Below are 56,900 nucleotides of genomic sequence, written 5' to 3' on the forward strand. Positions count from 1 at the left end.
TGGTGGAGGCGACCGGACGCCTCCCTGCCCGACCTGACCGTCGTGACCGTGCCGCAACGGGTCGGCATCACCGAGGGTGAGGTCGTCGACCTGGGGTTGCACGTACCCGACCTGCCCGCACACCACTGGCTGAGCGCCCAGTGGACCGGGCTGGTGCAGACCACCTGGGACCCACCCCTGGGTGCGGTCGTCGACTCGGCACCCGATGGAATCGTGACGGTCGGTCTCGAACCCGCTCGCTGGGGGCGGTACGAGACGGGTCACCCGGGACTGCAGGTGGTGGACTCCTCGGGAAGTTGGCGGGCCGAGCTTCGTCCTGCCTCGTCGTTGGTGACCGTACGGCCGCTGGCTGCGACCCTGCACGGTGCGAGCGGGGTCGCTCGTCCGATCGGGTTGACGGGGGCGCACACGTCATCGGTGCGAGGGGACGGCACCCAACTGGCTGACATCCGCGAGTACCGCACCGGCGACCGGTTGCGGCGCATCAACTGGCGGGTGACCTCACGCACCCAGCGCCTGCACGTGACCTCGACGTTCACCGAACGTGACACCGACGTGGTGGTGGTCACCGACACCCTGCGCGACCTGCCCGACCCACACCAGACCTCCACCAGCCTCGACGCCACCGTGCGAGCGGTGGCGGCCATCAGCCAGCACTACATCGGTTTCGGCGACCGGGTGGCGGTGCACGACCTCGGACGCCGCCTCGGACACGTGCGCGCCGCGACCGGACCGCGACAGATGCGACTCATCCTCGAGGTGTTGTCGCGTACCGTCCGCGAACTGCCCGACCACGTCGCCCTGCGACCGGTCGCCTCGGTGCGCTCGGGGACGCTCGTCTTCTTCTGCTCACCCCTGCTCGACGACCGGATCATCGACCAGCTGGTACGGCTGCGTCAGCTGGGCGGCGAGGTGATCGCCGTCGACACCATGCCGGCTGCCCTGGGAACCGTCGAGACGCTGCGAGGCAGCCGCAACCGTGCCTTCCTGGACGAGGCCTGGGTGCTCCGGCGGCTGCAGCGCGACGAGGTGCTGGCGGGCATCGAGCGGCTCGGCATCCCCGTCACCGCCTGGCGTGGACCAACCAGCCTCGGTTCGGTGTTGTTGGCCATGGAGGCCGCTCGCAGCGCCCCCCGTCGGACGGTCGGACGATGAGGGGCCTCGCCGAGTGGATCGCCGAGCAACTGCTGAGGGCGGCGCGCACCTCACCCCTGCAGTGGACGCTGCGCGGGCTCGTGCTGCTCAGCGGGCTGGGGGTACTGCTGCTGTCGTGGCAGTGGCTGCACGTGTTCTTCGGGCCGGCCCTCTTCGCGATCGGGGCGCTCGTGCTGGTGGCCGCCATGCTCTTCCCAGATTCGCCGGCACCGGCCGCCTTCATGGTGGTGGTGGTCGGGTGGTGGCTGATGGGTGGCTTTGCCGCTCCGTTGTGGCAGGCAGCGGTCGTGGCCGTCGTGATCGCGGTGCTGCACCAAGCTGCGGCGTGGGCAGCGCTGGGTCCGAGCCACGGCGTGGGACGACGCCGGCTGGCCCGGCCGATGGCCCAAACCGCCCTGGGTTACCTGATGGCGGTGGTCGTCGGTCTCGGCCTGGTCCTGGCCGTCGTCGCGGTGCCAGAGTCCGCGGTGCCACGCGGCTGGGTCTGGCTGGTGATCACCGTGGTGGCCGTGGCCGTGATCAGCAGTCGCCTGTTGCCCGGCCGTCGGGAATGACCACAAAGGGCCTCCACACACAGGAATCGAGGCACCCGACTCCCGTCGAATGCCCCGAAACCCTGTTTCTGGTTCAGATGCCTCAGTGTGCGCGCTCGTAGGCGTCACGAACCTCGGACGAAACCCGTCCGCGATCCGAAACCTTCATGCCCTGGGCACGAGCCCACTCGCGGACCTCGTTGGTTGATCCACTGCCGCGGCGAGGACCACGGGCCCGAGGAGCCTTGGCCTTCCTGCGGGCGTGGGAGACCCACGGCGCCACTGCGTCGCGGAACTTCTTGGCGTTGGCCTCATTGAGATCGATCTCGTAGCTGGCGCCGTCAAAATCAAAGCTGATGGTCGAGGCGGCCGGAGAACCATCGATGTCGTCTTCCAGCACCACGTGCACTCGCTGTGCCATGGGATTTGTCCTCTCGGTTGGGATTTGCGGGTTCGCAGGCTCAACTGTGACAAAGGGGGCGCGCATATTCAAGTAATCAGCGGCGAACCTTCAGCAATGTGCACGGCCAACGTTTTCCACTTTTCTCCCGAGCATGGGGATTCATGCCATCGCCGGGACTGTCACACTTGGACCATGGCCCTCCTCGAAATCGGCGCCCTGGCCGCTGCCGATCGCGCTGTCGATCTCGGCCCCGAACACCCCAGCCGGGCCGGGCTGGTCCGCTTCGACGTGACCACCGAAGGGCGCGGGCCGCAGGCCCTGATCACCCGCGTCGACATCCAACCGGGCCTGATGCACCGTGGCGCCGAGAAGCTCTTCGAGGTGCGTGACTACCGGCAGGTGCTCATGCTGGCCGACCGCCATGACTGGCAGGCCCCGTTCATGGGGGAACTGGGGGTGGCACTGACCTGTGAGCGCCTGCTGGGACTCGTACCGCCCACCCGGGCCACGGTGCTTCGCACGTTGCTCGCCGAGGTGGCGCGGCTGCAGTCCCATCTGGGATATCTGACCTTCGTGCCCTTCCACCAGCGCTCCACCGAGGTCGCCGCATTGGTGCGCGAGGCCCGCGACCGCGTGCGCGACCTGATGATGATGTGGACGGGGAATCGGTTGCACCCGATGATCAATCGGTTGGGCGGTCTGGCCAGCGATGTCGGACCCGGGTGGTTCCAGTCCCTCGACGAGTGGCTGGCGCTGCTCGACCGGGTGATGAATCGAATGACCGGCCTGATGGACGAGGATTCCTGGCAGTCGGTTGCTGCCATCGCGCCCGTTGATGGCGACATCGCGAGAAGGTACGGACTGTCGGGGCCGACAGTTCGTGCTGCCGGAATCGTCCTGGATTTGCGCACCACGACCACCATGCTGGATTATGCCCAGATCGATGCCGGCGAGGTTCTCGCGGTGATCCCCGACGCGCGGACCAACGCCCAACGACAGGTAACGGCTTCGGACAGATTCCGACAATGGCTCGTCGAATTGGGTCAGTCGGCGCAGTTGGTCAGACGTTCCAGCATGCGCGCACGTGAGGTCACCGGCCCCGTGAATGTGCCCCTGTCGAAGATCATCAAGCTGCCCGAAGCCGAGGAATGGATGGAACTCGAGGCTCCCTTGGGCGTGGCCGGATTCCATCTCGTCTCGCGCGGCGGCACCACACCCTGGCGGCTCAAGTTGCGCACTCCCTCGTTCGCCCAGGTGAATGCCCTGCACACGTTGCTGGTGGGGGTGCCCCTCGACCGGGTGGCGGTGGTCGTCGCCAGCATGGGCTACACCGTCGGCGACCTGGACAAATGACAACCCCGCTCCGGAGTGCTCGGAGCGGGGCTGGTCAGGGAGGTCGGTGGCGGTCCTTCGGTCAGATCGCCTGACGGCGCACGGGCCGGCCCCCGGCCAGCAGCGCGACGTCGAGGGCCTCGAGGTCGACGTCGGTGGGGTGCTCCCCGTTCGTCCACAACTCGGCGGCGGTGGGCACCCGCTCGGCCATGGTCTTGCGGGCGATACCGCGGCTGGGAAGGGTGACCACCTCGGACTCGTCCGCGGTCAGCGCCTCGAGGTGCTCCAGCCTCTCCTGCAGGGCGCTCAGCTGGGCCTGCAGGTCGGCGATGGTGCGACCCTTCGCGACGGCCTCGGCCCGTGCCGAGACCAGGTTGCCGCGAACGGTCGACAGCTCCTGCTGCAGACCGGCCATGTCACCGCGCAGGTCGTCGACCTGGGTGGCGTGGGCGAGGTAGCGGGTCTTGAAGGTGTGGATGAGTTCCATCGACTCGGCGTGGTGGGCGCGGTCGGCCGCGGCGCGTGCGAGGCGCTCGGTCTTCAGTTCCGTGTGGTGCAGCACCTCCATGCGCGACAGCTCACGGAACGCGAACCAGACCGAACCGACGGCACCGAGCACGGAGACCACCAACCCGGCGCGGACGACCCAGATGGGTCCGAACGCACACGCCAGGGCGATGACGGCCCCGACGATCAGCACGATGAGAGCGGCCTTGCGCTCTCGGGACATGACGGCTTGATGCTTTGCACTCACGGGGTCGAGGATACGGTCCGACTGGGGGAATCCCCAGCCGACCAGCCGAGTCTTGGCACAATCTCAGGCTCGGGTCACTCCACCCGGGCCGACCGTTCCGCCAGCCAGCCGCCGGCCGCCAGGAGCAGCGACGACACCACGGCGATGGATCCGAAGATGACCCGCTGCCGTGGCATCGGGATCGCCCACTGACCCACGTTGAGCAGCACGTAGGTGAGGTGCCCCCCGGCGAGCAGGGCGCCGGTGAAGATCATGGTCTTGCCCAGGGCCAGCATGAACACCCCTGCGCTGGCCGCCTGGTCGGGATGTCGACGCAGGTAGCCCTTCACCTGCACCCGGGCACGCCAGCCGACGACGAGCCCGACGAGGGCCATCAGCACCGACATGGCCAACGGGGTCACCGGCACGACCTGGTCGAGGGATCGCATCGTCTCGACGACGAACCACCCCACCACCACTCCGACCAGGCAGGCAACGGCGAACTGGAACCACGTCGTGGGGCCCAGACCCGGCGAGTGCTGGCTGGGGGGTTCCGGGCTGTCGGGGGACGAGGCAGGTCTCTCGTCCGGCTCGTCGTCGAAGACGCGGGTCACGGCAGGTCGATGCGCTCGTCGATCCTGGTGACCCCGCTGGTGTCGAGTCCGGCCACCAGGTCGACGAGGGTGCCGTGACCGGCCAACTCGCCCAACGGGTCGGCCTCGAGCCAGGGCACCAGCACGAAGGCACGCTCGTGTGCACGCGGGTGCGGCAGCACCAGCCGGTCGTCGGCCCGTTCGCGCTTGCCGACCATGATCAGGTCGATGTCGAGGGTGCGTGGGCCCCCCGGCTGCTCGCGCACCCGCCCGAACGCGCTCTCGAGGGCTTCGGCCCGTTCGAGCAGGGTCAGCGGTTCGAGGGTGGTCTCAGCGACGAAGACGAGGTTGTAGAAGTCGTCCTGGTCACGCACGTCACCCACGGGGGCGGTGAGGTAGACCGAGCTGAGGTCGACCGGGATCAGGTCGGGTGTGGTGGCCAGTTCGTTGATGGCCGACTGCAGGATCTCGAGGCTGTCGCCCACGTTCGATCCGAGGCTGAACACCACTTTGGATATGGGTCGCAGGTTTCCCAGCGTGTCGACGTCAATCACCATGGGTACTCCTCGTGACGGTCACCGAGACATCGGTGAAGGGGGTCGATAGGGGGGCGTGCGGCTTGTGCACCGTCACCTGCGCCTCGCGCACTCGGGGCAGGGCGGCCAGGTCGTCGGCGATGCGGCTGGCCAAGGTCTCGATCAGGTTCACGGCGTCACCCCCGAGCCGGTGCTCGATACGGGTGGCGACCTGCCCGTAGTCGACGGTGCCGGCGAGGTCGTCCGAGTTGGTGTCGCAGTCGACGACCAGGACGGCGTCGGCGGTGAAGACCTGCGGTTGGTCGCGTTCGAAGTCGAACCAGCCGTGTCGTCCCGTGGCGGAGACACCGCTGAGTCGGATGGTCACTGGCTCGGTCACGATCACCTCCCGGGGTCGGGTGCTGCGCCAGTGAGACTACCGGAGTCGTCAGTACCCCTCGCGGGGCGGGTGGTCGACGTGGAACGCAGCCGCGCGACCACCTCCACGGCGTCCCGCTGGCCGCGAACCTCGTGGGTGCGAACCGCCCACACCCCCTGCAGGGCGCACAGGGTGGTCAGCGCCTGGGTTGCGGCATCGCGCCGTTCAGCCGGACGAGGGACACCATCGGCGGCCAGCAGTTCACCCAGGAAGCGCTTGCGGCTCACGCCCACCAGCACTCGGTGCCCGTGCTGGAGGAAGGACCCGTTGTCGGCGAACAACTGCCAGTTCTGCTCGCCGGTCTTCGAGAACCCGTAGCCGGGGTCGAGCACGAGCCGATCGGCCGCGATGCCCGCGGCCAGGGCGGCGTCGCGGCGCTGGAGCAACTCGCGGGTCACGTCGGCGACCACGTCGTCGTAGTGGGCCTCGGCGTTCATCACCGATCCGTGTGCCCGCCAGTGCATGGCCACGTAGTCGACGTCGGCGTGGGCAGCGACGGTGGCCAGCATTGAATCGTCGGCCAGTCCCCCCGAGACGTCGTTGACGATGCTGGCGCCCGCCCCGATCGCCACGCGGGCCACCTCGGCACGCATGGTGTCGACCGAGATCGGGACGCCGAGGCCGGCGATGGCCTCGACCACGGGCACGACCCGGTGCAGTTCCTCGTCCACCGAGGGGCGGGTCGAGCCGGGCCGGGTCGACTCCCCGCCGACGTCGATCAGGTCGGCCCCGTCGTCGACCATGGCCCGGGCATGCTCGACAGCTCGGGTCGGGGAGGCCCATCGTCCGCCATCGCTGAAGGAGTCGGGGGTGACGTTGAGGATCCCCATCACCAGGGTCCGAGCGGGTGTGCGGGTCACGAGCGGCCGGAGTTGATCAAGCTCATGGCCTCGGCGCGGGTGGCGGGTTCGCGCATCCGTCCGCGGACCGCCGAGGTGATCGTCCGGGCACCGGGCTTGCGCACCCCACGCATGGTCATGCACTGGTGCTCGGCCTCGATCACCACCAGCGCGCCGTTGACCCCCAGATGGGTGACCAGCGCGTCGGCGATCTGGGCCGTCAACCGCTCCTGCACCTGCGGACGCTTGGCGAACAGGTCGACCAGTCGGGCCAGCTTGCTGAGCCCGGTGACGCGACCGTCACCAGCCGGGAGGTAGGCGACGTGCGCCACCCCGGTGAAGGGCAGCAGGTGGTGCTCGCAGACGCTCCACAACTCGATGTCACGCACCATCACCATCTCGTCGTGGTCGACGGCGAAGGTGGTGGCCAGCAGGTCGGCCGGGTCGCAGTGCATGCCGGCGAAGATCTCGGCGTAGGCGCGGGCCACGCGGGCGGGGGTCTCACGGAGCCCGTCGCGGTCGGGGTCCTCGCCGACGGCGAGCAGGATCTCGCGGACGGCTGCCTCGATGCGTGGGTGGTCAACCTCGGCGGTCATCGCGGACTCAGCTCCACTGGGCGGGGGTGGGTCCCTGGGGGCCCTGCCATCCCGGTGCCTCCCAGCCACCGTGCCCGTCGCCGTGGGCGCCGGGGGGCAGTTCGGTCGAACCGGGTTGGCCCGGGGGCAGCTGGATACCGCCGGGGGGGACGACGTCGCCCTCGTCTCCCGCCTCGATCTCGGGCGACTTCGGGGGGTCGATCGGCGGCACGTCGGAGGGCACGCGCCGATCGGATCCGGTCCAGGTGCCGCGCTCGGATCGGCGACGCAGGTTGGCGAAGATGCGCTCGACCTCGGCCTTCTGCAGGGTCTCCTTCTCGAACACCTCCCGGACGAGCACATCGAGCACGTCGCGGTTCTCACGCAGCGCCTCGAAGGCCTCCTGGTGGGCCTCCTCGAGAAGGGCGTTCATCTCCTCGTCGATGGTCCGCGCGGTCGCGTCGGAGTAGTCCACGTTGCGTCCGGTTCCGGCCATGCCCAGGAAGGGTTCCTGCTCACCGCCACCCAGGGTGATCGCACCCAACTTGTCGCTGAAGCCGTACTGGGTGACCATCGCCCGGGCCACCTTGGTGGCCTTCTCGATGTCATTGCCGGCACCGGTGGTCGGGTCACCGAAGATCAGTTCCTCGGCGGCGCGGCCACCCATCATGTAGGCCATCTGGTCGAGCAGTTCGCCGCGGGACTGGGAGTACTTGTCCTGGTCGGGCATCACCATGGCGTAGCCGAGGGCCCGCCCACGAGGGAGGATGGTCAGCTTCTGCACGTTGTTGCGGGTCGCCGGCATGGCAGCCGCGACCAGCGCGTGACCGCCCTCGTGGTAGGCGGTGACCAGCCGTTCGTGTTCGTTCATCAGCCGGGTGCGCTTCTGGGGACCCATCAGCACGCGGTCGATCGCCTCGTCCAATTGCCCATTGCCGATCAACGGCAGGTTCAGGCGGGCCGTCAGCAGCGCCGCCTCGTTGAGCACATTGGCCAGGTCGGCACCGGTGAACCCGGGTGTGCGCCGGGCCACCGACTCGAGGTCGACGTTGTCGTCCATCGGCTTGCCCTTGGCGTGCACCTTGAGGATCTGGGCACGGCCCTTCATGTCGGGTGCCTCGACGCCGATCTGGCGATCGAAGCGTCCGGGGCGAAGCAGGGCCGGGTCGAGCACGTCGGGACGGTTCGTGGCGGCGATCAGGATGACCCCACCGCGCACGTCGAAGCCGTCCATCTCGACCAGCAACTGGTTGAGGGTCTGCTCGCGCTCGTCGTGCCCGCCACCCATACCGGCGCCGCGGTGGCGTCCGACGGCGTCGATTTCGTCGATGAAGACGATGGCGGGGGCGGCGGCCTTGGCCTGCTCGAACAGGTCGCGCACGCGGCTCGCCCCGACGCCGACGAACATCTCGACGAAGTCCGAACCCGAGATCGAGAAGAACGGCACCCCGGCCTCACCTGCCACCGCACGGGCGAGCAGGGTCTTGCCGGTTCCGGGCGGCCCGTAGAGCAGCACGCCCTTGGGGATCTTGGCTCCCACGCGCTGGAACTTGGGCGGGTCGGCGAGGAAGTCGCGGATCTCCTCGAGTTCCTCGATCGCCTCCTCACAGCCGGCGACGTCGCTGAAGGTGGTCTGCGGGGTGTCCTTGTTGGCGACCTTCGCGCGGGACTTGCCGAAGCCCATCACCCCGCGGCCACCGCCGGCACCCTGCACCAGGTTCATGACGACGAAGAAACCGATGATCAGCAGCAGGAAGGGCAGGAAGTTGTAGAGCAGTGAGGTCCACAGGCTGGGCTGGGGGTTGCGGCCCTGCCAGGTCTCGAGGGTCTTGTCGGCCACGCGCTGGTTGAGCCGTTGCACCAATTGGTCGGACTGGTTGCCGACCCACACCGACCGGTACTTCTTGTTGTCGCTGCCGGTGATCTGGATCGACTGCTCCCCGTCGGTGAGCACGACCTCCTTCAGCTTGGTCGTGCCGTTGATCATGGCGACGGCCTGCGAGGTGGGGATCTCCTCCTCGCCCGTGGCGCGACTCGCGACGTTGACCGCGAGCACGATCAGCATCACGGCGATCATGATCCACACGAGCGGACCGCGGAACACCTTCTGGAGATTCTTCATTGCCTGCCTTGCAACCAAAGGGCTCGCTGACGCGAGATGACGGGGCGGGACGAGCCTACCAGCGGGGTTTCAGTCACCCCGGGGAGCGATGTTCGCGGGCGGAGGAAGGAACCCTCACCAGGCCCCCGCTCACCAGGCAACGGAGAAGTACTGGGTCTCCTGGAACTCGCGCAGCCCCTCGCGGGCTCCCTCGCGACCAAGCCCGGACTGCTTGAACCCGCCGAAGGGTGCGGCCGGGTCAGAGACGAGACCCCGGTTGATGCCGACCATGCCCGCCTCGATCCGCTCCGCCAGGTGGAGGGCGTGGCCGAGTTCGGCGAAGACGTAGGCGCTGAGCCCGAACTCGGTGTCGTTGACGCGGGCGACCAGATCATCCTCATCGCTCCATCGCGTCACGGAGGCGACCGGTCCGAACACCTCCTCGGCGAGCAGGCGGGAGTCGGCGGGCACGTGGTCGAGCACCAGCGGACGAACGAACCAGCCCTGGGCGGGTGGCTCTGCACCCTCGCCCACGACCACCGCTCCGGCCGCAACCGCCTCGTCGACCACCCTGGTGATGCGGTCACGCGCCGCCGGGGTGATCACGGGGCCGATGGCGCACCCGGACGATGCGGGGCCCACGGTCAGTCGTCCGACCTCGACCGACAACCGCGCCACGAACGCGTCGGCGACGGACTCGTGCACGAAGATGCGGTTGGCTGCGGTGCAGGCCTGACCGCCCCCACGGAACTTCGCGGTCATCGTGCCCTCGACCGCGACGTCGAGATCGGCGTCGGCGCAGACCACCACCGGTGCATTGCCGCCCAGTTCCAAGGAGGTGTTCACCACCCGGTCGGCGGCCTGCCGCAGCAGGTGCCTGCCCACCGCGGTCGACCCCGTGAACGACAGTTTGCGCACCCGCCGGTCCCGCAGCCAGGTGCCGACCACTCCGTCGGCGTCGGTGGTGGTGACCAGACTGACGACTCCGTCGGGCAGACCCGCCTCGGACAGCAGGGCGGCCACGGCCAGGGCGGTGAGCGGGGTCTCCGCGGCCGGCTTGAGCACGACGGTGCAGCCTGCCGCCAGGGCGGGCGCGAGCTTGCGGGTGGCCATCGCCGCGGGGAAGTTCCACGGGGTCACGAGCGCCGCAACGCCCACGGGCACGTGTCGGACGATCGTCCTGGTGCCCCCCGCGGGGGACTCGGTGTAGTCACCCTCGGAGCGCACCGCCTCCTCGGAGAACCAGCGGAAGAATTCGGCGGCGTAGGTGACCTCGGCGACGGCATCGGCTGTCGACTTGCCGTTCTCGGACGAGATCAGGTCTGCCAGGCGATCCTTGTCGCGCAGCATCAGGTCGAAGACCCGTCGCAGCACCTCCGCGCGCTGTCGTGGCGGTGTCGCGCGCCACCCGGGCAGGGCGGCGGCCGCCGCGTCCACGGCTGCTGTCGCGTCGTCCGGGGTCTGGTCGTCGAGTCGATGCAGCACCCGGCCGGTGGCCGGGTCGAGCACCTCGAAGGTGGTCATGCGGACACCCTAATCCGGCTCCGGAGGGCCGCGCTGTGTAGGTTGTCGCTGACAGCGAAGAGGCCCTTCCACCCCCAGACAGGCACGCCCCCATGGACGACAAGCGGTTCCCCACCCGGGTCTACTCCCACGGCAGCGAACCCGACGCCCGGTTCAGCCTGGCCAACGAGCGCACCTTCCTGGCGTGGGTGAGCACTGGTCTGGCACTGGTCTCGGTGGGGGTCGGACTGGAGGCCTTCGGGCTGTCGCTGCAGCACGGGTTCAGGTTGGCCACGTCGGCGTTGCTGGTCTGTCTGGGGATCGCCACGACGGTGCATGCCTGGTTCAACTGGATGCGGGTGGAGTCGTCGATGCGCGACCACCGTCCGCTCCCCTCCATGGCCAACGGACTGGTGCTGGCGATCGGGCTGTCGGTGGCCGGTGTGCTGGTGCTGATCGGCATCGTGACGGCCTGACCATGACGACCGAACGCGTCTGGGACGCCGGCCTGCAACCCGAACGGACCGCCCTGGCCTGGCGCCGGATCGGGCTGGCTGTCATCGGGGTGGGCCTGGCGGTGCCCCGACTGACCTGGCCGAGCCTGGGCGCGTGGTCGATCCCGGCCGGACTGTGCGCGCTGGTCGTGGGAGTGGTCGCGCTGCACCAGTCACTGCACCGCTATCGACGCGCTCACACCACCCTCACCACCGAGGACGTACCGCGACTGCCCAGTGGGCGCGGGCTGCTGATGGTGATGCTGACCGTGTTGCTGACGGGCCTCACCGCCCTGGCCGCACTGGTGGTGCAGGCCCTGGGCCTGGGAGCGGCTCAGTTGTAGACAGACGGGCTGAGCACGCCCACGTCTCGCAAGTTGCGGTAGCGGCCGGCGTAGTCGAGGCCGTAGCCGACCACGAACTGGTTGGGGATGTCGAAGCCGACGTACTTGACGGCCACGTCGACGGTCAGCGCCTCGGGCTTGCGGAACATGGTCATGATCTCGAGGCTGGCCGGCTCGCGGCTCTGCAGGTTCTGCACGAGATAGCTGAGGGTCAGGCCGGTGTCGACGATGTCCTCGACGATCAGCACGTGCTTGCCCGAGATGTCGGTCGTGAGGTCCTTGAGGATGCGCACCACACCGGAACTCTTCGTGCCCGAGCCGTAGCTCGAGATGGCCATCCAGTCCATCGTGCAGTGGCTCTTGAGCGCCCGACTCAGGTCGCTCATCACCATCACGGCGCCGTTGAGCACCCCGATCAGCAGCAGCTCCTTGCCGACGTAGTCGGCGTCGATCTGCGCGGCCACCTCGGCGAGGCGGGCTTCGATGTCGGCGCTGGTGTGCAGCACCTCGGTCAGTTCGGAGGAGAGATCAGCGGCATCCACGCGGCGACTCTACCGCGCCCCCGCCCTGCAGAACGTGCACCCGAATGCCCGATCGCGGCTCGATCGGGATGCGAGGTGCCGTTCAGGTGCGCGGGTTGCAGGTGGGGCTCACGGTCGCACGATCACCAGGGCGGCCGGCCCGCTGGCGCCTCCTCGCCGGCGGACGCTGGCCCCCGGAAGGTCGACACCGGCCTGTCCGTGCCAGTCGACCACGAGGTCATGCACGGCCAGCACCTGCTCCCTCGACGGTGTGACCCCCCGGCCGACCAGCCAGGCACGGATGACCCGGGTGGCGCGGGCGATCGGGACCCCGACCAGCGAGGACACCACCAAGTCGTCCCCGTCGGTCGCCTCCGCGAGCCACTCACCGGTGAGGCTGTCGAGCAGGTCTGCGTCCTCGCGCAGCAGGTCGGCCGTCCGGGCCAGGGCAGCCGCCACCCCTGGCCCGAGTTCGGCCTCGAGCACCGGCATCACCCGCCGCCGGACACGGGAACGAAGGAACTTCGGGTCGTCGTTGTGCGGGTCATCCCACGGGCTCAACCCCCAGTCGGTGCATGCCTGCCGGGTCTCGGCGCGGGCCACCCCGAGCAGGGGACGAACCATCCGCAGCCCGCGCTCGTCACCCTCGGACCACGTCTGGTCGGGAGGGATACCCGCGAGCGAGCGAGCACCCGAGCCGCGGGCCAGCCCCAGCAACACCTGTTCGGCGACGTCGTCACGGGTGTGCGCCAGCCAGACCGGGGCTCCCCCCGCCGCCTCTGCCAGCAGCCTCAGCCGCAGGTCACGCGCGACCGATTCTGGTCCACCGGAGGAGTCGGGCCTCACCGACCCGCGCAGGGCTCGCGCCGGCAGGCCGAGCCCGGCAAGCGCGGCAACGGTCGCCTCCGCGACGAGGTCAGAGCCCTCCTGCAGGCCGTGGTCGACCACCACGGCCGCCACCCGGGGGAGGGCCGCCCGGCGACGGGTCCGGGATGCCATCTCCCAGCCCACGGCTGCCGCCATGGCGAGCGAGTCGGCTCCACCGCTGACCGCAAGCACCACCCGGCCCCCCGCCTCTCGTGCCCCCGCCTCTCGTCCCAGGGGCGGACGGACGGCGCGCACCACGGCCAACTGGGCGGCAGTGAGGTCACGGGCCGCCATCAGCCGCCCACCCGGCGCAGCCATCCCATCGGGTCGGCGAGTTCGTGGCGCCGGGGAAGGTTGCGCGCCTGCTGCCAGACCAGGTTGAGCCCGGGCAGTCCGGCCGAGGAGATCACCGCACGACAGAACGAGGCACCGTCGCGGTACTGGGCGAGTTTCGCGTCCATGCCGAGCAGGCGTCCGAAGGCGGCACTGGCCCCGGTCGCCGCCCGTCGTCCCTCGAAACGCTCGCGAATCCGAGGCAGGCTGTTGACCAGGCCCGCGGCAGCCTCGTCCATCATCACGTCGGCGTGGCCCTCGAGCAGCGACATGACAGCCGTGATCTGGTCGACGAGGCGGCGTGCCTCGGGGCTCGAGGTGATGTCGAGCACGACCCCATTGCTGGGCTGGTTGTCGCGACCCGACAGCCGAGCGCGCCCGCGCTGCAGCATGGCGGTCAGGTTCTGCTCCCCTTCTGCGGCCAACACGTCGCCCACCAGGCCGATGACGTGGTCGACCAGCCAGGGGGCGGCCAGGAACTGGGCCCGGTGGGTCTGCTCGTGCAGACACACCCACAGCCTGAAGTCAGCCGGGTCGAGCCCCAGCGAGCGCTCCACCTCGAGCACGTTCGGGGCGACCAGCAACAACCCGGGACGATCCGAGAACGGGTCGTACTGCCCCAGCACCCGACGACTCACCAACCCCAGCACCCCACCCAACTGCACGGCGCGGGCTCCACCGGCGGCTCGGTCGGCGAGATTCCTCGGACGATCGGGGTGCCCCAGTCGGCCCAGCACCGTCATCGCCATCCGGGTGTTGTTGGTGACCCAGGTGCGGCGGTCGACCACCAGGACGCGCATGGCGTCGGTGGCGGCGGTCAGGGGCAGGTCGGCCGCGCGGGCGATCAGGGCGGGGGCGCGGTGAGCCGCCGCGCGCAGTTCCGCCACGAGGTCGTCCCGCTCCGTGGCCGAGGCCTGCGGACCGGCGCCGGTCAGGCTTCGTCCGACCTTCTCGGCGGCGGAGGCATCGATCCAGTCGAGCATCAGCGGCATCCGCAGCCGGTGACGGTGGCGGCGACCTGGTCGATCCAGACCCGGGCGAACCAGTCGTTCTTGGAGTCATTGACCATCACGGCCAGCACGACGGGTTGACCATCGGCCGTCACCGTCCAGCCCGACAGTGACGAGACACCGGTCAACGTGCCCGTCTTGCCGTGCACCCAGCCGCGCCCGGCCTGGGCCCCCTGGGCGAAGCTGAACCGGTCGGTCAGGGTGCCGCTGACCCCGGCGATGGGGGTCGAGACGAGCAGGCCCTGCAACTGCTGGTCGCTCGAGATGCGCTGCCAGGCGAGGGCCAGCATGCGAGCGCTGACCCGGTTGGAGCGCGAGAGACCCGAGCCATCGGTGGCGACGGCCCCGGTGCGCCACAGTCCGTCGCTGGTGAGCACGGCGCGCAGGGCCTGCGCCCCCCCGGCGAAGGAGGCTGGACGATGCTGGGCGAGGGCCAGTTGGCGAAACAGCACCTCGGCCCCGAAGTTGTCGGAGTGCACCATCACCTCGGTGGCGATGTCGATCAGCGGCATCGAGCTGACCGAGGCGACCACCTCGCCGGTGCCGGCCGTGGGGGCGGGGGTGGGTGCGATGGTGCCGGTGACGGTGATGCCGGCCGCCTTCAGTTGCTGGGTGAAGGCCGTTGCTGCCTGCCGTGCCGGGTCCTGCGCCAATGGGGTGCCCGGCACCCTCGCCCCGGTGGCGTCGAGGGTGCGTCCGGCACCGAGGGAGAGCGCCGAGATGCGCGCGACCTGGTCGGAGTAGTCGGCTGGCCAGGTGGGGTGCCAGGCGGGCCCGCTGAACAGGCTGGCGTCGTAGCCCAGGGTGACGCTGGTGACGCCCTGCTGCTTGAGGCGGGCGGCGGTCGCTGCGGCCAGTTGGGCGGTGGTCGCCGCCCGGGGGCGGTTCGGGTTGGCAACCCGTTCAAGGTAGGGGTCACCGCCACCCACCAGCACGAGGTGACCCGGCGAGGACGAGGCGACGGTGGTCGTGAACCTGTGGTCGGGACCCCACGCCTGCAGCGTGGCCAGCATCACCAGGGTCTTCAGGTTCGAGGCAGGGATCATCAGGGTGTCACCGCCCCGATCGACGAGCACCCGACCGGTCGCGTGGTCGACCACCAGCACGGAGGATCGTCCCTTGAAGTTCGGCTTGAGCGCGTCGATGCGTGTGAGCAGGCCGGACGAGGCGAGGGTCGCGCTGGGGGTGATCGGGTCGGGCTCGGCGACCACGCCGTCACCGGACTGCTGACCCGCCGCCTGCGAGGGGGTGGGCGGGGCGAAGATCGAGGGAGCGATGGTGCTGGGCTGCAGACCGGAGCTGCGGAGGCCCGTGGAGCGGGCGATGGGCGAGGCGAAGGCGATCAGGGCGGTGATGACGATGCCGACGACGAGCCCGGCCAGGGAGAGCCCCATCACGGTGCCCGAGCTGCGCCGCATCCATTCCCCCTGTTCAGGCGCTATTCTTGAGCGCGCAACGGTGCCCCAATCATAGAGAGAGTGCGCGCGTGACCGACGAGTTCCAGCGGGTAGAGCTGTCCGCTCCCCCGGCAGGTCTGACCTTTGATGTCACCATCGAGATTCCCAAGGGCACCAAGAACAAGTACGAGATGGATCACACCACGGGTCGCATTCGCCTCGATCGGACCTTGTTCACCTCGACCCAGTACCCCTACGACTACGGCTTCGTCGAGGGAACCCTCGGTGAGGACGGTGACCCGCTCGACGCGCTCGTGCTCGTTCCCGAGCCCACCTTCCCCGGTTGCCTGATCGAGTGCCGCGCCGTCGCGATGTTCCGCATGAAGGACGAAATGGGCGGCGACGACAAGGTGCTGTGCGTGCCGGTTGCCGACCACCGTCGCGATTCCCTGGTCGAGATCGAGGACGTCTCGGAGTTGATGTTGCTCGAGATCGAGCACTTCTTCACCGTCTACAAGGACCTCGAGCCGGGCAAGTCGGTCGAGGGCGCCACCTGGACCGGTCGCCCCGCCGCGGAGGCGGAGATCCACAACTCGTTCGAGCGGGCCAAGGGAACCCCCTTCGAGCACCACCACGTGAACCTGCACTGATCTCGGCCAGTTCCTGATCCGGCACCGTTGGCCCTCGCGGCCAAGCCCGAACCCCCGCCCTGGTGCGGGGGTTCTTGCGTGTGGAGCCGGTTGCTCGGCGGCCAAACGTGTCGATCGTGTGCTCCTGCACCAGATGTTCCCTCCCGGGGGCCACGATCGCTGTGACGGCACACGATCCGCACGATTGAGCCGCGGGCACTGACTCGACTGGCCCTGACTCGACTAGGCCTGACTCGACTGGGCCTGACTCGACTGGGCCCGCATCCCCGGGGGACACTGGTGCGGTGACCCGATCCGCACTGCTGCTCTCACCCTCCGCCAACCGCGTCTACGCCGGCGAGGCCGCCGCCCTGGCCGCGGGGGAACTGCGCATCTGCGTGCCGGAGGGTCGTGAGGTGGCCACCTCGACCATCGCCGGCGTCGACTACCTCACCTTCGAGCACCCCGATGCGCCAACGGGCGGCTGGCCGGACGACCTGGCGGGGGCAATCGCGGGGCTGTCGGCGACCCTGGCGGTGTTCGACCTGGTGGACGATCCCGCCAACGCAGACCAGCCCTTGCTGCGACCGGTGGCGTTGCCGCGCCGTGACTGGCTCGACGACGATCTCGTCACCATTCCCAAGTATCCCGGCAAGACCAACGAACAGTTCACCCGGCTGCTGGTCAACGTCACCCTCGCCGCGATGGTGCGTGAGTCCGAGCCCGGCCAGCCCCTGAGCATCCTTGATCCCCTCTGTGGACGAGGCACCACCCTGTTCACCGCCTGGCTGCTCGGCCACCACGGTTACGGCGTCGAGGGCGACACCAAGGCCGTCGAGCAGATGGCGGCCTACCTGAAGACGTGGCTGCGCCGCAAGCGCCTCAAGCACACCGCTGAGGTGTCGCCCGTGCGCCGCGAGGGCAAGGCGATCGGAAAGAGGTTCGACGCCGAACTCCGGCTCCCGGATCGTCCCGCCCTGAACCTCGGCGTGTTCACGGGTGACACCCGCACCAGCCGCGAGCTCTGGGGCAGGAAGACCTTCGACGCGATCATCACCGATGCTCCCTACGGAGTGGTGCACGGCTCGTCCACCGACGTGCGCGGGGTCACGGGCAAGCGGGATCGCTCCCCCGCGGGCCTGCTGGGAGAGGCCGTGCCAGTCTGGGCCGGACAGCTGAAGCCCGGCGGTGCACTCGGACTGTCGTGGAACACCCACGGGCTCAGCTACGAGAACCTGGCCGAGGTGATGGAGTCGGCGGGTCTGACCGTGTGCGAGGGCGAGGAGTGGCAGGGCTTCAACCACCGCGTCGACTCGAGCATCCAGCGCGACCTGATGGTGGCCGTCAAGCTCTGACCCAGCGCCCCCGAGCAGCCTCAGGAGGCCGAGCGGCGGCCCCGGCGGGGTGCCTTGGCCGGCTTGGCCTGCAGCTGCACCCGGTCGCGCAACCAGCCCAACTGTTCCCAGCGCTGGATCTGCTGACCACCCTCGTGCCCGTTGTAGGGGTAGACATTGATGGCCGACTCTGGGGCCGTGTCTGCCTTCTGGCCCCACTGGTTGAAGGCGGCGTAGACCGTGCTCGGCGGGCAGACCTGGTCCATCAGCGCCACCGAGAACAGGGTCGGGCAGGTGGCCCGGCGAGCGAGGTTGACCCCGTCGAAGTAGCTGAGGGTGCGCATCGACTGCTCGATGTCTCGGGGACGGGTGCAGAAGTACTCGCCGATCTCCTTGTAGGGCCGCGAGTCGGTGAGCGTGAGGGCGCGTTCGAAGTGGCACAGGAAGGGCACGTCGGGCAGGGCGCCGGCCAGGGTGATACCCGCCATCGGGGCCAGCCCAGCCGCCGCGATCGTCATCGCCCCACCTTGGGACCCGCCCGCGACGAAGACCAGGTCGGGGTCGATCTGGGGCACCTGTTGGGCGACCTCGAGCAGGCGCACCACGTCGACGTAGAGACGCCGGTAGTAGTAGCGGTCGGGATCGTCCAGTCCGGTGGTCATGACGCCGGGGACGTTCCCGCCTGCGAATTCGGACGAGTCCGGGGTGCCCTCGAAGATGCTGGCCGTCGACCAGCCCTGACCGCGGGTGTCGAGCACCAGGTGGGCGTAGCCGGCATTCACGTACTCGCCTGGGAAGGGCATCCCGCGACCGCCGGAGTAGCCGTGGTACTGCACGACGACCGGGACGTTGTCGTGGTCGGCGGGCACGAACAACCAGGCCTTCACGTCCTGCCCGCCGAAACCGGCGAAGGTCACGTCATAGGTGTCGTGGAGGGTGGCACGGGCGTCGATCGGCTCGAGCCTGAGGTTGAGGTCGTGCCGTCTGGCCTCGTCGAGGGTGCGCTGCCAGAAATCGTCGAAGTCTCCCGGTTCGGAGACGTCGGGGCGGTACGACTGCAGTTCCTCGAGGGGAAGGTCAAACAAGGCCATGCGCCGAATCCTATGCTGCCGGGGACCGGCGGCGACCATCGTCCCTAAGCTGGGAGGGTGCCCACCCTGTTCCTGCTCAGACACGCGAAGACCGAGGCCGCGCATTCCGGGGGCGACAAGGCCCGCGAGCTCACCGATCGGGGACGCGCGGACGCCCGTGCCGTGGGTGCCCAGCTGCGCCGGCGCGGCATCGACCTGGTGCTGTGCTCCTCGGCGGTGCGCACCCGTCAGACCGTGCAGGAACTGGGGCTCGACGCCCGGGTCGAGACCATGGACGCGCTCTACAACTGCGATGTCGAGACGATGCTGCAGCGCATCGGCGAGACCGAAGACTCGGTGTCGCACCTGCTCGTGGTGGGCCACTCCCCCACCATCCCTGCAGCCGCGGCCGAACTGGTGTGGGCCGCGCAGCCGCGCGAGGCCGACCAATTGGCATGCAGCTTCCCGACGGCTGCGTGGGCCGAGATCACCTTCGAGGGCACCTGGCGGGATCTGGAAAGGGCCAGGTTGGCGGCCGTGCATCGTCCCCGAGACGTCTGAGCGTCGGACAAAGCCCTCTCACAGGGGCTGCAGCAGGATGCGGACTGATCTGCCGCCGGTGCACACGATGAAGTCCGGGCGGGTGCACGACAGGGTGTAGGTCTGCTTGGTCACCGGGCTGGTGGCCACCACGGTGAACGGCCCGGTGCGGGTGCGGTCGACCTGGGCGAGCACCGTCCGGGCGAAGGCACACGAGGTCTGGCGGTTGACGGCCACGTCGGCGCCGCAGGGGGTGGCCGACGCGGGCCACGGCAACCGGGTGGGCGTGGGCCTGGGTGTGGGCGTGGGCTTCCGGCTGGTCGAGATGGACGGCGCAGAACTGGCCTTGGTGGTGGACGACGGGGCAGCTGACGGCACCGTGGGGGAAGTGGTCACGGAGGCGGACGGGCTCGGATCGGCCGAGGGGCCGAGGTTGAACAACGACCACGACACGATCACGATCGGCACCACCGCCACCAGCAGCGCCATCGCCAGCACGACCAAGGCGATGCGGTTGCGTCGGGTGTGTTGTCTGGACGAGGCCGCCCGCACATGTCGTTGGGCCGCGTCGGCGCGCACCTGCTGGGCGCGTTCGTCGAACAACCGGGGGTCGATCGGGAGCTCATGGGTGGCATCGGTGGGCGTCGAGGGAGCTGCGGCCGTGGCGGACCCCACCCGGTGGTCGGCGGGCGGAGGAGGTGGCGTCGATGCTTCGTGATCGAGGGGCAGGGGTGGACGGATCGCCGTCTCGACCAGCTCCTCGGGCAGCTCGCGGACGATCTCGGCGCGGGTCATCGGAGGGGTGAGTCGGACCGCGCCCGAGCTGCGCAGGTCGGCACCGCACCGGGGGCAGTGGTCGGCGGTCGCCGGGATGGGACCACCGCACTGGCTGCAGAACATTCACACCTCCTTCGCCGACCCTACGTGCCCGGTCCGCACGCAGCGGGGCGACATCTGCTCGTAACACAGACCACGATCTCGTCACATGACTGTGACCCGGACGCGACTCGAGTGAAAAACCCGCCAGTCAGAGTACTGGCATGACCATTCTCGAGCTCAACACCGGCGACACGGCCTGGGTGCTCATCTCAGCTGCGCTCGTGCTGTTGATGACCCCCGCCCTCGCCTTCTTCTACGGCGGCATGGTGCGCTCCAAGAGCGTGCTGAACATGATGATGATGTCGATCGTCACCATGGGCATCGTCAGCATCCTGTGGGTGCTCTTCGGTTTCTCGATGTCGTTCGGCAACTCCTGGCACGGGTTCGTCGGAAACCCGCTGCAGTTCGCCGGCATGAAGGGTACCTTCGACACCCTCGTCGGTCCGGAGGGGCACCAGATCCCCTTGCTGGTCTTCGTCGGTTTCCAGGCTGCCTTCGCCATCATCGCCGTCGCCCTGGTCTCGGGCGCCGTCGCCGACCGCATGAAGTTCTCGGCCTGGATCGTCTTCGCCACCCTCTGGGCGGTGCTCGTCTACTTCCCGGCCGCCCACTGGGTCTTCGCGTTCGACGGCTTCGTGGCCGAGCGCGGCGGATGGATCGCCAACCAGGTGAAGGCCTTCGACTTCGCCGGCGGGACCGCCATCCACATCAACGCTGGCGCCGCCGCGCTGGTGCTCGCGCTTGTACTGGGCAAGCGACTGGGATTCGGCACCAAGCCGATGCGCCCCCACAACCTGACCCTGGTGATGCTGGGGGCGGGCCTGCTGTGGTTCGGCTGGTTCGGCTTCAACGCCGGTTCCGCTCTCGGAGCCAACGGACTGGCCGGCCTGGCGTGGATCAACACCCTGGTCGCCACTGCGGGCGCCATGCTCGCCTGGCTCGTCGTCGAGAAGGTCCGCGACGGTCACCCCACCTCGCTCGGTGCCGCCTCGGGCATCGTGGCCGGTCTGGTCGCCATCACTCCGGCGTGCGCCACCGTCACCCCGCTGGGGGCCATCGCCATCGGCGCGCTGGCCGGTATCGCCTGCCCGCTGGCGCTCAGCCTGAAGACCCGCTTCGGCTATGACGATGCGCTCGACGTGGTCGGCGTCCACCTGGTCGGTGGCCTCGTCGGCACCCTCGCCATCGGACTGTTCGCCAAGGGATCGCTCACCGGTGGTGTGGCTGGCCTGTTCTACGGGGGCGGCTTCGAGCAGCTCGGACGCCAGGCGATCGGCGCCTTCGCCGTGATGGCGTACTCGGGTCTGGTCACCCTGCTGATCGCGCTCGCCATCAAGTACACGATCGGCCTGCGTGTCTCGACCGATGACGAGGTCAGCGGCGTCGACATCACCGAGCATGCCGAGAACGGCTACGACTTCAGCCGGGTGGGCTACTCGTCCTACCGAGTGCAGCAGACCCTGGTGATCCCCGCCGCCCCGGTCAGCCCCGTCGATTTCGAGACCACCGACGCCCCGGCCCGCATCAAGGAGGAGGTCAAGTGAAGCTGATCACCGCGATCGTCCAGCCCACCATCCTGCAGACCGTGCAGGTGGCCCTGGCCCAGTACGGAGTGACCGGCATGACCGTCTCGGAGGCCAGCGGGTTCGCCCGCCAGCGGGGCCACACCGAGGTGTACCGCGGCACCGAGTACACCATCGACTTCATCTCCAAGGCCCGCATCGAGGTGCTGGCCACCGACGAGAAGGCCGACCGCATCGTCCAGGTGATCTGTGACGCCGCCCGCACCGGTTCGGTCGGCGACGGCAAGGTCTGGGTCAGCACACTCGACCAGGTCGTGCGCATCCGCACCTCAGAGACCGGGGACGACGCCATCTGAGCGGACCCTTGTACCCGATGTGACGGTACGTCCCCGTAAAGCAGGGCCCCGGCCAGGTGTGGTCGGGGCCCTGTTGCGTGATCTTGGGTCAGGCGAGCGCCTGCAGCACCTGGGCAGCCCCGGCCAGACCCGAGCGCACCGCGCCCTCCATGTAGCCGTTGAAGGTGGTGGCGAACTCGGCGCCCGCGAAGAACTCGCGTCCATTCGGCTCCGCCAGGGCGGGCCCGGAGGCCGTCCAGACACCGGGGGCGAAGTGGGCCCCGTGGCAGCCTCGGGTGAACTCCTCCGACGACCAGTCACGGTCGACGTACTCCAGCGGCTCGTCGGGGGCGGGTCCGAAGGCGGCGGTGACGGCATCGGTGAAGGCTCGCTGGCGCAGGTAGACGCTCTTGGTGCCCCAGCCGTCGGCGTCGGGGCCGGAGAAGAAGCCGAGCAGCACTCCTCGTCCACCCTCCTGGCTGGAGTCGAAGCTCACCCGCACGGGGCCGGCGTCGGAGCCCATCTGCCCCGAGTGACCGCGCTCGCGCCACCACGGCGTGGGGTAGACGAGGAAGGCCTTGATGACATTGCCCGCTGGCACCTTGGCCGCCAGGTCGAGGCGCCACTCGGGCAGCGCGGGTTCGTGGACGAGACCCACCGCGAGCTTGGGCGGAAGGCAGTTGACCACCGAACGGGCCTGCAACTGCTCGCCCGAGGCGAGGGTGACGGTGACCCATTCGTCGGACTGGGCGACACCGGTGACGACGCAGCCGAGTCGGATGGCGTCCCCCAGATCGGAGGCGAGGCGCTCACAGATGGCGGCAGCACCGCCGGCGACCCGCCGCTGCCTGACACCGCCGTTGACGGCGATCATCGTCTCCATGTCGGTGCCCGAGTTGGCCCGGTGGAGGGCCTCGGTCAGCGAGATCTGGTCGGGCTCCACGCGGAAGCTGGCCCGGAAGACGCGCAGGAACCACTGCTGCGCGGCGGGCGTGCGCAGGTTGGAGTTGACCCATCGGACGAGCGCCCGCGACAACCACTTCACGTTGCCCTCGGCCCACGCGGGGTCATCGGCGATGCGCTCGGCCAGGTGACGGAACCGGGCCAGGCCCTCGCCCAGATCGGCCAGCTCGAAGGGGTTCAGGCTGGCTGCCAGTTCGTCGCGGGTGGGCAGCTTCGAGACATTCCCACCCATGCGCACGGCGACGTCGCCGGCGCTGGGTGCGACGAGTTCCAGGTGCAGCCGAGCCACCAGTTCGTGCATGCGGGTGTGGCCGTCGGCGATCCACTGCCCGCCGAAGTCGACCACCTGTCCGTCGCCGAGCACCCCGGCCTCGACCCGGCCGCCGATGCGGTCGCGAGCCTCCACGACCACGACGGAGCGGCCCTTGGCGACGAGTTCGGTGGCGGCGCTCAGCCCCGCGAGACCAGCTCCCAGCACGATGCAGTCGAGCATGCGGGGTCCTTTCCGTGGGTCGGAGCGTGGCGGATGCCACATCTCAGTGCGGAGTTGACCCTACGCGCCCCGGCCACCGGCCCGACCCCTGGGGGTGCCCATTGAGACCCCTGGGCAGCGTGAGAGCCGCCTACGGGAATCGAACCCGTGACCTACGCTTTACGAGAGCGTCGCTCTACCATCTGAGCTAAGGCGGCATGCTGAGCAACCAGCGCGGGAAACCTTACCAACGCAGGACCGAGCCGCGCACCTCAGGCCGAAGTCAGCCGTTCCAGGTGTCGGCGTCAGCCCCTGCAGGTGCCGACGTCAGCCCCTGCAGGTGATGGCCTTCGGCACCGTCCCCTCGTTCAGGTAGGCCTCCACCGGCCCCCGGACGCAGGCCCCACCCAACTCGTAGGCGGAGTGCCCCGCACCCTCGCGGGTGATCAGCACGGCATGGTCGAGTTGCTCAGACATCCACACCGCCTGCTGGTAGGGGGTCGCCGGGTCGATGGTCGACCCCAGCACCACGATCGGCGCCGATCCCTTGGCGGTCAACCGCAACTGTGGGGCCGGACGGGCCGTCCAGACCGGACAGGTCAGGTTCACCCCGAACCAGAAGCCGAAGATCGGTGCGCGTCCGCGGTCGACCACCCATTGGCGTCGGGCGCCGGCCACGCCCGCGTCGGCCCAGTCGACGCAACTGATCGCAGGGAAGGCGTAGGCCAGACTCGAGTAGGAGCCGTCGGTGCGGCGCCCGATCATGGTGTCACCGGCCTGGGCGATGTAGCGCGGCTCATGGCTCAGCACCGCCCACTGCAGGGAGTTGTAGAGGTTGCGGTACCCCGGAACGCCGGCGTACATGAAGGCGGCGACACCGGTGATGGCGGCGATCGAACCGAAGGCGTGCCCGTTCACCGTGAGCGGCTTGGTGTCGAGCCCTGCGACCCAGGAGTTGATGGTCGTGATGACGGCCTTCTCGTTCGCCCCGAGGGCGCAATCGCCCAGTCGCACGCACCAGGCCGCGAAGTCCTTCAGTGACGCGTCGAACCCCATCGCCTGGATGACGGATTCGTTGTCGGTGATGTTGACCGCCGAGTCGAGCACCATCCGACCGACCCGCTTGGGATACAACTCCGCGTAGGTGGCGCCGATGAACGTGCCGTAGCTGATGCCGAGGTAGCTGAGCTTGTCGTCGCCCACCAGCCAGCGCAGGTAGTCGAGGTCACGGGCGGTGTCGATCGTCGAGATGTGGTCGAGCAGCACCCCGGACGACGCGCGACACTGCCGCGCGAAGGCTTCGCTGGCGGCCTTCAACCTCTCCAGTTCGGCGTCGTTGCGGGGGGTGGGGTCGGCGGCGTTGAACGCGTCGGTCTGGGCCGTGGAGCCACAGACAACGGGAGTGGAACCGCCGGACCCGCGGGGATCCCATCCGACCACGTCGTGGCCCGGGTAGGGGCCCAGGTCGAAGTTGGCGGCCATCGAGGTGCCCGAGACCCCCGGACCGCCGGGGTTCACGAAGAGGGTGGCACGGTGGGTGCCTGTCCCCTGCTTGCGGGCGATCGCCAACGTGATGGCCTGCCCATCGGGTTCGTCCCAGTCGAGGGGGACCAGGACACTGGCACAGTCCACCCCGGGATGTTCGGGGCAGGGCGACCAGGCCGGGGCTTGGTCGGCGTATCGCTGCAGGCCATGACCGGCCGGCGGCTCGGCGAACCCCTCAGGGGTGGCACCCGAGGTCGCAGCCGGGCCCGTGGACAGGCGGTCGGGGGAGGTGTTCTTCGTCCAGGTCTCGTGCTGGGCGGGGTCGAACTCGCTGAAGGTCGCCGACCGACCCGTCGGGATCGCCTGGGAGGCTCGGGCCGGTGACGGCAACGGGGCGGTGGCCCTGGGCTGGACGAGGCTGCAACCCGCCGCTGCGACCACCACCCCCAGCAGCGCAACCGCCAGCCTCCGCGTCCGCGCTGCGGGCGTCTGACTCGCTGGCGACTGCGGCTGGGTCATGCCGCCCAGCCTAGTGCCGGCTCAGAGACCGGCCTTGCGGCGGGCCCGCCCACGGCGGATGCCACCGTCGATGCCCCAACCACCGCCACCGAGGCAGAACAGCACCAGGCCCACGGCGGCGAGCAGCAGTTCGAACTCACCGACGAACCCGGATTCCCCGGCGCGGAACGGGTTCTGTGAACCCCATCGGACGAAGACGAGTGCGCCGATCGAGATGGCCATCACCCCGAGACCGACGATGCGCACCAGAAACCCGAAGACCAGGGCCAGCGCACCCACGAGCTCGGCGATGCCGACCACCCAGGCGGCGTAGGTGGGGTACGGCAGGCCGATCTGCTCGAAGAAGCTGATGCTGGCGTTGATGTCAGTCACCTTCTGGTAGCCGTGCACGGCCAGGATGCCGGCCACGACCAGGCGCAGCACGAACAGTCCGAAGGCCCCCAGGAACTTGTCGGTCGAGCGCTTGGTGAAGGCGTACGGAGCCACCTCGCCGGTCTGGTCGACCGACTCCTCGCGATTGATGTTGCCCAGGGCGCGGTCCCTGGCAGCCAGTTCCTCGCGACGACGATCCAGGGCTGCACGACGCTCCGCCTCCGGGTCGATCACCGGGGCCATCAGCTGGGTCGGCTCGTGGCTGGAGTCGAACTGGCGTCCCGCATCGAACTGCTGGGTGGGCTCGTCGGCGTACTGGTCGTACGGCTCCCGCTCACCGTGCTCGGTCTCGGTGTTGATGGCGTTCTCGGTGTTGATTGCGTTCTCGGGCGGCACCGCCGCGAACTGCTGAGTGGCCTCGCCGTCGTCAGCGGTCCGATCGGCATCCTCGGCAACGACCGGCTGCTCGTGCGGATGCACCTGCTGCCCCGCTCCCGAGGGCTCGGTGCCCTCCTGTTCCGTCCCCCGGCGAACGGACTCCTCGCGAGCGAGGTTCTCCCCCAGCGGTGCGTCGGCGAGTTCGTCGGCCAGGGTGGGCCGGGGTTCGCTGTCGTAGGACGGACGGTCCTTCTCGTGGTCGGTCATCGTGTCCTCCGTGGTCGGCGTGGGTGCACGCGTCGGCTGAAGGTGCCGACACTCCGAGTCATTGAAACACCTGCCCTCGCGACGTCACGGGAGAACACGCGTGGTCAGCGAGGGTTGGCCAGTTGCACCATCATCGCCTCGAGCGCCAACAGGGCCGAGACATTGGCCTCGAGAGCCTCCCGGCACGCGAGGATGGCGTCGATGCGGCGCAGGGTCTGTTCGGGGGTCGAACTTCGCGCCAGGCCAGCCAACTGGTCGCGGTGCTCGGCATTGATCAGGTGTGCCCCGTTCGCACCCACGTAGTTGGCGTCCGTCTCCAAGTGGGCCGACAACGCCCCGGTCTGCAGCCCCAGCACGTCGCGGTAGTAGCCGGTGAGCTCGGTGAGCACCCGATCGAGGGAGTCACGCTGGATGCGTTTGGCCCGCGCCTTCTGCTGGTCCTCGAGTTCCTTCAGTGCCGCCGCTGCGTGCTTGGGTCTGGCCCCCTTGGTTCCGAAGCCCAGACTCAGCTCCAGTTCGGCCCTCTCCTTGGCATCCCAGCCCGAGGTCGCCTGGGCGGCGTCCTCGGCGGTTGCCTTGACCAGGTTGTCGGCCGCGATCAGGCAGGCCCCGACCGAGGTCAACGACCCCGGCAACCGCAGGACCTCGTTGCGGCGGTTGCGGGCATCCTCGTTGCGGGCCAGGGCACGGGCTCGTCCGATGTGGCCCTGTGCGGCGCGGGCGGCATAGGCGGCGACCGCCGCGTCGATGCCGTCGCGGGTCTGCAACAAGGTGGCGACGGCCTCGTCCGAGGGGGTCGCGAGGTGCAGGGAGCGGCAGCGGCTACGGATGGTGACGACCACGTCGTCCGGCGTGGGGGCGCACAACACCCAGACCGTCCGAGGGGCGGGCTCCTCGATCGACTTGAGCAGCGCGTCGGCGCCGCGCTCGGTGACCCGGTCGGCGTCCTCGACGATCACGATCTGGTGACGCCCCGCGGACGGGTTCATCGCGGCCGCACGCACCAGCGAGCGCACCTCGTCGACCCCGATCGACAACTTCTCGGTACGCACCACCGTGACATCGGGGTGGGCGCGCGCCATGGTCGTCCGGCAGTCGTTGCACTCCCCACAGCCGCCCCTCGAACACTGCAGGGCGGCGGCGAAGGCGACGGCCGCGTTCGACCGACCCGATCCCGGTGGCCCCGTGACCAACCACGCGTGGGTCATCGCATGTCTGGCCGAGCCCTCGCGGTGATGGGCAGCCGCCACCGCACGGCGCAGGGTGTCGACGGCGTGGGACTGCCCGACGAGGTCGGCCCAGACTCCCCCGAGAGCTGGGGTCGTCGTCGCTGCTGGGCTCGTCGGTGCTGAGCTCATCGGTGCTGGGCTCGTGGATCTCGACACGGTGCTCATCCCTTTCCCATCCCTGGCTCCTCCTTCATCCCGCCCATCGTGGCATCCCGCCCATCGTGGCATGCAGCCCCGACAGTCAGTCCATCCGGCGCATGGCGGTCGACACCAGCACCGCCGCTCCCACCTCATCACTGGCATCGAGGTCGACCTCGGCCTCGATGGCCCAGTCGTGGTCGTGGTCAGGATCGTCGATCACCTGGCGTACCTGCCACACACGCCCGCGGACCGTCACCTGGAGCAGGGCCGGAGACCGCGCGCCCTGGTCGATGCCGATGTCGGTGTGGTCGTCGAAGTAGGCGTCGAGGGCGTCGTCCCAGGCATCGGTGTCCATCACCACCTTGGCCGGCGGGTCGGTGAGCTGTGCCGTCCGCTGTTCGACCTCGGCCAGCTCGCGAGCCTTCTCCCGCGCGGCCAACTCCACCTTGTGGAACATGGCGTTGCGCACGAGCACCCGGAAGGCTCGTTCGTTGCCGGTCAACGGACGAGGCTGCTCCGGCAGGTCGGAGGGCGCCAACGCATCGGCCGGGTTGGCGAGGGCGTCCCACTCGTCCAGCAGGCTGGAGTCGGTCTGGCGGATCATCTCTCCCAGCCAGGCGATCAGGTCGTCCAGTTCCTCGGTGCGCACTGCCTCGGGCACGGTGTGGCGCAGGGTGCGGTAGGCGTCGGAGAGGTAGCGCAGCACCAGACCCTCGCTGCGCGCCAGCCCCAACGCCGCCACGAACTCGCCGAAGGTCTGGCCGCGCTCGTACATCTCCCGGACGACCGACTTCGGCGACAGCTGTTCGGGGTCGACCCACGGATGGGACTGACGGTAGAGGCCCAGCGTGTGCTCGAGCAGTTCCGACAGCGGGGTGGGCCAGCTGATGCCCTCGAGCAACTCCAGGCGTTCCTCGTAGTCGTAACCCTCGGCCTTGAGCGCCGCCACCGCCTCACCACGTTCGCGCTTCTGCTGCGCGTACAGCACCGCACGGGGGTCCTCGAGGATGGCCTCGACGACCGACACCACGTCGCGGGCGTGTTCGGGCGCCTCGGGGCCGAGGGTCTCGAGCACGGCCAACGCGAAGGGGGCCAGGGGCTGGTTGAGCGCGAAGTCGCGTTGCAGGTCGACGGTCAGCTCGTGGCGGCGTCCGTCGGCGCCGGCGACGTCGAGCCTGCGGATGGCCCCGGAGTTGAGCAGTTCCCGCGCCAGCGTGACCGCCCGCCTGCGGAGCCTGCGCCGGGCCACCTCGTCGTGGTGGTTGTCGCCCAGCAGTTTGGCCGCGGCCGCCACGGGATTGCCCCGCCGTGCCAGCAGGTTGACCAGCATCGAGTGGCTCACCCGCAGCCGCGGTTGCAGGGGCTCCGGTTCGGCGTTGACCAACCGCTGGTAGGTCTCCTCGGTCCAGCTCACTTGGCCCTCCGGTGGCTTGACTCGTTGCACGCGCCGCAGCTTCTTGGGGTCGTCCCCCGCCTTCGCCACCAGTCTGGCGTTCTCGATCACGTGATCGGGGGCCTGCACGATGACCCAGCCGACGGTGTCGAACCCGGCGCGACCGGCTCGTCCGACGATCTGGTGGAACTCGCGCGCCCGCAGCAACCGCTGCTTGGTGCCGTCGAACTTGGTGAGGCTGGTGAGCAGCACCGACCTGATCGGGACGTTGATGCCCACCCCGAGGGTGTCGGTACCGCAGATGGCCACCAGCAGGCCGTCCTGGGCGAGTTGCTCGACCAGCCGGCGGTACTTGGGCAACATGCCCGCGTGGTGCACCCCGATGCCCGACCTGACCAACTTGGAGAGTTGGCGTCCGAACCCGGTGCCGAACCGGAAGTGACCGATCCGCTCGCTGATCCGGTCCTTGCGGTCCTTGGTGATGGTGACCACGCTCAACAGCGCCTGCGCCCGCTCCAGGGCGGCGACCTGCGTGAAGTGGACGATGTAGACCGGCGCCTTGTCGTCCCGGATCAGTTCGGCGATCGTCTCGGGGATGGTCTTCATCGACCAGCTGAACTGCAGCGGCACCGGGCGGGCGGCGCTGCTGATCACCGCGGTCGGACGACCCGTGCGCCGGGTCAGGTCGTCGGCGAGGGTGGTCATGTCGCCGAGGGTGGCCGACATCAGCACGAACTGGGCCTGCGGGAGTTCGAGCAGTGGCACCTGCCACGCCCAACCGCGGTCCGGCTCGGCGTAGAAGTGGAACTCGTCCATCACCACCATGCCGACATCGGCCTGGTCGCCCTCGCGCAAGGCGATGTTGGCCAGGATCTCGGCGGTACAGCAGATGATCGGGGCGTCGGCGTTGACCGAGGCATCACCCGTGACCATGCCCACGTTGTCGGCACCGAAGATCTCACACAGGGCGAAGAACTTCTCACTCACCAGGGCCTTGATGGGTGCGGTGTAGAAGCTCACCCGGTCGTCCGCGAGAGCAGCCAGGTGGGCCGCCAGTGCCACCATCGTCTTGCCCGACCCGGTCGGGGTCGCCATCACCACGTTCGACCCCTGCAGGATCTCCAGGAATGCCTCCTCCTGGTGCGGGTAGAGGTTCAGCCCTCGCTCCGCGGCCCAGTCGACGAACAACGAGTGGAGGGTGTCGGCGTCGGCGTGGTCGGGCAGGCGGTCGGCCAGGGTGGGTGGGGTCATGGTGGTGCCATTGTCCCCCCACAGCCGCGCAGTTCGAGGCCCAGCAGGTCGGCGACCCTGGCCCGCACCTGCCGGGCGATCCACTCGCGGGGTTCACGGGCCGGCAGCACCAGGTAGTGGTCCGGGTCGGCGGCGGCCAGACCCAGGAACCCCTCGCGGACCCGCTGGTGGAACTCCACCCCGGCGGCCTCGAGTCGGTCCTGCTCGTCCTTGGTGTGCACCGCGACGGCCGGGTCGACATCCAGCAGCACCGTGAGGTGGGGGCGCAGGTTGTGGGTGCCCCAACGCGAGATGGTGTCGACCTCGTCGACGGCCAGTGCGCGACCAGCCCCCTGGTAGGCCAACAGCGAGTCGGTGTAGCGGTCGCAGACCACCACCTGCCCGGCACCCAGGGCGGGACGAACCACCTCGTCGACGTGTTGGGCCTTGTCAGCGATGTACAGCAGGGCTTCTGCCCGGGGGGCGAGGTGTCCGGTGGCGGGGTCGAGCAGGATGGCGCGCATCTTCTGGCCGGCCTCGGTCCCGCCCGGTTCCCGGGTGACCACGTGGGGCACGTCGCGTTCTGCCAGCCATCCGGCCAGTTCACGCACCTGGGTCGACTTCCCGGCCCCGTCGCCGCCCTCGAAGACGACGAACAGGCCTCCATCGATGGTGACGGTCACAGTCCACCCTCCGAGATCCTGGAGCGCAGCTTGGGCCACGCCTGGATGAACTCGGTGCGCGCCTGCCGGCGTGCTCGGGTGGCGTCGGCCGCCTCGAGCCCACGTCGGTACGCGGTTGGCCCGTCGAGCGCCGCCAGTTCGTCCGCGTCGGGCTCCTCGACCGGCACGACACAGGGCTCGAGTGCGGCCAGCAACTGCTTGAGCCGCTTGCGCAACTGCTTGCCGCGCTTGCCGAACAGGCCGCCGACCCCTTCGACACCCACCAGCAGCTGGGTGGCGGCCGCCTGCACGGCCTGCCACTGGTCGAGCGGGGCCTCGGGGGTCAGCCGGGTGATGCGGGTGGCCAGGATGCTCAGCCCTGACTGCGCCTGTTGCTGCAGCACCTCCCGGGCCTTGCGTTGTGACCAGTCGCCTAGTTGGGGGGCCCGGACTGCCTGCACCAGGGCGTCGAGCACCCCGTAGTAGCGATCGTCCAGTCGTGAGATCGGCAGGTCGCGCTCGCCGTGCACGAGGCTGACCAGTTCGTTCTCGAGCTTCTCCCGCCAGGCTGGCTCGAGCACGCCGGCGAGGGCGCGCAGTTGCACTGCCAGGGTCTCCAGTTCCGAGAAGACAGGTTCGGCCGAGAGCATCTGCCCGGGAGCGAGATCGGGGTCGGACGTGGCCCGCGCCTGCCGTGCCAGATCACTGGCCCGCAGGGCCAGGTCGGCGCGCATCACCGATCGCAGCCGTTCGGCGAACAGACTCGAGACGAAGACCTCGAGCGAGGTGGACGAGTCGTACTCGCGCGGCTCCGGGAAATCGCTGAGCCCCGTCCCGGGAGCACCGAGCCGGTGCATGGCATCGGGGAACTCGTCGACCCGTACCCCGCCCACCGACAACAGTCCCTCGGCGAGGAAGCGTCGTTGCCCGGTCGTCATGGCGGGTCCGCACTCGAGGGTCGCCTCGCGGAACCTCGCCGTGGTCAGGCCGCCCCGACGGATGGTGATCTTCTCGTCGCGCAGGCTGCCCAAGGTGACGTCGTCGGAGTCCTTGATCGTGAAGACGTGACGTTCCTGGTTGATCGCGGCAACCGGCCCCAACGTCGCCAACCGCCTGAAGGGGCGGACCAACTCAGCCAGGTCTGCCGGCAGGTCACCGGCGGCACCCAGTTCGACGACATGGTCGACGGGCAGCCAGGGCTGCCATCCGGGGGCGTCGAGGTACCACTCCCCCAGGCCTGCCTGCACCCGGTGGGCCAGCATCACGCCGGCCCGCAGCAGCCGGTGGTCGGCGGCATCCAGCAGGGTGGTTCCCAGTTCGAAGCTCTGCTTGGGGCTCATCGTCAGCCGGTCAACACCCAGGGCTGGGTTGACCAGCCGAGGAGCGTCGACGGTGAAGGGCAGTTCGAAGAACTCCTTGCGCTTCTTGGCCATGGTCAGCCCTGCGAGGCCGAGCGGGTGGTGGTGCGCTTGGAGCCAGTCGTCCCGGCCGCAGTGGTCTTGGCCGCAGTGGTCTTGGCCGCAGTTGTCTTGGCCGCAGTGGTCTTGGCCGGGGCCTTCTTGGCGGGGGCCTTCCTGGCCGGCGCCTTCTTGGTGGTGGTCGCCCGTCGGGTGGTCGTCCGCTTGTGAGCAGGACCCTTCGCACGCTTCTCGGCGAGCAGTTCCGCGGCCCGTTCGAGGGTGATCTCCTCGACGGAGTCGTCCTTGCGCAGGGTGGCGTTGAACTCGCCGTCGGTGACGTAGGGGCCGAACCGTCCGTCCTTGACCTCGACCGGCTTGCCGCTGACCGGGTCGGCGCCGAGTTCCTTGAGCGGACCACGGGCCGCTGCCCGACCGCGGGTCTTGGGGGCGGCGAAGATCTGCTTCGCCTCGTCGAGACCGATCGAGAAGATCTGCTCCTCGCTGGTCAACGAACGCGAATCGGTGCCCTTCTTCAGGTAGGGGCCGTAGCGGCCGTTCTGCGCGGTGATCTCGGCACCGTCGTCGTCGGATCCGACCACCCGGGGCAGGCTCATCAGCTGCAGTGCCTGGTCGAGGGTGATCGTGGCCAGGTCCATCGAGGCGAACAGGCTGCCGGTGCGCGGCTTGGCCGACTTCGGCGCATCCTCGGGCAGCACCTCGGTGACATAGGGTCCGAAGCGTCCGTTGCGAGCCACGATGGGGGTGTGCGTCTGCGGGTCGACCCCGATCTCGCGCTCCTCGCCCGTGGGTGTGGCGAGCAGTTCCAGTGCCTTGTCGACGGTGAGTTCGTCGGGGGCCAGGTCGTCGTCGACGTTGGCACGCCGACCCTCGGAGTCCTCCAGGTAGGTGCCGAACTTGCCCACCCGCACCACGATGCCCGACTCCTCGCCCAGCTGGCCGGTGCCGATCGGGAAGGTGGAGATCTCGCGGGCGTCGATCTCGCCGAGTTCGTTCACCAACCGGTGCAGCCCCTCGCGTCCCGAGGGGGACGACGACCCGTCGGCGTCGCCGAAGTAGAAGTCGGTCAGCACGCCCAGTCGCTTCGCGTTGCCGCGGGCGATCTCGTCGAGCACACCCTCCATGTCGGCGGTGAACTGGTAGTCGACCAGATGGGCGAAGCGCTCCTCGAGCAGTCGGGTCACAGCGAACGCCAGCCACGTGGGAACCAGCGCCGAGCCGCGCTTGAACACGTAGTCACGAGCGGTGATGGTGCGCAGGATCGAGGCGTAGGTCGAGGGCCGTCCGATCTCGAGTTCCTCGAGCTTGGCGACCAGGGTCGGTTCGGTGTAGCGCGACGGCGGCTTGGTGGCGTGCCCGGCGGGCACCACCTCGCGGGCGGCCACCGCCTGCCCCTGCTTCAGTTGGGGAAGGCGCGCCTGGGCATCGTCCGAGCTCTCGTCCTCCTCGACCCCGGCGACGTAGGCGCGCAGGAAGCCCGGCTTGGTGATGGTGCGGCCCGAACTGGTGAAGTGGGCCACCTCGACGGGCTTGCTCGACTGGCTGATGGCGACCGGCGTCTCGGGGCGGGCCTCGAACTTGACCGTCAGGGTCTGTCCTTGGGCGTCGACCATCTGGGAGGCGATGGTGCGCTGCCAGATCAGTTCGTAGAGCCGGAACTGGGCTCCTGTCAGACCGGTCTGGGCCGGGGTCCGGAAGTGCTCACCGGCCGGACGAATGGCCTCGTGCGCCTCCTGGGCGTTCTTGACCTTGGAGGCATACACACGGGGACGATCCGGGATCGCCTCGGGTCCGAACAACTGCACGGCCTGGGCCCGCGCGGCGGTGATGGCCGACGAACTCAGGGTGGTCGAGTCGGTACGCATGTAGGTGATGTGGCCGCCCTCGTACAGCGACTGGGCCACGCGCATGGTCTCCTCGGCCGACATCCGCAGTCGTCGTCCGGCGTCCTGTTGCAGGGTGGTGGTGCGGAAGGGCGCGTACGGACGCCGGGTGTAGGGCTTCGACTCGACGCTGGCGACGACGAACTCCCGCCCGGTCAGGGCCGTCGCGATGGCGGTCGCCGAGGTCTCGTCCAGGGCGACGGCCTTGGCCGACTTCAGCCTGCCGTGGGAGTCGAAGTCGCCACCCTGGGCCACCTTCGCGTCGTCCAGTGAGACAAGTCGCGAGCCGAAGTCGGCGACCTCACCCGAGCCCACCAGAGTGGCGTCGATGTCCCAGTACGAGGCCGACGTGAAGGCCATCCGCTCCCGTTCGCGATCGACCACCAACCGGGTCGCGACCGACTGCACGCGTCCCGCGGAGAGCCTCGGCTTCACCTTCTTCCAGAGCACCGGCGAGACCTCGAAACCGTAGAGCCGGTCGAGGATGCGGCGGGTCTCCTGCGCATCGACCAGGTCGAGGTCGAGCTCGCGGGGATGGGCGACGGCGTCGAGGATCGCGGGCTTGGTGATCTCGTGGAAGACCATCCGCTTGGCGGGCACCTTGGGCTTCAGTTCCTGCAGCAGGTGCCACGCGATGGCCTCCCCCTCGCGGTCGCCGTCGGTGGCCAGCAGCAGTTCGTCGGCATCCTTGAGGTGGTCCTTGAGGGTGCGGATGGTGGCCTTCTTGTCGGCCTGCACCACGTACAGCGGTTCGAAGTCGTGCTCGACGTCGACCCCGGTGCGAGCCCACTTCTCACCCTTGTACTTGGCGGGCACCTCCGAGGCTCCCTGCGGCAGGTCACGGACGTGACCGCGGGAGGACTCGACGATGTAGCCATCGCCCAGGTAGCTGGCGATCTTGGTCGCCTTGGTGGGCGACTCAACGATCACGAGGGTCTTCGACATGTCTGCCTTTGCTCGAACAACGGGTGCGTGGCGCCCATCACGCGACCGTGGTCACGAGGCGCCGCTCGTGTGCATGGTAGCCGCCGCCCGCGAAACCGTCGTCCTCCGGGTTCCGGGCGTGGGGTTCGGGTGTGGGCGAGGTGAGGATCCTCAGCTGAAGTTTCGTCGACCCGGGCAACCGAGCCGGTCATGGTGGGCGTATCCGGGGTGTCGTCACCACCCAGGAGCCAGCCATGCCAACAGCAGTCCAGCCAACACCACTCCAGCCAGAATCCGTCCAGCCAGCACCCGTCCAGCCAGCATCCTCGCCAACAGGCGGGTCGTCCTGGGCGAGGCACCGCACCCGCCTCGCACCCCTGCTCGCCCTTGCCGCCGCTGCGGTCGGCTCGATCGCGGTCGCGACCCCCGCCCACGCAGTCGGGGTGGAGGGCCCCTTCATCTCGTTCGGCTACGCCAGGACCTTCCAGGGCATCCAGGTGCAGGCCACGATGCCGCAGCCCGCCGGCGAGTCAGGCGTCTGGGAGACCTCGGTGAAGGTCTGCAACCACAGCGTGGGTTCCATACCGGTCGGACCCGAGAACTTCTCCTTCTCCCGCGATGCCAACATCTCCTACTACTTCGCCAAGCGGGACACCCCGGTGCACGCCCCGCTCCCCTCGGTGCAGCTGGCCCCCACAGCGTGCGTGTCGGGAGCGCTCGCGACCGCTGCGTTCCAGCCCTACCAACTCGCATTCCACCAGCACAAGCTGGGCTTGAACGTCGACATCGTCCCCGCGACCGAGTTCGAGGGCACCTACGAACCGACGCGCTTCCCCCAGGCGATCGGCGCCACCTTCCACCCGAACGACTACGTCGGGGACCACGCAGCCGACGTGTACGCACTCACTGCGACCGGTGGCATCAATCTGTACCGCCCCACGTCGACGGGCCTGACCCTGCAGCGGTCCGTGTACACCCCGATCGCCAGCGTGGTCGTCAACGGGCGCATCACCAAGGCGGTGGATCTCGATTCCAACGGCATGACCGACCTCATCGTCGGCACCGTCGACGGACGACTGTTGGTGCTCCGCGCGATGGAGGGTGGCCGACTCGGTGTCCCCTATGAGATCGGCCGAGGCTGGGCCTCCACCTCCTTGGTCACCATCCTTCCCGGCAATGACAGCACTCGACAGACGTTCCTGTTCGCCCGAACCAAGTCCGGTGACCTGATGCGCTACCGCCTGACCGAACGAGGACTCGAGTGGCCGCGGAAGGTCGGAACGGGGTGGGGCGCCATGACCCAGATGCTCGGTGTCGGAGACGTGACCGGCGACGGGGATCCCGATCTGATCGCTGTTCGCGCCGACGGCACGCTGTATCGCTACCAGGTCGACTCGAACGGGCAGATCACCTCCGCAGCCCGTATCGGTGGCGGCTGGCAGTCGATGCGTCTCGCCACCTCTCCCGGCGACATCAACCTCAACGGCAAGGGCGACATCCTCGCCGTGCGCTCTGACGGGACGCTGTACGCCTATCTGGGCTGGGGCAACGGGACCTTCACCGTGGGCAAGAAGATCGGCCAGAACTGGCAGTCCGTCTCCTCCCTCGCCTGAGTGCGTCAGCGCCCCCGGACGCGTTCATTCGCGGGCCTCGTGAAGCTGCCCGACCGATGCGACGGCACCGGTCGGGCAGGTGGCTTCTCGTGAACCACTGGTATCTGCGAGGTCGTCCTGAGAGGGTGTGCTGACGCAGGCATCCTCCGTCCGGGGGAGCTGGACGTGGCGTTCGCAGAGAGGCGGCCCATGAGCACGATCACCGTGCGAGACCTGCGCAAGACCTATGTGGTGCCGGTGCGCGAGGGTGGGGTGAAGGCGGCCCTGGGTGCCCTCGTCCGCCGGCGCACGCGTGAGGTGGAGGCGGTTCAACGGATCAGCTTCGACATCGCCGAGGGAGAGGTGGTCGGCTTCCTGGGCCCGAACGGGGCCGGCAAGACCACCACGCTGAAGATGCTGGCCGGGTTGCTGCACCCCACCTCGGGGGAGGCCTCGGTCGGTGGGCACGTGCCGTGGCGCCGGGACCACGGATACCTGCGCAGCATGGCCCTGATCATGGGACAGCGCAACCAGCTGCAGTGGGACATCCCGGTGATCGACAGCTATCGGCTCAACCGCGCGGTGTACCGCATCGCCGACGCCGACTTCTCCTCACGTCTCGACGAACTCACCGACCTGCTCGACCTCGGCTCGCTGCTCGACAAGCCGGTGCGCAACCTCTCACTGGGGGAGCGCATGAAGTGCGAGGTCGCGGGGTCGCTGTTGCACCAGCCCATGACCGTCTTCCTCGACGAGCCCACCATCGGGCTCGACGTGGCCATGCAGCGCCGCATCCGGTCGTTCATCGCCGAGTACAACCGGCGCACCGGCGCGTCGGTGATGCTGACCAGCCACTACATGGGAGATGTCGAGGCCCTCTGCCAGCGGGTGATCGTGATCCACCACGGCCGGCTGCTGCACGACGGTGACCTGGCGGGACTGGTTCGGACCTTCTCGGCCACGAAGACGATCACCGTCGAGTTCGACGCCGACGCCGACGTCGCGGCTGACCTCGGTGGCCTGCGTGACCACGACGACGTCACCATCACCGACCAGTCGGCACACGGGTTGACCGTCGAGGTGCCCAAGGATCGCGCCCCGCAGGTGGCGGCCCGGATGCTGTCGACGCTGCCGGTGGCAGACCTGACGGTGGAGGAGCCACCCATCGAGGGTGTCATCGAGCGCGTCTTCACGAGTCAGGACGAGGCGTGAGCACCGGCCTGGGACTGCCAGCCGGGCGGCTCGCCCCCCGAGGTGGCTGGTCGTTCTTCTGGCAGATGTACCGGGGTCAGTTCGCCACGGCCCTGGCCACCCAGGTCGCCTACCGGGGAGCGACCCTGATCTGGGTGTTCACCTCGATCGTGCACCCGCTGGTCTCGATCGTGGTGTGGCGGTCCGTGGCGGGTGGCGGCCGGGTCGCCGGTTACGACGCCAGCGGCTTCGTCACCTACTTCGCCCTCGAGATGGTCGTCAACCACGTGACCTTCGTGTGGATCATGTGGGAGATGGAGTGGCGCATCCGCACGGGCGCCTACTCACCGCTGCTGGTGCGCCCGGTGCACCCGATCCACACCGACATCTGCCAGAACCTGGCCTACAAACTGCTCGGGCTGGTCGGCATCCTGCCCGCCGCCGTCCTGCTGGTGCTGCTGTTCGGTGGCGACCTCTCGGTGTTCACCACCGGGTCGGTGCTGGCCGGGCTGCTGGCGACCGCACTCGCGATGGTGCTGCGGTTCATGGTCGAGTGGACGTTGTCGCTGGCGGCCTTCTGGGTGACCAAGGTGTCGGCCATCAATTCCGTCTACTTCTCGCTGATCGCCTTCCTGGGCGGTGGCTTCGCACCCCTGGCCGTGCTGCCCGGGGCCGCGCAGACGCTGGCCTGGTGGACCCCCTTCCCGTGGGGCAACATCGCCTGGGTCAACCAGGTGGTCACCGGTCGTGCGGTCGGCGTCGACCTGGTGCGGGGTTACCTCGCCCAACTGGCGTGGATCGCGGTGGCGTTGGTGGTGCTGAAACTGGTGTGGGCGCGAGCCGTCCGCACCTACTCGGCGGTCGGCTCATGAAGGGGGTGGTGAATGCCGTGCGGCACCATCTGGCCGTGGTCGGCTCCTACCTCAGGGTGGGGCTGCTCAACTTCGTGCAGTACCGCACCGACTTCGCCGTCGCCGTGGCGAATGCGCTGGTCGGGCTGGTCACGCAGGTGATCGGCCTGGCGGTCATCTTCGGCCAGACCACACAACTCAACGGGTGGGACCACTCGGGGCTGCTGGTGCTGGTCGGCGTCTTCTTCATCTGTTCGGGACTGCTCGGGCTGGTGATCCGACCATCGATGCAGACGCTGATGGAGGCGATCAGGCTCGGCACCTTCGACTTCACGCTCACCAAGCCCGCCGACTCCCAGGTGTTGGCCAGCGTGCAGACGGTCGCACCGCAGGCGGCGACCGACCTGCTGGTCGGCGTGGGCGTCATCGCCTGGACTCTGGTCTCCGACGGCCAGGGACTGCACCCCTGGCAGGTGGGTGCCTTCCTGGTCGCCCTGGCTTGCGGGCTGGCGATCATCTACAGCTTCCTGCTGATGCTGTCGACGTTCAGCTTCTGGTTCGTCAAGCTCGACAACATCCTGGTCGTCTTCGAGGGCCTGTTCCAGTCGGCGGGTCGCTGGCCCGTGAGCATCTTCCCGCCATGGCTGCGCCTGGTGCTGACGTTCGTGGTGCCGGTCTCGTTCGCGGTGACGGTGCCGGCCCAGGCCATCGTCCTCGGGGTCGACGGGGCCACCCTGGCGGCCGCAGTGGGGGTCGCCGTGCTCTTCCTGACCGGCTCGCGGTTGTTCTGGCGGCACGCCCTGCGCCACTACACCGGAGCCTCCGCCTGAGGTCGAGACCTCACCCCCGGAGTTTCGGGTCTGGGGACCCTCGCGTGGCAGGATGACGGCATCCCCCAACCCGTGTCGAGGTCTGTCATGTTCTCCACGTTGCGCACCGGCGCCCTCGCTGCGCTCGCCGTCGTCATCACCGCCAGTACCTCCCTGATGGGCGCGCTGCCCGCTCGGGCAGAGGCCGTCGGCCCCCAGGTCACCTTCGGTGTCGTGGCCTCGAGCCAGGGCATCGACCTCCAGGTGGGGTACCCCCGTCAGGTCGACGGGCAGCAGCGATGGGAACTGTCGGTCGCCCTGTGCAACCGGACCACCCGCACCATCCCCGTCGGGCCCGAGACCTTCAGTTGGTCGACCTCGGCCACCCGCTCCACGTGGTTCACGGTCGGGAGAACCACCCTGGGCCCGGAGCTCGGCAGCTTCCAGTTGAAGCCGGGTGGGTGCGCGTCCGGTGGCCTGTCGACCACCACCCTTCCCCAGCAGGTGGCCTTCCACGACCTCAAGCAGGGCCTGACCATCGATGTGGTCCAGGCCGGCAAGCCGTCGTACGAGCCCGCCGCCCGCCCCGTGTCACCCGGCGCGACGGGGGTGCACGGCGACGTGACCGGTGACCGGGTCGCCGACGTCTACGGTCAGCAGGGTTTGCTCACCCAGATCTACCGCACCGTCCCCGGTCCGGCACTGAGCGGTTGGAGGCTGGGGGGCACCAGTGAGATCGCCTACCGCTGGATCTCGCGCACCCCCGACCTCGACGGCAACGGGTATGCCGACCTGGTGGCGTCGACCACTGACGGGCGGATCCTGTACCTGCGGGTGATGGAACAGGGTCGCATCGCGCTGCCCATCGAGATCGGACGGGGCTGGGCCAGTTCGTCGCTGTTCGCTGTCACCCCCCGCACGGCACCCGGGGCGCCGACCCAGCTGTTCGCCCGGAACAGTTCGGGTCAGCTCTTGCGCTACTCCCTGTCGGCGCGGGGGCTCACCTCCGGCCGGGTGGTGGGCACCGGATGGAGCGAGATCCGCTCCCTGTTCAGCATCGGTGACCTGACCGGTGACGGCATCGCGGACCTGCTCGCCGTGAGGAAGGACGGTGGCCTGTTCCGCTACGCCCTCAACGGCACGGGCAGCATCTGGAACTCGGCCAAGGTCGGACGGGGCTGGGGCGGCATCCGCACGGTCTCCTCCCCGGGAGACCTGAACGGTGACCAGCTCTTCGACATGATCGGCATCGCCTCGGACGGCACCCTGTACGCGTGGTTCTCACGCGGCAACGGGACCTTCAGCGTCGGTCACAAGATCGGGAAGAACTGGCAAGGGGTCGACGCCCTCTCCTGAGGCCCGCCGGGTCGTCCCCGCGGGGGTCGCCCCCCGCCTACGACAACTCACTCCAGGAATCCCTGCTCGACGGCAAGGCGGAATCGGGGAAGCAGGTCGGCCGTGAGGTCGTCCTCGTCGACCTCCAGCAGATGGGCCACGGCTGCCAGGATCTGGCCGAGGGTCAGGTCGCCGTCGCTGGCACCGAGCACCGCCGCGAGCGCCGTGTCGCACTCGATGGCCCGACGCAGCCCACTGGTCTGGCGCAGCACCAGATGTTCGGGACCCTCGGCACCGGGTCGTCCGGTGGTCTCCTCGATGACATCGTCACGCAGCCGCCACGCCCGGGTCAGGAGCGCTCCGGCGTCGACGCGACTGGCGGTCAGGTCGCTGCTGCGTCGTCCGAGCGCCTGCCCGACGGGCTGTTCGACCTGCCAGGGCCACGACTCCACGGTGACGTCGGGTTGCTCGCGACCGCTGAGGGTGAGCGTGATCCAGCCCATCGACACCGATTCGATGCCCAGCTCGCTGAAGTACCCCAGCCACTCGCGGTACCGCTGCCCGTAGTGGTGGCTGGTCGACAGACCCGCGTCGGCAAGCCAGAGTTCGATGTACTCGAAGAGGTCGAGACGCTCCCGCTCGATCACCCACAGGTCTGCACGCGAACCCGCGACCCAGTCGGCGAGGCGTTCGGTGGTGTCGCGGCCGGCCAGGTTGGCCCAGTTGCCGAGCACCTGCAGGCTGCCGCCCTCGGTGAGGTGGGCGGGTGCCTGCCTGACCACGGCCTCGACCAGGCCGTCGCTGGTGAAGGAGCCCTCGCGGTAGACCAGCCGCTCCCCGGTGGGTGGGCTCATCACGTACGGAGGGTTGGTGACGATCAGGTCGAACCGCTGCTCGGCGACGGGCTCGTACAGCGACCCCTCCCGCAACTCGACCCGGCTCTGGTCGAGCCCGGCCAGTTGCATGGTGAGTCGGGCGTGCTGCAGGGCACGAGGGTTGAGGTCGGTGGCGACGACCCGGTCGGCATGGCTGGCGAGGTGGAGAGACTGCACACCCGAGCCGGTTCCGAGGTCGAGGGCCGTCGCGACCGGTGCGCGGTTGACCAGCTGGGCGAGCGTCGTGCTCGCAGGTGACAGCCCCAGCACATAGTCGGGACGCATCGGCGCCACCCGTTGGTCGAGACCGGGATGCAGGTCGGAGACGACCCAACCCGTGGCCCCGTCGTCCGGGCTCGAGAAGGGTCTGACGTCGACGCCGGCGCGCACCTTGTCGCCGGCTCCGGTGCGCTCCACGATGCCGGCCGCGAGCAGGGCGTCGAACAGCGGTCCGTCGAAGGGTGAGTGCGCCAACACCTCGGGCAGGGGTTGTTGGAGCACGAAGAGCCGCACCAGGCAGGCCAGTGGGTCGCGGGCGTCGCCGAGGTGGTGCAGGGCAGCCATCGTGGAGTTGCGCTGCAGTCCCGACTGACCCTCCTCGCCCACTCGCTCGATCACCCGGTCGACGGTGTAGTGCGCCGCCTCGAGTGCGCGACGCAACTGGTCGGCGCGGTCGTCGGTCAGCAACGGAGGCAGCGAGGGGGTGGCCATGCCCCAAGCATGCCCCCAACGCGCGACCGCTGGTCCAGCCCCGAGCCAGCCCCGGGTACGAGCCGACGGTCGGATGGACCTGATGGGGGAACTGTCGTAGGCGTGCGTCATGCTGGAGCGGTGGCGATTCCTGAGTGGTTGGGTACCGATGCGCGTGCCGTCGGTTTCCACCACCGTGCCCCCAGCGTCGGACGAACCACGGACTGGCCGACGTGGCTCCCCGATGACATCCGTTCCTCCATCGAGGCCACCGGCATACCCCGGCCGTGGGCCCACCAGCGTGACCTCGCCGATGCCCTGTTCGCCGGTGACCACGCCGCCATCACCACGTCGACGGCGTCGGGAAAGACCTTGGGCTACCTGTTGCCGATCCTGGCGGCGACTGCGTCGGGCTCCCCCCTGATCGGGGTGGACGTGCCGGCACGGCGAGGGCAGTTGTTGGCACCCACCCACACCGCGCTCTACCTCGCCCCGACCAAGGCCTTGGCCCACGACCAGTACCGGGTGGCCCGGTCATTGGCGCCCGCAGGTTTCAAGGTGGGCACTCTCGACGGTGACTCCGACGAGGCTGAGCGGCGGTTCGCGCGTGACCATGCCCGCTACGTGCTCACGAATCCCGACATGCTGCACCTGTCGATCCTGCCCAACCATGAGCGCTACACGAGGTTGCTGGCGAACCTGCGCTACGTCGTGGTCGACGAGGCGCACCGCTACCACGGCACCTTCGGCACCCACGTGGCGCTGGTGCTGAGGCGGTTGCGTCGGCTGTGCGCCCGCTACGGCGCCCACCCCACGTTCGTCCTGGCCTCAGCCACCCCCACCGACCCCGACCGGTCGGGTGCCACGTTGATCGGCGAGCCATCGATCACCGTCATCGACGATGACGCCTCCCCTCGTCCGGCCCGTGACGTGGTGCTGTGGCAGCCGACCGGCGCCCCCACCGACGATGCGGCCTGGCTGCTGGCCAGACTCGTGGACGCCCAGTTGCAGACCATCGCCTTCGTGCCCTCGAGGCGGCTGTCGGAGGTGGTGGCACTGCGAGCCGCCGACCAGGTCAAGGGCGAGGGACGGGTGGCGAGCTACCGGGCGGGCTACCTGGCCCAGGACCGGCGCGACCTCGAGGCGGGTCTTCAGACGGGTTCCCTGACGGGGGTGGCCGCCACCAACGCCCTCGAGTTGGGGGTCGATGTCTCAGGAATGGACGCGGTGGTCGTGACGGGCTTCCCCGGGACGCTGGCCGCACTGTGGCAACAGGTCGGACGAGCCGGTCGTCGCGACCGTGACGGTCTGGCGGTGCTGATCGCCCGCGAGGACCCTCTGGATGCCTACCTGTTCTCCCATCCGGAGCTGATCTTCGACGCGCCCGTCGAACGGACCGTGCTGCACGCCGACCATCCGCCCGTCCTGGGCCAACACCTCACCGCGGCTGCCCAGGAGTCGGCGCTGACGAGCGAGGACGCCCGCTGGTTCGGCCCCAGCATGGAGCAGTTGGCCGATCAGTTGGCGTCGTTGGGGGCACTGCGCAAACGCCCCACCGGGTGGTACTGGACCCGGCCCGACCGCGCCGTCGACCACATCGACATCAGGGCCGCCGGCGGGCACGCCGTCGAGATCGTCGACGTCGAGACCGGACGAGTGGTCGGCTCGGTCGACCGTACGGCCTCCGACCGCGAGCTGTTCGAGGGTGCCGTCTACCTGCACCAGGGCGACCAGTGGGTGGTGAGCTCCTACGCCCCCGAGGACGGGCAGGCCGTGGTGCGGCAGGCCCGTCCCGGGTATTCCACCCAGGCCCTGGACAGCTCCGAGGTGGCGATCCGGCGATGGCAGCACACCCGCTCGTTCGGCCCCACCGCGGCCACCGTGAACGCGGGCACCGTGTTGATGTCGTCGCAGGTCACGGGCTACCTGCGCCGTGATGAGGTGACGGGACAGGTGTGGGACCAGTCGCCGCTCGACCTCCCCCGACACTCCTTCCAGACCCGGGCGGTCTGGTTCACCTTCCCCGACGAAGTGGTCGCCGAACTGGGCTTCAACGACCTGCGGCTGGCCTCGGCCCTGCACGCCGTCGAACACTGCGGGATCGGTCTGCTGCCCATGTTCGCCGCCTGCGACCGGTGGGACCTGGGCGGTCTCTCGACACCCATGCACCCCGACACGGGAACAGCGACCATCTTCGTCCACGACGGACTTCGCGGAGGCTCGGGTTTCTCCGAACGCGGCTTCGAGACGGCGGAGTCGTGGCTGGAGGCGACGTGGAACCGACTGGTGCGGTGCGGGTGCGAGGTGGGTTGTCCCGCCTGTGTGGTCTCACCCAAGTGCGGCAACGCCAATCAGATGCTGGACAAGTCAGCAGCCCGACACCTGCTTGAACTCGTGCTGAGCGGCAGCGTGCTCGAGGCACCCACCCACTGACGCTTGGACCCACGGACGGTTTCGGAGGCGTGGAGCTCTCCCGGGTCAGTCGCCCCACGCCTCCTCGCGGCCAATGCTGGTCGACAGGTCGATCTCGTTTCCCTCGGGGTCGGCGATCGTCCACCAGAAGGGCGCCCGGTCGCGCAGCACCCGGCCGCCTGCGGCGACCGCGACCGCCACCCGTGCCTCGACCTCGTCGTCGGGTAGGAACAGGTCCACGTGGATGCGGTTGCGCTGGGCCCGTCTGGGCTGGTCGCCGCCGTCGATCTCCTGGAAGAACAGCGGCATGCCGATGCCGCGGGGGTCGATGATGTCGGTCACGTGCTCACGCGGGTCGGGCTCGTAGTGGAGTGTGGCGCACCAGAACCTGCGCAAACCCTCCACGTCGGCAGCATCGATGCCCAGCTGCAGGAACCGGGCTCGCTCACTCGCTGCCCGCAGCCCCAGGCCGCGTGCCGAGGCCTGGACGGCGGCGGCGAGCGGTGCCAGGTCGGTGTTCTCCCAGCCGTCCTTGCCGGTCGAGACCACCACCCAACCCGGTCGAACCGCCACCCGCAGTGGCTGGGCGGCCGTGTCGGCGAGCTCGGCGACGGCGGTCACGAACCGGACGACCGTCCCCGTGTCATCACAGGGGTACCAGGCCTGGGCGTCGAAGACCTGGCGCCAGTCGGACAGGTCGAGACCGTCGGCCAGCCAACGATCCTGCCCCTCCTCGCGCCACAGCAGGTCGGCCTCGTTGCCCTCAGCGTCGGTGACCAGGGCACCGTAGGGGCCGGCGTCGGTGGTGGCGGCACCGAGTTCGGGGATCACCTCGAGTGTTCGGGCGACCTCCTCGACGGTGGCGAGCAGGTCCAGGTGCAGGCGGTTGCGCAGGGGACGGGGCTCGTCCATGGGCTGGAACCAGATGGGGCTGAGCAGCCGGTGCGGGTCGCGCAGGTCTTCCTCGTCCCGGCGGTGGCCGGTGACCTCGTGCCAGAAGGCCATCAGGGAATCCGTGTCGACCGCGTCGAAGGTCAGCTGCAGGTCCTGGAGTGCCGAGGGATCGGCCCGCAGCCTCAGAGGTGTCGCCCGGGCCGTCACGGCCGCCGCGAGGGCGACCTGCTCGGGGGTGAAACCGGGAGGTCGCCACGGAAGACCCACCCTCAGCCCGTGCCCGCGCAGGTCGAGGTCTGGGGCGCGATGACCGCCTTCGGCGGCATCGGTGAGGATGTCCCGGGCCAGGGCCGCACCGAGCGCATGGTTCGGTGAACCTGGGGGGCCGGTGAAGAAGGCTGCCGCACCGTCGCCCAGCACGCGCCACTGCTCGGTACCCGGGGTGCGCTGGAACTCCCGTCCGGTCAGGGGCGCGGTTCGGTCCGACTGGTCCTGGTCGGGCTGGTCCTGGTTCAGGTCTGGTCGGTTCGGGTTCGGCTGGGCGTCCATGGTGGCCTCCTCGGTCGACTCGGCCGGGAGCCTCGGTCGACTCCCCGACGCTAACCCGAGACCGGGTCGACGAAGGTCGATCAGCGCACGTCGTCGGGTTCGTCCGACGGCTTCTCCCCGACGACGTGGCTGTCGGCGAGGGCGTCCAGCGAACGGGGCAGGTCGCGCATGGTGATGAGCGGCGAGAACACCACCGGCAGGGCGGCGCACAGGGAGACCGCGACGAAGATCCACATGGTCGGCACGATGCCGAGGTGTCGTCCGACCAGGCCGCCCAGGAAGGCGCCGATGGGCATTGGCCCCCAGACCAGGAAGCGGATCGAGGCGTTCATGCGACCCAACAGGGGTTTGGGGCACAGGCGCTGACGGAAGCTCACCTGGGTGATGTTGTAGACGACCACCGCCCACGAGGTGAAGAACTGGCCCACCATCAGCGTGGGCACTGCCGGGAGCACGGAGGCGAGCGGGATCGCCGCGATGAAGATCGCCCCCATCAGCGCCGACAGCGGGATGGCCCGGCCCTCGCCCACGAGCCGGCTGAACCTGGCGGACGAGACCGCACCCAGCAGGCCACCGATGGCGCCGACGGACATGACCAGACCCAGGGTCGTCTCGGAGAAGCCGAGGGTCTTGATGACGTAGAGCACGAACAATGCGAAGACGGCCGAGGAGGCCAGGTTGGAACCGCCGGTGTAGGCCACGATCCGCCGCAGCAGGGGATGCTTGAGGACGAAGTCCAGTCCCTCACGGATCTCGTGCGCCAGCGGGCGTCGGGTGGTCGGGTCGTGCGGGGTCTCACGGTGCCGGATCAGGCTGACCGACAACGACGAGAGGGCCATGAAGACGGCGGTGACGCCGATGGTGAGGGGCGATCCGATCAGCCTCACGAGGGCCGAGGCGGCCGCGGGGCCCACGACCTGGGCGGTCTGCTGGCTGGCCTGGAGCTTGCCGTTGCCCTCGCTGATCTGGTCACCCTCGACGATCTCGGGCAGGTAGGACTGGTTGGCCACGTCGAAGAAGACGGTGATGCATCCCACCAGGAAGGCGACCAGGTAGAGCTGGCCCATCGACAACCAGCCCGTCAGCCACGCGACCGGCAGGGTGATCAGCAGGGCAGCCCTGGAGAGGTCGCCGAGCACGATCACCCGCTTCTTGCGCCAGCGGTCGACCCACGCACCGGCGGGGAGACTGATCAGCAGGAACGCCAACGACTCCAGCATGGACAGAATGCCCATCTCGAAGGCCCCGGCGTGCAGGAGTTGGACGGCAAGCAGCGGCATCGCGAACAGGACGAACTGGGCGCCGAACACCGAGACGGTGTCTCCCACCCACAACTGACGGAAGTCGTGATGGAAGAAGAGGTCGCGGCGGGTCTTGTCCGGCGATGCGACGAGGGGTGTCTCGGTGCTCACGGGACGATCCTGAACGACTGATTGGGAAAAGTCAATCACTCTGCTGATATCTCCTGGGTCGAGCCAGTAGTGTCACGTGCATGGACGTGCCACCAGCGGGCCAGTCGCCAGCCCTGGGCGAGTCATCAGACCTGGGCGAGTCATCAGACCTGGGCGGGGTATCAGGGCGGAACGAACCCTTCGTGAGGCGGATGGCCACCGACGCCGAGGCCAGGGCGCTCGCCTCGGGTCTGCGTCTGCGCATCCTGAGGTTGTGCCTGGATGAGCCCGCCACCAATCGCGAGATCGCCGACACCCTGGGTCTCAACCCGGCGACCTCCCTGCACCACGTGCGCACCTTGGTCGACACCGGCTTCCTCGAGGCCCTGCAGGCACGTCGCGGACGACGTGGCTCCCGGGAGATTCCCTACCGGACCACGGGGAAGTCCTGGTACATGGACACCCCCGTGACGGGTGCCTCGCTGCTGGAGGCCTTCCTCGCCGAGATCAAGGAGGTCTCCCCTGAGTACCGGGGCATGACCAGGTTGGGACTGAGGCTCCGCCCCGACGATCTCGAAGAGTTCCGGGAGCGGCTGAACGCCTTGTTCGCCGAGTACCACGACCGACCCCGCGACCCCGACGGCGAGCCATGGTCGTTGTTCGTGGCGCTGCACCCCGACACCAGCCAGCGGCAGTCGCCGGTGGCCGAGGCGGGTGGCCCGTCGCTCAGCGGGCACCCCAATTCCACGGGGGACGACTGAGCAGCCCCTGGCCCTCCACAACCGTCTCGCCGAGGTTCTTGGTGAGGCGGTGGTGGAGCACGGTGGCCCCGCCGTCGCGGGGAGCATCGTCATCGCCCGGGCCAAGGGGATCCTGGCCGCCGGGATCCCGGTCGCCCGGATCCTGGTCGCCCAGCAGGTGGTCGACGATCGCGGATGAGTGGCTGACCACGATCACCTGCGTGCGGGAGGCGGCTCCCTGGACCAACCGCGCCAGCACGGGCAGCACGTCGGGGTGGAGGCTCGTCTCCGGTTCGTTGAGCACCAGCACCGCTGGGGGTCGCGGGCTGAGCAGGGCCGTCGCGAGCAGCAGGAACCGCAGCGTTCCGTCGGAGAGTTCAGCAGCGTTCAGGCTGCGCAACAGTCCCGACTGGTCGAACTCGATCTCGAAGCGCCCGTCATGGTCGGTGACCGCGATCCGGCCGCCGGGGAAGGCTTCCGCGATGGCCTGCCTGAACGGCCGCTCCCAACTCGACTCCAGGATCGACTGCACCGCGGGGGCGAGGTCGGCCCCGTCGTCACTGAGCACAGGTGTCCAGGTGCCCACGTGGGGTTGACGGGCGGGTGCATCGGCATCGGTGCGGAACCCGTCATAGAAGCGCCAACTGTTGACCTCTCGCCGCACCGCCAACACCTCGGGGTACTCCTGCGGGTCTCCGAGTTCGGCCAGCATGCTGGCACGATCGTCCAGGTCCTCGGCGACCACTCGCCACCCAGGGCCCGCGTTGACCCGCAGCGTGTGGTTCTTCCGCTCCACCAGGGATGACGCCGGTCGGTACAGCGGCGCCGCGAAGATGGCCTCCCGCTTGATCACGGGGTCACGGACGAAGGCCGTCGTCCTCGGCGTCGGAAGGCCGACGTCCACCAGGTATCCGAAGGTGTCGGTGGCGAAGCCGAGGGCGAGGCTGATGGGACGACGCCGTGAGCCGGTTCCCTGGACCGGGACCTCGCCGCGTTTCATGGCGCCGGAGATCTCCTCGGGCCCGGCCCACATCACCCGGGACAGGCCCCCTTGCCCGGCCAGCGCCCCGACCAGTGATCCGCGCCCGGTGTCGGCGAGCAGCCGAAGCGACTGGTAGAGGCTCGACTTGCCCACTCCGTTGGCGCCGGTGATCACGGTCACCGGTGCCAACGGCAGCACGACCTCGCGCAGGGAGCGATAGCCGTGCACGGCCAGAAGGGTGAGCATGGCCCAAGGCTAGGGACGAGCGCCGACATTCACGGCAATGCGTTGGACGACCCGGCAAGGGCCGTGGCCCGGACGCTGCGTGGGGCCCCGGGCAGGTGCACGGGTGGCCACAGCCTCGTCTCCGCCGTGACGGTGACGACGAAGCTGGTGGCATCGCCTGCCACCGAGCACGAGACCAGCTCGGCCCCGTTCCTGGCCACCGTGTGTCGTGCCCGGGAACAGGCCTCGCCGGTCGCGGCGTACGCCTCACCGCCAGCGATCGCCGCCAGATCAGCCGCGTCGGCGGCGCGGGCATGGGCCCGCCACCACCCCAGCACCCACACCCCGGCCAACGTCCCGAGCACCACCAGCAGCATCAGCGCTGCAATCAGAATCGTTCCCACGCCGCGTTCACGGCCTCGCCCCCTCATGGCTGGGCGTTCGGCTCGAGCGGCAGGCTGGCCTCACCACTGATCGTGACCGGACCGATGGTCCCCCAGCCACGTTGTGCACTCACCACGACTGTCACCCAACCGTCCTTGGTGGTGGTGGTGATCGTCGCCGCCCGGGGAGCGGCCTGGCGAGACCGGCGGGCGGCTGACTCGTCCCCTCGGGACTCCTGCCGTGCCACCTGGGTCGCGGTGTCCTCGCACTGCCCCTGCAGGATCGCCAGCCCGATCACGGCACTGCAGGCGAACAACACCAAGGCGGCGAAGATGAGACCGATGGCCAACTCGACGGTGACCATGCCCCGCTGGGCTGGTCGACCCGATCTTCGGATCTGGGCAGGCCTGATTGATGTGGACATCTCCGGTTCCCCTCTCGCGATGTGGCGGGATTGCGGGTGGGGACCCGCGGGGCGCGGTCGACCGGAGTCGGCCAACCGCATCCCGGGGTCCCCGTTCTGTCGGTGGGCGTGACTCAGTTCATCTTTCCGGCGAAGTACTTGATGCCATCGAGCACCTTGGCGAGGATGAAGTCAGCGATCTTGTTGTTGGAGATGGTCGTGTACACGATCAGCGCGAACGCGATCACCCCGAGGATGCCCACGGCGTACTCGGCCGTGGCCAGGCCCCGCTGGGCCAGCCTGGTGAGAGCACCGTCACCGGACGTCCCCGCCGGAGCATGGGTGCTGGTGTCGAGCAGATCGATCTGGTTGGACATGCTGTTTCCCTTTCGGTTGGTGACCCACCCCGTGGGTTCATCTGCACTGTGGTCACGAGGGCTCGTCGTGCACCGCCCGGTTCCCGCGGCTGTGGACAACGGTTCGATCGCACCCCGCCTGTGGACAACCACCCGGCGACGACGCGAAGGAGCCCGGCCGAGGACCATTGATCCCCGACCGGGCTGCGTCCACCTCCCGCCGCCGTTGCGCCTCAGCCCTCGCACCTCACAGGTAGTGGAGGGCTAGCCCCAACACGATCGGCACCACGCCCACCGCGATGAACGCGGGTAGGAAGCACACCATCAGCGGGAGGACGGAACTCACACCCACTGCTCGTGCTCGCCTCTCCAGTGCCGCCTGCCTCGACTGTCGAGCCCTGCGCGCCTGGACACGCAGCACCTCCTCCACCGGCACCCCGTCGCGGGCACTGCGGGCGAGGTCCCGCCCGACAGGGCCCCACACCTCCTGCCACCTCGTGGAGGAGGCCAGACTGCGCCAGGCGTCGGCATCGCTGCGCCCGACCCCCGTCTCGGCGACCACCGACGACAACGCCGTCCGGCTGGGTTCGGGCGAGACGGCCGCCACCTCCGCGGCAGCCACCCTGGCCGCGCAGCCCGCAGCCAGGGCCGCGGCGAGCAGGTCGAGGGTGCCCGGGAGCTGCGAGCGTTGACGTTCCCGGTCGTGTCGGGTCGACGGCGGTTCGATCCAGCCGAGCCCAAGGAGCACCCCCACCCCCAGGACGGCCCCGGGTGCCACTCGCCAGACCGGTACCTGACCCAGGTCGGGCAGCGCGAGTGCCACCACGGCGCAGACCAGCAACCCGGCCACCGCGCGGATCGGCAAGGACAGGGCATCGGTTCGTCCGGCGAGCAGGCGTCCGAAGCGCCCCCGGCGTGATCTCCCAGGGACGGACCACGCCCCGATCCGTCTCGGGTCGGGCAGCCCCGACATCGCCAGCCACACGCCGGTCGCAGCGGCCACGGCGCAGATCATCACCATCACAGACCCCCACCCGACCGCTCGGCCAACCGCTCCGTCCACACGATCCCAGCAGCCGTCAACGACGTGGCGACCAGCACACACAGTCGTCCCGGCCAGGTCGTGAGCAGGAAGTGAGCCGGGTCGGCACCCACCAGGGCCGCCATCAGCACCCCCACCACCGGCAGGAACGCAAGCATCGTGCTGGTCGCGCGCACGGCCGACAGCTCCGTGGCCACGGTCTCGCGCAGACGCTCCTCCCGGGCCAGACCGTCGGCGACGGCCTGGGCGAGCGAGGCGGCGGGCGCCCCCAGCCGGGTGGACAACTCCCACGCAGCGGCCAACTCGACCAGCCCTCCAGCACCTGCCGACGCACCTGCCCTGCGCAGGGCCTCGGGGGCAGATCCTCCCACCCGGACGGCAGCCAGGACCGGACGAACGACGTCACAGTCCTCCGCCGCGGCCTCGAGAGCCCGCTGGGGCAGGAGACCAATCGTGAGTTGTCCCGCCACCACCTGGCACGCCTCGGCCACCTGTTGTCGGGTGACACGGGCCAGCCTGCGCAGCCGGGAACGACGAACCAGCCACACCCCAAGACCGGTGGACATGCCGAGCACCAGCAGCCACAACGCGATCTCGGGTCCGACGACGGCGCCGACCCCCCACACCCCGGCCATCACGCCGATCACCGCTGCCAGCCGACGGGCCATGCCCATCGCCGCCGCCGGTTGCCGCTCGACCAAACGGCTGATCCCGACCGGGCTCCCCGGCACCAGCAGCCCAGCCGCCATAGCCAGGCAGCCTGCGACCACCCAGGTCATGCGGCCACCCAACTCATGCGGCCACCTGGGCGAATCGGGCTATGCCGCACATCGCCGCCAATTCCGCCCACCCGCTGGCCGTGGACTCCGCCCCCTCCTCGTCGACGACCAAGCCGGATGCCACCTCGACGAGTCCCCCCGTCCGCCGCAACACGCCGATCTCGGCCACCCGGCGCAGCCCTCCGACCCTGGCCACGTGCACGACCACGCGCAGCGCCGAGGCGACCTGGGCATGGCAGGCATCACGCCCCAGACCCCCGAGCGCCGCGAGCGCCTCCAACCGTGCCGGGAGGTCGGCCACCGAGTTCGCGTGCACCGTGCCGCAGCCACCTTCGTGGCCGGTGTTCATCGCCATCAACAGGTCGACGAGTTCTGGCCCCCGCACCTCGCCCAGCACGACCCGGTCGGGACGCATCCGCAGTGACTGCCGCACCAGATCGGTGAGGCTGACCCGCCCGGCCCCCTCGGCGTTCGCCGCCCGCCCCTCGAGCCGGATCACGTGCGGATGCCGCGGCGACAGCTCCCGGGAGTCCTCGATCACCACGACCCGCTCACCGGGGTCGACCAGGCCCAACAGCGCGGAGAGCAGCGTGGTCTTGCCGCTGCCGGTGCCGCCGGTGACCAGGAAGGGCACCCGGCGAACGATCACCTCCCTCAGCACCCGCTCGGCCAACGGCGTGAGTGATCCGGCAGCAACCAGTTCCTCGAACCCGAAGGACCGCCGGGCCGGAACACGCAGCGAGATGCAGGTGCCCGGATCGCTGAGGGTCGAGAGCACGGCATGCACCCGGACGCCGTCGGGCATCCGGGCGTCCACCCACGGGGTTGCCTCGTCCAGCCGCCGACCCGTGCTCGCGGCGAGCCTCACCGCCAGCTGGCGCACCTCGTCCTCATCGGTGAAGCTCACGTCGGTGAGTTCGAGACCAGCGCCGCGGTCGATCCACACGCTGTCCGCTCCGTTGACGAGCACATCGGTGACCCCGTCGAGCGCCAGCAACTCGTCGAGTGGGCCGGCGCCGACGCTGGTTCGCCTCAACGTGTCGAGCGCCTGCACCACCAATTGGTCGGAGACCACCAGCCCGAGTCGGCGCAATGCCACCGCCACGTCGTCGGGTGTCCAGCCCCGCCCCAGGGCAGCGAGGGATGAGCGCAGCCGGTCCAGGTCGTCGGGGGTCATGCGGCGCCCTCCACCAACCGACCCACCAGCGTGCTGCAGTCACGTGCGAACCACGATCGGGCTCGCCGGGCGGGGCGGTCACCGGCCTCCAGAGCTTGGGGTACACCGCGATCGTCCCGCACCACACCGAGCACCGGGAGCGAGAGTGCACGGCCGACCTCGTCGGCGGCGAGTCTGCGATCGCGGCCCGTACGCACCACCACCCGCACCCCCTCGGACCTGCCCTCACCCGCGGCCACCGCCAGTCTCGAGCGCGCCGCCACCACGCTGCGGACGTCGGCACCCACGACCAGCACGACGCTCGTCACCAACCCGCCGGGCAGGTCGACAGCCCCGAACAGACCCCCGTCGAGCAGCACTCGTTCGTGGCTGCGGGTCAGCGCCTGGGTGACGGCCACCATGGCCGACGTACCGACCTCGACCCCCGGTCGTCCCGACGACACCAAGTCGACGTCACCGGCCCTGGGAACCTGCCCCGAGAGGTCACCGACGTGGCCAGATGCCGAGGCGAGGTCGGGCCAGCGCCAGCCCGGCTGCCGTTCGACACCCATCAACAGGTCGAGACCACCCGAGTGGTGGGGCAGTTCGACGGCAGCGACCCGCTGGCCGCGCCGCGCCGAGGCCTGGGCCAGCCCAGCCACCAGACTGCTCACGCCCAGACCGCCCGACGCACCCGTGACCTGCACCACCTCGCCCGTACCCGGGCCCGCCCCCAGCTCCGCCAACAGTCCCGCCAGCAGACCGGCTCCATCCGGCAACACCAGCGCGGGCGCCTGCAACGGTGTCGACCAGACCAGCGCTTCGTCCGCGCTGGCGGCCACCACGTGCACCCCGGCGCGAGGAGCCAGCCCCAGGCGGAGCACCATCGCGGCGCACTCCGCCCCGACCAGCACCAGTGGAGCCGCCCGCCACCGCCGGCGCACCGTGTCGGCATCGGCCACCACCTCGACCGGCCGACCGACCGCGGCCGCCGATGCCTGCACCGCCTCGACCAACCTCGTCTGCCTCGCCACCACCAGGGCGCCCGCCACCTCGTTCACGCAACAGTTGTGCGGCGCGGAACCCGCCGTGTTCCGGCCCGCCACCAATCTGTGGACGACACACCCACCGGGACCCTGCCTGTGGACAAACCAGCCCAGCCGGACGCCTACGATGGGCCCCATGCCACGCCCCTTCACCCTGCCCACCCAGGCACTGGAGTGGCTCGTACCGGCACCGAACATGAAGGTGCTCACCCTTGCCGGGCCCAGCTTGCCCGTCGCGCTGGCGAGGCAGGGCCACCAGGTCATCGCCATCGACAAGGACGTGGCCGTCGTCTCGCGGTTGCGGGAGGCAGGCATCGTGGCCGTCGTCGCGCAGGCCGAGTCGTTGCCCTTCGATCCGTGCCAGTTCGATGCCGTGCTCGCCCACCAGACCTTCCACCGATTCGCCCCGGGGCTGGTGCTCTCCGAGATGGCGCGGGTGCTTCGTCCCGGAGGCGCCGCCTGCGTCAGCCTGTTGGCCCGCGACGACTCGGTTCCGTGGGTGAGGCGTCTGATCGCACGACTGCGGGAACTCGATCCGCACGCGATGAGCGGCGACTACGGTCTGGAGGCCGTCGGACACCTGCTCGACAGCAAGTACTTCCCCGAGCACGACGCCACCAGCTATCGGCACTGGGTGCCCACGAGTCGTCCCGACATGCTGGCCATGGTCGAGCGGCTCCCCGCCGCGCGCGGTCTCGACGAGGCCGACCGGGCCGAACTGGTCGCCGACGTCGCGGCCCTGTACGACAACGCCGCCCCCAGCGGGAGGGACGCCCTGCGGCTGCCCTACCAGCTGCGCTGCTGGCGTGCCTGGGTCGACCACGTGGAACTGACGGCACCCATCGACATCGACGACGACGGCCTGAGCATCGCCCTCTGACACCGGCGTCCTGACATCGCGGTCCGGACCGCGATGTCCTGACATAGCGGTCCCAGACATGGAGGGCGCTGATACGGTGTGCACGGCGTGTCGGGAAGTCTGGTCGACCGTCGTCAGCGGACGTTGGCGACGACGACGCCCCGTTGCACCCCGATGCCCCAGCACTCGACGCCACCCGCACTCGATGCCCCGGCCCACTCGATGCCCCGGCCAGGGATGCAGCCCACCCGAGACAGGTGAGTTCCGTGCCCGATCCCCTCGCCCCACCCGGCCCCGCAAGCCCGCAGTCCCCGGGCTCCCCAAGCCTTGACTCCCCGACCGACCGCCCCCACCTGCGACGGATCGCGTTCGGTGGTCCCACCTCAGGACCCGACGCCCTCCACCTGCCCGACGTGCTCCGGTCGGAGACCGTGGGTGGCTTCCTGATGGTCGCAGCCACCGTCGTGGCCCTCGTCTGGGCCAATGTCAGCCACGAGAGCTACGTGGCGGTGTCGCACGCGCACCTGGGACCGATGACCCTCGCCCACTGGGCGTCCGACGGCCTGTTGACCGTCTTCTTCTTCGTCGCCGGCCTCGAACTCAAACGCGAACTGGTCGAGGGCTCCCTGTCCCGGCCGGCCGACGCGCTGGTGCCGATCATCGCCGCGGTCTGCGGCATGGCGGTGCCGGCCGGCATCTACGTGGCCATCAACTCCTTCGGCGCGTCGGGGAGTCTTCAGGGGTGGGCGATCCCGATGGCGACCGACATCGCCTTCGCCCTCGCGGTGCTGGCCATCGTCGGCCGCAACCTGCCGTCGCCACTCCGCGCCTTCCTGCTGACGCTGGCGATCGTCGACGACCTCGGCGCGATCATCGTGATCGCGGTGGTCTACACCTCGTCCATCTCGGTGCTGTGGCTGCTCGGAGCGGCAGCGGCGATGGCCCTGTGGTGGGCTGGTCACCACTGGCGCATCAAGGTGCTGCCCGCCTACTTGGTGCTGTTCGT

Annotated in this window: 53 protein-coding genes and 1 tRNA gene (2 of these 54 cut by a window edge); 19 read left to right on the forward strand and 35 right to left on the reverse strand. The window is 69.4% G+C overall.

Going from position 1 to position 56,900, the window contains the following annotated elements:
* Together H507_RS16935 and H507_RS0113280 are read left to right on the forward strand one after the other, a co-directional pair.
* On the forward strand, positions 1–1,155 hold the 3' portion of the coding sequence (locus H507_RS16935; protein ID WP_022911187.1) for a DUF58 domain-containing protein. 186 nt of this gene lie to the left of the window's left edge; only the last 1,155 of its 1,341 coding nucleotides appear in the window; its start codon lies beyond the left edge, outside the window; the stop codon is at positions 1,153–1,155.
* Positions 1,152–1,709: a hypothetical protein gene (locus tag H507_RS0113280; RefSeq protein ID WP_026378219.1), complete on the forward strand. Its 558-nt coding sequence runs from the start codon at positions 1,152–1,154 to the stop codon at positions 1,707–1,709. Before H507_RS16935 ends, H507_RS0113280 begins: the two co-directional genes overlap by 4 nt.
* 82 nt (positions 1,710–1,791) lie before the next feature.
* Here the strand turns inward: H507_RS0113280 and H507_RS0113285 are convergent, their stop codons facing one another.
* Positions 1,792–2,109 carry a histone-like nucleoid-structuring protein Lsr2 gene (locus tag H507_RS0113285; protein WP_026378220.1) on the reverse strand — a complete coding sequence of 106 codons (318 nt, stop codon included), beginning with the start codon at positions 2,107–2,109 and terminating at the stop codon, positions 1,792–1,794.
* A 174-nt stretch (positions 2,110–2,283) separates the two neighbouring features.
* Between H507_RS0113285 and H507_RS0113290 the strand changes: the two genes are divergently transcribed.
* On the forward strand, positions 2,284–3,444 hold the full coding sequence (locus H507_RS0113290; RefSeq protein WP_022911188.1) for an NADH-quinone oxidoreductase subunit D-related protein: 1,161 nt from the start codon (positions 2,284–2,286) through the stop codon (positions 3,442–3,444).
* Positions 3,445–3,505: 61 nt separating this feature from the next.
* Here H507_RS0113290 and H507_RS0113295 read toward each other — a convergent pair whose 3' ends face one another.
* The 8 genes from H507_RS0113295 to H507_RS0113330 form a co-directional block, all read right to left on the reverse strand.
* Positions 3,506–4,177, reverse strand: coding sequence for a hypothetical protein (locus tag H507_RS0113295; protein WP_157438993.1), 672 nt, complete (start codon positions 4,175–4,177; stop codon positions 3,506–3,508).
* 74 nt (positions 4,178–4,251) lie between these two features.
* Complete coding sequence (locus tag H507_RS17510) at positions 4,252–4,770, reverse strand: DUF3180 domain-containing protein (protein WP_022911190.1); 519 nt, start codon at positions 4,768–4,770, stop codon at positions 4,252–4,254.
* On the reverse strand, positions 4,767–5,306 hold the full coding sequence (gene folK / locus H507_RS0113305; RefSeq protein ID WP_022911191.1) for a 2-amino-4-hydroxy-6-hydroxymethyldihydropteridine diphosphokinase: 540 nt from the start codon (positions 5,304–5,306) through the stop codon (positions 4,767–4,769). Before folK ends, H507_RS17510 begins: the two co-directional genes overlap by 4 nt.
* Positions 5,296–5,664, reverse strand: coding sequence for a dihydroneopterin aldolase (gene folB, locus H507_RS0113310; protein ID WP_026378222.1), 369 nt, complete (start codon positions 5,662–5,664; stop codon positions 5,296–5,298). Before folB ends, folK begins: the two co-directional genes overlap by 11 nt.
* A gap of 2 nt (positions 5,665–5,666) precedes the next feature.
* Positions 5,667–6,533 (reverse strand): dihydropteroate synthase, encoded by an 867-nt coding sequence (gene folP, locus H507_RS16945; protein ID WP_051139842.1) that lies wholly within the window; start codon positions 6,531–6,533, stop codon positions 5,667–5,669.
* A gap of 26 nt (positions 6,534–6,559) precedes the next feature.
* The gene (folE, locus tag H507_RS0113320; protein ID WP_022911194.1) at positions 6,560–7,138 is read right to left on the reverse strand and encodes a GTP cyclohydrolase I FolE; all 579 of its coding nucleotides are present in this window, start codon (positions 7,136–7,138) and stop codon (positions 6,560–6,562) included.
* Positions 7,139–7,145: 7 nt separating this feature from the next.
* Positions 7,146–9,239 carry an ATP-dependent zinc metalloprotease FtsH gene (gene ftsH, locus H507_RS16950; RefSeq protein WP_022911195.1) on the reverse strand — a complete coding sequence of 698 codons (2,094 nt, stop codon included), beginning with the start codon at positions 9,237–9,239 and terminating at the stop codon, positions 7,146–7,148.
* 129 nt (positions 9,240–9,368) lie between these two features.
* The gene (locus H507_RS0113330; RefSeq protein ID WP_022911196.1) at positions 9,369–10,742 is read right to left on the reverse strand and encodes an NAD-dependent succinate-semialdehyde dehydrogenase; all 1,374 of its coding nucleotides are present in this window, start codon (positions 10,740–10,742) and stop codon (positions 9,369–9,371) included.
* 92 nt (positions 10,743–10,834) lie between these two features.
* Here H507_RS0113330 and H507_RS0113335 point away from each other — a divergent pair, with 92 nt between their 5' ends.
* Entirely contained in the window at positions 10,835–11,197 is a 363-nt protein-coding gene (locus H507_RS0113335; RefSeq protein ID WP_022911197.1) for a YidH family protein, read from the forward strand.
* Positions 11,198–11,199: 2 nt separating this feature from the next.
* Entirely contained in the window at positions 11,200–11,559 is a 360-nt protein-coding gene (locus H507_RS16955; RefSeq protein WP_022911198.1) for a DUF202 domain-containing protein, read from the forward strand.
* Here the strand turns inward: H507_RS16955 and hpt are convergent.
* The 4 genes from hpt to dacB all read right to left on the reverse strand — a co-directional run bounded on the left by hpt (position 11,550) and on the right by dacB (position 15,708).
* Positions 11,550–12,074: a hypoxanthine phosphoribosyltransferase gene (gene hpt / locus H507_RS0113345; RefSeq protein WP_425393317.1), complete on the reverse strand. Its 525-nt coding sequence runs from the start codon at positions 12,072–12,074 to the stop codon at positions 11,550–11,552. The genes H507_RS16955 and hpt overlap by 10 nt on opposite strands.
* A gap of 135 nt (positions 12,075–12,209) precedes the next feature.
* Complete coding sequence (tilS, locus tag H507_RS16960) at positions 12,210–13,241, reverse strand: tRNA lysidine(34) synthetase TilS (protein WP_051139843.1); 1,032 nt, start codon at positions 13,239–13,241, stop codon at positions 12,210–12,212.
* Entirely contained in the window at positions 13,241–14,263 is a 1,023-nt protein-coding gene (locus H507_RS0113355) for a zinc-dependent metalloprotease (protein WP_026378224.1), read from the reverse strand. The genes tilS and H507_RS0113355 overlap by 1 nt, the downstream gene beginning before the upstream one ends.
* Entirely contained in the window at positions 14,263–15,708 is a 1,446-nt protein-coding gene (dacB, locus tag H507_RS0113360; RefSeq protein WP_022911202.1) for a D-alanyl-D-alanine carboxypeptidase/D-alanyl-D-alanine endopeptidase, read from the reverse strand. Before dacB ends, H507_RS0113355 begins: the two co-directional genes overlap by 1 nt.
* 68 nt (positions 15,709–15,776) lie before the next feature.
* On the opposite strand from dacB, the gene H507_RS0113365 reads away from it, so the two are divergent.
* Together H507_RS0113365 and H507_RS0113370 are read left to right on the forward strand one after the other, a co-directional pair.
* Positions 15,777–16,337: an inorganic diphosphatase gene (locus H507_RS0113365; protein ID WP_022911203.1), complete on the forward strand. Its 561-nt coding sequence runs from the start codon at positions 15,777–15,779 to the stop codon at positions 16,335–16,337.
* A 284-nt stretch (positions 16,338–16,621) separates the two neighbouring features.
* Positions 16,622–17,671, forward strand: a complete 1,050-nt coding sequence (locus H507_RS0113370) for a TRM11 family SAM-dependent methyltransferase (RefSeq protein ID WP_022911204.1) — start codon at positions 16,622–16,624, stop codon at positions 17,669–17,671.
* A 20-nt stretch (positions 17,672–17,691) separates the two neighbouring features.
* On the opposite strand, the gene H507_RS16965 is transcribed toward H507_RS0113370, so the two are convergent.
* Positions 17,692–18,741, reverse strand: coding sequence for an acetylxylan esterase (locus tag H507_RS16965; RefSeq protein WP_022911205.1), 1,050 nt, complete (start codon positions 18,739–18,741; stop codon positions 17,692–17,694).
* Between the two features lie 57 nt (positions 18,742–18,798).
* Between H507_RS16965 and H507_RS0113380 the strand changes: the two genes are divergently transcribed.
* Positions 18,799–19,281, forward strand: a complete 483-nt coding sequence (locus H507_RS0113380; protein ID WP_022911206.1) for a SixA phosphatase family protein — start codon at positions 18,799–18,801, stop codon at positions 19,279–19,281.
* Positions 19,282–19,299: 18 nt separating this feature from the next.
* On the opposite strand, the gene H507_RS0113385 is transcribed toward H507_RS0113380, so the two are convergent.
* Positions 19,300–20,160: a zinc ribbon domain-containing protein gene (locus H507_RS0113385; RefSeq protein ID WP_022911207.1), complete on the reverse strand. Its 861-nt coding sequence runs from the start codon at positions 20,158–20,160 to the stop codon at positions 19,300–19,302.
* Between the two features lie 140 nt (positions 20,161–20,300).
* On the opposite strand from H507_RS0113385, the gene H507_RS0113390 reads away from it, so the two are divergent.
* Both H507_RS0113390 and H507_RS0113395 read left to right on the forward strand, forming a co-directional pair.
* Entirely contained in the window at positions 20,301–21,683 is a 1,383-nt protein-coding gene (locus H507_RS0113390; protein WP_022911208.1) for an ammonium transporter, read from the forward strand.
* Positions 21,680–22,018, forward strand: a complete 339-nt coding sequence (locus tag H507_RS0113395) for a P-II family nitrogen regulator (protein ID WP_022911209.1) — start codon at positions 21,680–21,682, stop codon at positions 22,016–22,018. The genes H507_RS0113390 and H507_RS0113395 overlap by 4 nt, the downstream gene beginning before the upstream one ends.
* An 88-nt stretch (positions 22,019–22,106) precedes the next feature.
* Here the strand turns inward: H507_RS0113395 and H507_RS0113400 are convergent, their stop codons facing one another.
* From H507_RS0113400 to topA, 9 genes are all read right to left on the reverse strand, one after another.
* Entirely contained in the window at positions 22,107–23,453 is a 1,347-nt protein-coding gene (locus tag H507_RS0113400) for a flavin monoamine oxidase family protein (protein ID WP_022911210.1), read from the reverse strand.
* 124 nt (positions 23,454–23,577) lie between these two features.
* A tRNA-Thr gene (locus H507_RS0113405) sits at positions 23,578–23,650 on the reverse strand.
* A 109-nt stretch (positions 23,651–23,759) separates the two neighbouring features.
* A complete protein-coding gene (locus tag H507_RS0113410; protein WP_040438603.1) occupies positions 23,760–25,436 on the reverse strand; it encodes an alpha/beta hydrolase in 1,677 nt (558 codons plus the stop codon).
* 21 nt (positions 25,437–25,457) lie between these two features.
* Complete coding sequence (locus H507_RS17515; RefSeq protein ID WP_022911212.1) at positions 25,458–26,453, reverse strand: DoxX family protein; 996 nt, start codon at positions 26,451–26,453, stop codon at positions 25,458–25,460.
* 104 nt (positions 26,454–26,557) lie between these two features.
* Entirely contained in the window at positions 26,558–27,811 is a 1,254-nt protein-coding gene (locus H507_RS0113420) for a DNA polymerase III subunit delta' (RefSeq protein WP_022911213.1), read from the reverse strand.
* Positions 27,812–27,923: 112 nt separating this feature from the next.
* Entirely contained in the window at positions 27,924–30,467 is a 2,544-nt protein-coding gene (locus H507_RS0113425; protein ID WP_022911214.1) for a DEAD/DEAH box helicase, read from the reverse strand.
* Positions 30,464–31,129 (reverse strand): dTMP kinase, encoded by a 666-nt coding sequence (tmk, locus tag H507_RS0113430; protein ID WP_022911215.1) that lies wholly within the window; start codon positions 31,127–31,129, stop codon positions 30,464–30,466. The genes H507_RS0113425 and tmk overlap by 4 nt, the downstream gene beginning before the upstream one ends.
* Positions 31,126–32,541: a hypothetical protein gene (locus H507_RS0113435; protein ID WP_022911216.1), complete on the reverse strand. Its 1,416-nt coding sequence runs from the start codon at positions 32,539–32,541 to the stop codon at positions 31,126–31,128. Before H507_RS0113435 ends, tmk begins: the two co-directional genes overlap by 4 nt.
* Positions 32,542–32,543: 2 nt before the next feature.
* Positions 32,544–35,354 (reverse strand): type I DNA topoisomerase, encoded by a 2,811-nt coding sequence (gene topA / locus H507_RS16975; protein WP_022911217.1) that lies wholly within the window; start codon positions 35,352–35,354, stop codon positions 32,544–32,546.
* A gap of 422 nt (positions 35,355–35,776) precedes the next feature.
* Between topA and H507_RS0113445 the strand changes: the two genes are divergently transcribed.
* From H507_RS0113445 to H507_RS17520, 5 genes are all read left to right on the forward strand, one after another.
* A complete protein-coding gene (locus tag H507_RS0113445; RefSeq protein ID WP_022911218.1) occupies positions 35,777–36,946 on the forward strand; it encodes an FG-GAP-like repeat-containing protein in 1,170 nt (389 codons plus the stop codon).
* A gap of 189 nt (positions 36,947–37,135) precedes the next feature.
* Positions 37,136–38,137 (forward strand): ABC transporter ATP-binding protein, encoded by a 1,002-nt coding sequence (locus H507_RS0113450; RefSeq protein ID WP_022911219.1) that lies wholly within the window; start codon positions 37,136–37,138, stop codon positions 38,135–38,137.
* Positions 38,134–38,988 carry an ABC transporter permease gene (locus H507_RS0113455; RefSeq protein WP_022911220.1) on the forward strand — a complete coding sequence of 285 codons (855 nt, stop codon included), beginning with the start codon at positions 38,134–38,136 and terminating at the stop codon, positions 38,986–38,988. The genes H507_RS0113450 and H507_RS0113455 overlap by 4 nt, the downstream gene beginning before the upstream one ends.
* The gene (locus H507_RS0113460) at positions 38,985–39,797 is read left to right on the forward strand and encodes an ABC transporter permease (protein WP_040438784.1); all 813 of its coding nucleotides are present in this window, start codon (positions 38,985–38,987) and stop codon (positions 39,795–39,797) included. The genes H507_RS0113455 and H507_RS0113460 overlap by 4 nt, the downstream gene beginning before the upstream one ends.
* A gap of 87 nt (positions 39,798–39,884) precedes the next feature.
* Complete coding sequence (locus tag H507_RS17520; RefSeq protein ID WP_022911222.1) at positions 39,885–41,132, forward strand: FG-GAP repeat domain-containing protein; 1,248 nt, start codon at positions 39,885–39,887, stop codon at positions 41,130–41,132.
* A gap of 47 nt (positions 41,133–41,179) precedes the next feature.
* Here the strand turns inward: H507_RS17520 and H507_RS0113470 are convergent, their stop codons facing one another.
* Positions 41,180–42,697: a DUF7059 domain-containing protein gene (locus tag H507_RS0113470; protein ID WP_022911223.1), complete on the reverse strand. Its 1,518-nt coding sequence runs from the start codon at positions 42,695–42,697 to the stop codon at positions 41,180–41,182.
* Positions 42,698–42,817: 120 nt separating this feature from the next.
* Between H507_RS0113470 and H507_RS0113475 the strand changes: the two genes are divergently transcribed.
* Entirely contained in the window at positions 42,818–45,109 is a 2,292-nt protein-coding gene (locus H507_RS0113475; RefSeq protein ID WP_022911224.1) for a DEAD/DEAH box helicase, read from the forward strand.
* 45 nt (positions 45,110–45,154) lie between these two features.
* On the opposite strand, the gene H507_RS16985 is transcribed toward H507_RS0113475, so the two are convergent.
* Positions 45,155–46,531, reverse strand: a complete 1,377-nt coding sequence (locus H507_RS16985; RefSeq protein WP_051139826.1) for a VOC family protein — start codon at positions 46,529–46,531, stop codon at positions 45,155–45,157.
* 80 nt (positions 46,532–46,611) lie between these two features.
* Complete coding sequence (locus tag H507_RS16990) at positions 46,612–47,943, reverse strand: MFS transporter (RefSeq protein WP_022911225.1); 1,332 nt, start codon at positions 47,941–47,943, stop codon at positions 46,612–46,614.
* 80 nt (positions 47,944–48,023) lie between these two features.
* Between H507_RS16990 and H507_RS16995 the strand changes: the two genes are divergently transcribed.
* On the forward strand, positions 48,024–48,683 hold the full coding sequence (locus tag H507_RS16995; protein WP_084707851.1) for a helix-turn-helix domain-containing protein: 660 nt from the start codon (positions 48,024–48,026) through the stop codon (positions 48,681–48,683).
* Here the strand turns inward: H507_RS16995 and H507_RS0113495 are convergent.
* From H507_RS0113495 to ssd, 8 genes are all read right to left on the reverse strand, one after another.
* The gene (locus H507_RS0113495) at positions 48,649–49,890 is read right to left on the reverse strand and encodes an AAA family ATPase (protein ID WP_022911227.1); all 1,242 of its coding nucleotides are present in this window, start codon (positions 49,888–49,890) and stop codon (positions 48,649–48,651) included. The genes H507_RS16995 and H507_RS0113495 overlap by 35 nt on opposite strands.
* Positions 49,891–49,919: 29 nt before the next feature.
* Positions 49,920–50,273, reverse strand: a complete 354-nt coding sequence (locus tag H507_RS17525) for an Rv3654c family TadE-like protein (protein WP_169512716.1) — start codon at positions 50,271–50,273, stop codon at positions 49,920–49,922.
* A gap of 23 nt (positions 50,274–50,296) precedes the next feature.
* Entirely contained in the window at positions 50,297–50,677 is a 381-nt protein-coding gene (locus H507_RS0113505) for a TadE family type IV pilus minor pilin (protein WP_245558933.1), read from the reverse strand.
* Between the two features lie 113 nt (positions 50,678–50,790).
* Entirely contained in the window at positions 50,791–51,033 is a 243-nt protein-coding gene (locus H507_RS17985; protein ID WP_022911230.1) for a DUF4244 domain-containing protein, read from the reverse strand.
* Positions 51,034–51,259: 226 nt separating this feature from the next.
* The gene (locus H507_RS0113515; RefSeq protein ID WP_169512717.1) at positions 51,260–52,015 is read right to left on the reverse strand and encodes a type II secretion system F family protein; all 756 of its coding nucleotides are present in this window, start codon (positions 52,013–52,015) and stop codon (positions 51,260–51,262) included.
* A 17-nt stretch (positions 52,016–52,032) separates the two neighbouring features.
* Positions 52,033–52,833, reverse strand: a complete 801-nt coding sequence (locus H507_RS18330; protein ID WP_157438996.1) for a type II secretion system F family protein — start codon at positions 52,831–52,833, stop codon at positions 52,033–52,035.
* A gap of 13 nt (positions 52,834–52,846) precedes the next feature.
* On the reverse strand, positions 52,847–54,010 hold the full coding sequence (locus tag H507_RS0113525; protein ID WP_022911233.1) for a TadA family conjugal transfer-associated ATPase: 1,164 nt from the start codon (positions 54,008–54,010) through the stop codon (positions 52,847–52,849).
* Positions 54,007–55,050, reverse strand: a complete 1,044-nt coding sequence (gene ssd / locus H507_RS17010) for a septum site-determining protein Ssd (protein ID WP_022911234.1) — start codon at positions 55,048–55,050, stop codon at positions 54,007–54,009. The genes H507_RS0113525 and ssd overlap by 4 nt, the downstream gene beginning before the upstream one ends.
* Before the next feature lie 121 nt (positions 55,051–55,171).
* Between ssd and H507_RS0113535 the strand changes: the two genes are divergently transcribed.
* Together H507_RS0113535 and nhaA are read left to right on the forward strand one after the other, a co-directional pair.
* On the forward strand, positions 55,172–55,915 hold the full coding sequence (locus H507_RS0113535; protein WP_022911235.1) for a class I SAM-dependent methyltransferase: 744 nt from the start codon (positions 55,172–55,174) through the stop codon (positions 55,913–55,915).
* Positions 55,916–56,247: 332 nt separating this feature from the next.
* Positions 56,248–56,900, forward strand: the 5' portion of a protein-coding gene (gene nhaA, locus H507_RS0113540) for a Na+/H+ antiporter NhaA (RefSeq protein ID WP_026378231.1). Its footprint extends 559 nt past the window's final position; only the first 653 of its 1,212 coding nucleotides appear in the window; it begins with the start codon at positions 56,248–56,250; its stop codon lies off the right edge, out of view.

Source organism: Aestuariimicrobium kwangyangense DSM 21549 (genome assembly GCF_000421525.1).
GTDB lineage: Bacteria > Actinomycetota > Actinomycetes > Propionibacteriales > Propionibacteriaceae > Aestuariimicrobium > Aestuariimicrobium kwangyangense.

What these genes read in the sequence shown, in the direction of transcription:
- H507_RS0113280 (WP_026378219.1), top strand. Translation starts at nt 1,152, where the DNA reads ATGAGGGGCCTCGCCGAGTGGATCGCCGAGCAACTGCTGAGGGCGGCG.
- H507_RS0113285 (WP_026378220.1), bottom strand. Translation starts at nt 2,109, where the DNA reads ATGGCACAGCGAGTGCACGTGGTGCTGGAAGACGACATCGATGGTTCT.
- H507_RS0113290 (WP_022911188.1), top strand. Translation starts at nt 2,284, where the DNA reads ATGGCCCTCCTCGAAATCGGCGCCCTGGCCGCTGCCGATCGCGCTGTC.
- folK (WP_022911191.1), bottom strand. Translation starts at nt 5,306, where the DNA reads ATGGTGATTGACGTCGACACGCTGGGAAACCTGCGACCCATATCCAAA.
- folP (WP_051139842.1), bottom strand. Translation starts at nt 6,533, where the DNA reads ATGGGGATCCTCAACGTCACCCCCGACTCCTTCAGCGATGGCGGACGA.
- folE (WP_022911194.1), bottom strand. Translation starts at nt 7,138, where the DNA reads ATGACCGCCGAGGTTGACCACCCACGCATCGAGGCAGCCGTCCGCGAG.
- ftsH (WP_022911195.1), bottom strand. Translation starts at nt 9,239, where the DNA reads ATGAAGAATCTCCAGAAGGTGTTCCGCGGTCCGCTCGTGTGGATCATG.
- H507_RS0113330 (WP_022911196.1), bottom strand. Translation starts at nt 10,742, where the DNA reads ATGACCACCTTCGAGGTGCTCGACCCGGCCACCGGCCGGGTGCTGCAT.
- H507_RS0113335 (WP_022911197.1), top strand. Translation starts at nt 10,835, where the DNA reads ATGGACGACAAGCGGTTCCCCACCCGGGTCTACTCCCACGGCAGCGAA.
- H507_RS16955 (WP_022911198.1), top strand. Translation starts at nt 11,200, where the DNA reads ATGACGACCGAACGCGTCTGGGACGCCGGCCTGCAACCCGAACGGACC.
- tilS (WP_051139843.1), bottom strand. Translation starts at nt 13,241, where the DNA reads ATGGCGGCCCGTGACCTCACTGCCGCCCAGTTGGCCGTGGTGCGCGCC.
- H507_RS0113355 (WP_026378224.1), bottom strand. Translation starts at nt 14,263, where the DNA reads ATGCTCGACTGGATCGATGCCTCCGCCGCCGAGAAGGTCGGACGAAGC.
- dacB (WP_022911202.1), bottom strand. Translation starts at nt 15,708, where the DNA reads ATGCGGCGCAGCTCGGGCACCGTGATGGGGCTCTCCCTGGCCGGGCTC.
- H507_RS16965 (WP_022911205.1), bottom strand. Translation starts at nt 18,741, where the DNA reads ATGGCCTTGTTTGACCTTCCCCTCGAGGAACTGCAGTCGTACCGCCCC.
- H507_RS0113385 (WP_022911207.1), bottom strand. Translation starts at nt 20,160, where the DNA reads ATGTTCTGCAGCCAGTGCGGTGGTCCCATCCCGGCGACCGCCGACCAC.
- H507_RS0113390 (WP_022911208.1), top strand. Translation starts at nt 20,301, where the DNA reads ATGACCATTCTCGAGCTCAACACCGGCGACACGGCCTGGGTGCTCATC.
- H507_RS0113400 (WP_022911210.1), bottom strand. Translation starts at nt 23,453, where the DNA reads ATGCTCGACTGCATCGTGCTGGGAGCTGGTCTCGCGGGGCTGAGCGCC.
- H507_RS0113410 (WP_040438603.1), bottom strand. Translation starts at nt 25,436, where the DNA reads ATGACCCAGCCGCAGTCGCCAGCGAGTCAGACGCCCGCAGCGCGGACG.
- H507_RS17515 (WP_022911212.1), bottom strand. Translation starts at nt 26,453, where the DNA reads ATGACCGACCACGAGAAGGACCGTCCGTCCTACGACAGCGAACCCCGG.
- H507_RS0113420 (WP_022911213.1), bottom strand. Translation starts at nt 27,811, where the DNA reads ATGAGCTCAGCACCGACGAGCCCAGCAGCGACGACGACCCCAGCTCTC.
- H507_RS0113425 (WP_022911214.1), bottom strand. Translation starts at nt 30,467, where the DNA reads ATGACCCCACCCACCCTGGCCGACCGCCTGCCCGACCACGCCGACGCC.
- H507_RS0113435 (WP_022911216.1), bottom strand. Translation starts at nt 32,541, where the DNA reads ATGGCCAAGAAGCGCAAGGAGTTCTTCGAACTGCCCTTCACCGTCGAC.
- topA (WP_022911217.1), bottom strand. Translation starts at nt 35,354, where the DNA reads ATGTCGAAGACCCTCGTGATCGTTGAGTCGCCCACCAAGGCGACCAAG.
- H507_RS0113450 (WP_022911219.1), top strand. Translation starts at nt 37,136, where the DNA reads ATGAGCACGATCACCGTGCGAGACCTGCGCAAGACCTATGTGGTGCCG.
- H507_RS0113460 (WP_040438784.1), top strand. Translation starts at nt 38,985, where the DNA reads ATGAAGGGGGTGGTGAATGCCGTGCGGCACCATCTGGCCGTGGTCGGC.
- H507_RS17520 (WP_022911222.1), top strand. Translation starts at nt 39,885, where the DNA reads ATGTTCTCCACGTTGCGCACCGGCGCCCTCGCTGCGCTCGCCGTCGTC.
- H507_RS0113470 (WP_022911223.1), bottom strand. Translation starts at nt 42,697, where the DNA reads ATGGCCACCCCCTCGCTGCCTCCGTTGCTGACCGACGACCGCGCCGAC.
- H507_RS16985 (WP_051139826.1), bottom strand. Translation starts at nt 46,531, where the DNA reads ATGGACGCCCAGCCGAACCCGAACCGACCAGACCTGAACCAGGACCAG.
- H507_RS16995 (WP_084707851.1), top strand. Translation starts at nt 48,024, where the DNA reads ATGGACGTGCCACCAGCGGGCCAGTCGCCAGCCCTGGGCGAGTCATCA.
- H507_RS0113495 (WP_022911227.1), bottom strand. Translation starts at nt 49,890, where the DNA reads ATGCTCACCCTTCTGGCCGTGCACGGCTATCGCTCCCTGCGCGAGGTC.
- H507_RS0113505 (WP_245558933.1), bottom strand. Translation starts at nt 50,677, where the DNA reads ATGTCCACATCAATCAGGCCTGCCCAGATCCGAAGATCGGGTCGACCA.
- H507_RS17985 (WP_022911230.1), bottom strand. Translation starts at nt 51,033, where the DNA reads ATGTCCAACCAGATCGATCTGCTCGACACCAGCACCCATGCTCCGGCG.
- H507_RS18330 (WP_157438996.1), bottom strand. Translation starts at nt 52,833, where the DNA reads ATGACCTGGGTGGTCGCAGGCTGCCTGGCTATGGCGGCTGGGCTGCTG.
- H507_RS0113525 (WP_022911233.1), bottom strand. Translation starts at nt 54,010, where the DNA reads ATGACCCCCGACGACCTGGACCGGCTGCGCTCATCCCTCGCTGCCCTG.
- H507_RS0113535 (WP_022911235.1), top strand. Translation starts at nt 55,172, where the DNA reads ATGCCACGCCCCTTCACCCTGCCCACCCAGGCACTGGAGTGGCTCGTA.